The organism is Micromonospora fulviviridis (genome assembly GCF_014648395.1).
Classification (GTDB): Bacteria; Actinomycetota; Actinomycetes; order Mycobacteriales; family Micromonosporaceae; genus Micromonospora; species Micromonospora fulviviridis.
Genome location: NZ_BMRA01000006.1, coordinates 154,771 through 212,441 on the forward strand (window position 1 = coordinate 154,771; position 57,671 = coordinate 212,441).

A 57,671-nucleotide genomic window follows, 5' to 3' on the forward strand; every position below is an offset into this window, starting at 1 on the left:
GGGATCGACCTATCAGTCGGGGCGGTGCTCGGGCTCGCCGCGGTCGGGTCGGCCACCCTGATGGTCGACAGCGGCATGGCGATCATGCCGACGGTCCTGATCGTGCTGTTCATCGGCACCGCGTTCGGCGCCACCCAGGGTGCGATCGTCGCCCGGCTCGGCATCCAGTCGTTCATCGTCACCCTCGCCGGCCTGCAGGCGGCCCGCGGCATCGCCCGGATGTGGTCCGGCGGGCTGGGCATCCCCATCGCCTACGGTGACGGGCCGCAGGAAGCGCCGCAGGCGTTCTCGATGCTGAGCGGGTCGATCAACGGGATCCTCCCGGTGCCGGCGCTGCTGTTCCTCGCCATCGGAGTCGGTGCGCTGCTGGTGCTGCGCAGCACCGCCTTCGCCCGGCACGTGTACGCCATCGGTGGCAACGAGAAGGCCGCCCGGCTGTCCGGGGTGCCGGTGCGCCGCGTCCGCATCACAGTGTTCGCGATCTCCGGCCTGCTCGCCGCGCTGGCCGGGATCATCCACGCCGGGCAGCTCAACCAGGGCAGCCCGAACGACGGCGCCGGCTACGAACTGGACGCGATCGCGGCCGTGGTCATCGGCGGGACGAGCCTTGCCGGCGGCAGCGGATCCATGGGCGGCACCATCGCCGGCGCCCTGCTGCTCGGAATCCTCAACAACATCCTCGCTCTCAACAACATCGACGCGAACGTGCAGCTGGTCGTCAAAGGCCTGGTCATCGTGGCTGCCGCCGCCTTGCAGAAGCTACGTCCTCGCATCGCCTGACCCACCACCCAATGGAGGAAACCATGCGTTATGCCCGAAGAGCCGCCACGATCCTGGCGCTGGCCGCGCTCGTCGCCACCTCAGCGTGCAGCGTCGAGGACGATCCCGGCAGCAGCTCCGACGCCTCGGCGAAGTGCGGCAGCGGGAAGGACTTCCTGATCGGCATGTCCCAGGCCAACAACGCCGAGCCGTACCGGCAGGTCATGAACGACGACGTGACCAACGCCGCGAAGTCCGTGCCCGGATTCAAGGTGGTCGTCTCGGACGCGGCCCAGGACAACAGCAAGCAGGTGGCCGACGTGGAGAACTTCCTCTCCCAGGGCATCAACCTGCTGATCATCTCGCCGAACGAGGCGAAGCCGCTGACCGCGGTGGTCAAGAAGGCGTACGACCAGGGGATCCCGGTCATCGTGCTGGACCGCAAGGTCGAGGGCGACGCTTACACGGCCTTCATCGGTGGCGACAACGTCGCGATCGGAAAGGCGGCGGGCGAGTACTACGCGAAGACGCTGCTGCCGCAGGGCGGCAAGGTCGTGGAGATCTCCGGCCTGCCCGGCTCCACCCCGGCCGCCGAGCGCGCCCAGGGCTTCCGGGAGGGCATCGCGAGCAACCCGAAGATCGAGATCGTGGCGAGCCAGACCGCCGAGTGGCTGCGGGAGAAGGGGCAGAGCGTCATGGACGCGATGCTCAAGGCGAACCCGGACATCGACGCGGTGTACTCGCACAACGACCCGATGGCGGAGGGCGCCTACCTGGCGGCGAAGGCGGCCGGCAAGGAGACCGCGATCAAGTTCACCGGGATCGACGCGCTGCCCGTCCCCTCGGGCGGCATCAAGGCCGTCGAGCAGGGTCGCCTCCAGGCGACGTTCCAGTACCCGACCGGCGGGCGTGAGGCGATCGACCTGGCCAAGAAGATCCTCGTCGACTGCGCCAAGGACGTGCCGAAGACGACCACCCTCGGCACCCAGCAGATCACCAAGGAGAACGCCGCGGAGGTCTACACCACGCTCGGCGGCAAGCAGTAGGGCAGGGCTGGTCCGCCGCCGGAGGCAGGCGGCGGACCAGCGCCGGTCGCGCGCCCGTCCGGCGCGCCACGTCGCCACCCGTAGAGCTCTGGAGGTTCGCATGCCCCGCCCACCGTCCCGCTTCGGTCGGCTGTCCGCGCTGCTCGCCCTCGCCCTGGGGCTGATCGTCGCCCCGGCGCCGGCCCGGGCCGCCGACACCGCCGAGGTGAGCAACCAGCCGTACGAGAACCGGTCCGTCCAGGTCACCGCCGGCGAGTTCGTGAATGTGTACGACCCCAGCGTCGGCGAGAACGAACGCTGGTACTACAACGACCACACCATGGTGCGCGACCGCGCGACGGGCCTGTGGCACGTCTTCGCGATCACCCACGCCGAGCCCGCCAACCCATTGGACGAGAAGTTCTTCGGCCATGCCACGGCGCCGTCACCCCGTGGCCCCTGGACGAAGCAGCCGTTCGCCCTGGAGGCCGACCCGAGCGCGGGGGAGACACACATCTGGGCGCCGTACGTGCTGTTCCACGGCGGCACCTACTACATGTTCTACGCGGGCGGCACCGCCGACCACGAGGCGTACCGGATGCACCTCGCCACGTCCAAGGACCTGACGACCTGGACACGGCATCCGGGCAACCCGCTCTTCACCGACGGCTTCGACGGTCGGGACCCGATGGTGACCCGGGTCGGCGACCAGTGGGTCATGTACTACACCGCCAACAGCACCCCGGCCGGTGGCCACCACATCGTCGCCTACCGCACGAGCCCTGACCTCGTGCACTGGAGCGACCGGCGGACGGCCTTCGAGCACCCGGCCATCGGCACCTTCGGCGGGCCGACCGAGTCGCCGTTCGTGGTGCAGCGCGGCAGCTCGTGGTATCTCTTCGTCTGCTGTGAGAGCGGCTACCAGGACACCCGCGTGTACCGCAGCGAGGACCCGTTCCACTTCACCGTCGACCAGCTCGCCGGCCGGATCGAGGCGCACGCCGCCGAGGTGGTCAAGGACGACTCCGGCACCGGCCAGTGGTATGTCACGGGCGCCGGCTGGGGTCACGGCGGGCTCTGGCTGGCGCCGCTGAACTGGCGTACGCCGGTGGTGACGAAGGGGCGGCTCGTCAGCACGCCCTACTACCGCGCCGTCGTGCAGACCGCGCCCGAGTCCCGGCTGGTCTCCTACGAGGCCGACCCGACCGGCCGAGGCGCGTACCGGCCCGTGACGGACTCGTCGTTCCGTTCCACGGCGCCCTACCTCGCGGTCGGCACCTTCGGTCCCACCGACACGGCGGGCGCCGCCCGGAACGTGACGGTGTCGCCCGACGGCACGGACGTGCTCCTGGCCGGAATCCCGCTCGGCGACGAGCCCGTGACCGTCGACTGGCGCTTCCGGTTCGCACGGACCACGGTGGATGTCGACCTCGCCTGGCACGTGACCGGCACGACCAGCGCGCCGGTCTGGGAGGCCGCCTGGAACGTCGACTCGGCCCTGCCCCGGCTCGCGGACCCGGCCGGCGCCGATCGCGACGGGGACGCGGCGGGCTTCACCCGGTGGACGCTCGCCACGGACGACACGACCACGCTGGCGGTCGCGTACCGGGACGGGTCGGCCTGGAGCGAGGACAACCGGTGGTTCAACCGGCCGAGCGGCTCGATCGCCTGGCAGCCCCTGTGGCAGCCCGGCGGGCGGTCACTGCCGGTGGGAGACCTCCCCGGCGGGACCTGGCGCATCGGCGTGAGCGGCGCGCCCGCCGACACCGGGTTCGCAGAGGCCCTAGCGGCTTCTCTCAACGGCACGGCGTAGCCTCCGGCCCCGCGGCCGGCCACCGCAGCACGTGGCCGGACCGCGGGAGTCGGCGCTATTGACGTCGACGGCTTCCGGCTCGTAGCCGAGTCGATGCTCGCTCACGGGCTCATCTGAGACGGCGGCGTACCCGTAGCGAGGATGCTGGGCAGAGTAGGGGAGTCCTGAACCCTCATCCGCCGATCCCGGCCCCGCTCCTCCAGCCAGCTACGGGCCGCGCTGCCCAAGCTGAGCGCGAAGGTCTTGAGCGAAAGGCTGGCCAGGCTGGCACTGAACGAGCTGATCGAGTGCCGCCGCCAGAAGGACTTTCCCCCGTCTACCGGCTCACCCCAAGGCCCGACACGAGCGTCCGCTGGCTGTGCCCCGTCGTCTGACAGGTCAGAGCGGTCGAGGACCGAGCGAGCAGACGGAAGCGGCTGCTGCTGCGGATCTGCCGGTCACGCACGCGGTGGGGTGGCAGCCGATCGGCGCCCCCCATGTGAGGCGACCAGGGCATCAGCCACGATCGCGGCGTCCGCCTCGGCGACGTCGGCGGGATACTCCGGCAGGAGATCGTCCCAGACGACCAGCCAGGATCCGTACAGCTGCGCCTGGCCCTCCGGGCGGGCGAAGAACCAGACGTGCAGGTGCGCGCCGCCGTCGCCGATGCGGTAGACGTGGGCTCGCGAGATGTGCGGCAGAGCCTGCACGTGGCGGACGATTCGCGTGGTCAGCAGTCCCAGCTCCGCGGCGAGATCGTCGGGAAGATCCGCCATGTCATAGTGATCGCGCGGGTACAGCATCAGCACCAGCGGCACGCCCACTCCCGGGACGCGGGCCAGGCGCCAGCGATCGTTGAACCAGATTCCCTCGTCGCGCTCCTGGCAGTTCCGGCACTGCGCCGGATCCTCGCCGTGCCGGGCGGGCTCGGGCAGCATCGGCGGGCGCAGCGGCGCGACGCGCAATCCATCCTGTTCGAACGGGCTGATGTCCCATCCCGTCATACGCGCCAGCGGAAGCCGCCGCTCGCCGTCTGCGACAGCCACCGCATGCTCATAGAACTCATCGGGACGCAAGGCCATGGCGCGAAGACTAGTACAACCAAGATCCACCGTATCCACCCCTATAACGGCGCCGGACCGCCACGGCTCGACGGGTGGCAACACGCTCGATGGCACGGACTGGCCGTGGGAACCCTCTTGTCGGCTATGAGCGGGCCCGCCAACGCCAAGGGAAGCTCACGCGCTGTGACGACCGCCCGCGGCAGGCGCACCGAGGGGCTAAATGACTGCGTCTGACCTGCAGAAGAATCGGATCGCACCCGCCGGCGCCGTCATGCGATCGTTGCCGCATGCCCCAGCCGATCTTGCGTACGGACCGTCTGCTGCTGGTTCCGCTTGCCGACAGGCACCTTGGGTTGGAGATCCAACTCGACTCCGACCCGGAGGTGCTTCGCTACATCTGCGGCCGGGCGCGATCCAGGGATGAGGTGATCGCATCCCATGCGCAGCGAATGGCCTTGGCAGGCAAGGTGGAGGCCCTGGGCTATTGGGTGGCGTTCGGCTCTGATGGCGGTGCCCGTGGCTCGAGGCCGCCGGCGAGTGAGGACGACGGTGAGTTCATCGGGCTGATGATGCTTCCGCCGGCGCACGGCCCCGATCAACCTGACGACCCGACTGTCACAGACCTGGGTTACCGCGTCGTCCGCCGGCACTGGCAGAAAGGCTTGGCGAGCGAGGCATCCCGCGCGTTGCTCCGGCATGCCTTCGACACCGTCGGGCAGAGCCGGGTGATCGCGCAGACCATGGCCGTGAACACCGGGTCTCGCCGGGTGATGGAGAGCATCGGCATGCGGTACGTGCGCACCTACGTCCCGCGTGGGGATGCCCCGCTGCCCGGAGCGGATGTCGAGTACGAGATGACCCGCGAGATGTGGGAGGCACGACGTGACGCTTGCTGAGGCAGGATTGCGCGGCTACGGCGTGGAGTTGCAGCCGCTGACCGAGTCCCACGTGCCCGACTTGATCGAGGCGGCCAGCGACGGAAACCTCTGGGAACTGTTCTTCACGAGCGTTCCCAACCCCGACACCATGGGCGGGACGGTCAGGCGGTTCATCGCCGAACGGTCGGCGGGCACCACCCAGCCCTTCGCCGTGTGCCTGTCCGACGCCGGCCAGGCGGTGGGCATGACCAGCTTGTGCCACATCGACGCAGCCAACCGCCGCGCCGAGATCGGCTACACCTGGTACGCAGCCTCCCAGCAGGGAACCGGTATCAACGCAGCCTGCAAACTCCTCCTACTGACCCGCGCCTTCGACGACATGGGCTGCATCGCGGTGGAGTTCCGCGCCCACTGGCTCAACCACCGCTCCCGCAAGGCGATCGAACGCCTCGGCGCCAAGCAAGACGGAATCCTGCGCAGCCACAAGATCATGCCCGATGGAACCGTGCGCGACACTGTCGTCTATTCGATCATCGCGAGCGAGTGGCCCGCCGCCCGGACGGAACTCAACCGCCGCCTCACAACGCCGAGATAGGTCGGCGGCAGTTGAGGATGACCTGGCTGCGGAACCATGGCGATCAGCCGTGGCTGCCTCCCCGTGATCGGCGGAAGTAGGAGACCGTTGTAACGGTGAGCAGCACCGCGCCAGTAAAGAAATAGGTGTTGATCCCAACGCCGGCCCAGAGCTCAGCCGTGGAGATGTCTTCCGCCCCCACAAAGCCGCCTCGGCGGATGCCTGTGGCCATGAGCAGGTTTTCGACCATCCCGGGAACTCCCCGGACGACGAGTAGCGTGCTGCCAAACCACAGCGGCGTGAGGAGCATCCACCGAGGTGCGAGTCGTCCCCATGGCCGGACGGTGGCTACAACGACAGCCGCCCCGACGACCGACATGAGGATGAGAATGACGTTGAAGATCACGTACGCCCTCAGGCTCCACGGTCCGTCGCCGGTCGGATCGTCACCGGGAAAAGCACCGCTACCACGTGAGACACGACGAAAAACATCAGCCACGCGACCGTGCCGTACGCCCAACGAAGCCTGGCGTGAACTCTCATACCACCAAGATCGCCGACCCCGGCGCCATGACGCCTCCCGCCCTTGAGGGATTCATCTCCCCTACGAGAGGGGCTCGAATTCTCGCGCACACCCAACACGGCGTGACCGCAAACCAGCAGCATGCGCCCCGAACTGATGGCCGAGCGCTCGAGCGGCGGCTCGTCGGCTTGCGGTTGGACGTCGACCACGGTGGACATGCTCGGTTCAACAGTCACTGCGTTCGGCCCGGGTGTTGCCCGTGCGGCGGCTACGACGGGTGGGCGCGGAGCGGATTGCGTTGACCAGGCCCGGTGAGCGTCGGAAGTCACCCCGCACTCGCGGCGTGGGAGCGGGCAGCGTCGGCGGAGCACAACGATGCTCAGCGGCCGCTGGCCTGGTTGACGCTGTTTTCGCGGTGGCGTAGTCGCGGCAGACCGGGGGAGCGCGCATGCAGACCCGCACGGATCTCATTGCGGACCCGATGGCCGGCCTGGCAGTTGCCGCTCGACGGGACGACCAGGCGGCTGCCGCAGCGAGCCGCGCCGGTCCTGAGCACGAGCGAGGGCTGAGGTTCAGTTCACGGGCGGTGCCCAGGTAGGGCGTCTGATCAGGCAAAACGGGTGGCCTGCCGGATCGGCGTAAACGTGATCGCCGGGCAACCGCCGCGCGCCCAGCGCGAGCACTGCCTGCCCCGCCGTAGCCTGGTCGTCAACCATCACGTCGAGGTGCATCTGCTGCGGCACTGCCGACTCGGGCCACGTGGGCGGCGTCAGGTCGGCGGCGCGCTGAAACGCTAGCCCGGACGCCGACGTGCTGGCCGACACGACGACGAAGTCCTCGTCCGCGTAGGTGATCGGGTCGCCGAGGACTGCGCTCCAGAACCGTGCCTCAACCATCGGATCCGGGCAGTCGACGATCAGATGGTGGAGCCGACCGAACGGCAAAGCGGCCACCTCCTTTGTGGTCGGGCCCCGGGCCGGCATGTTCAGTATGGCCGCTTTCGGCTCAGGGAACCTTTGGGTCTGGACCTTGTGCGTTCATCGTCGGTCAACGTCACAAGGGATAGCTACCAGGTGGACAGCGCCTACCTGTTGACTGGTGGTATGACCGCGGCCCGGCCAGTTTTGGTCGAGGTGACCGGTGGGGTCGCTCTGATCGCGGCTGCCCACTGCTGTTTGGTGTGGCTCTCATCTGGCGTGCGCCCCGTCGGTCACCGCGGCGGAGAGAGGCTCGGGAGGGGACTGCCCGGCTCAAGGTAGCGCTGCCCTGCCGTCGGCGAACACCGTCGGATCGAGGGAGGACAGGATGGCTCAGGTCATCATCGGCGTGGACCCGCACAAGCGTTCCGCCACCATCGAAATCATCAACGCCGCAGCCTGCCGGCCTTGTCACCGCAGCGGGCAGCCTGCGTCGCCAGGTCTCGGGCCTGCTCGGCCACCTACTCGGGGCGGGGCAGGGGGTTCCGGTCAGCGGCCATGGCGGTGGTTACCCGGCCGGGCCCTCACGAACCTGCGACCCGTCCTGCCTGTCGGGGCGATTCGCATGCATCCGCTCCCGGTCCCGGTGACCGGCGTGCACGCTGCCGGCCGTCCCACCGTCCCTCTGGTGATCGCCCGTCGGCTGGTCCGGGCCGCCGCCCTCCGCGCGGTCCGAGGGGCCGGCCGCTGCCGGCACGGAGCCGGCTCGTCGGTTGGCGGGGACGAACTCACGCAGCAGGATCTGCGCGATGCCGGCGGCCGGGATGGCCAGCAGGGCTCCGAGGAGGCCGCCCAGCTCCGCGGCGAGCAGAACGCTGACCAACACGGTCAGTGGGTTCAGGCGGACCGCGCGGGACATGACGACCGGTTGCAGCAGGTGGTTCTCGACCTGCTGGTAGACCACGAAGAAGACCAGCACGACAACCCCGGCGGTGGGGGAGTGCAGGAAGCCCGCACCGCCCGCGACGATGGCGCCGAGGGTCGCCCCCACGAGCGGAATCAGGTCCGCGATGGCGACCAACAGTGCGATCACGGCGGCGAACGGCACGCCGGTGAGCGCGAGCACCACGAAGGTCGCCAGGCCACAGATGAGGCTGATCAGGAGGTTTCCGCTCAGGTAGCCGGTGATGGTGCGCGCCGACTCCCGGCCGATGCGGCGCAGCCGCTGCGCCTGCTCGCCGCCGGCCAGGGCCAGCGTTCCGGCGGTGATCCGCGGCCCCTGCACCACCATGAGGTATGCCAGCACCACCACCGTCAGCGCTCCGGCGACGCCCTGAACCGTCCCGCGGACCAGCCCGACCGTCGACCGGCCGAGCTTGCCACCGAAGCGCTGGAACTGGTCGGCGTGGGCCTCGGCGTACTGTCGCAGGTGGAACCGCTCCAGCAGTTCGCCGACCGGTCCTCGCCCGGCCCGAGCCTCGCGCAACAGGTGCGGCGCCCGGTCGGTGAATCGGGCGAGCTCGTCCAACAGGGGCACCACGATGAGCACGCCGAGCGCGGCGAGCGCCACGAAGCTGGCCAGGAACACGACCAGCGTGGCCGCCGCCCGACGCCGAACGAGCCGGCGTTGCACCCGATCCACCAGCGGATTCAGGGCCACCGCGAAGAACGCGGCGACCACCAACCACATCAGCACCCGCCGGGTCTCCCACACCAACGCCAACCCGGCCGCAGTGGCGAGGACCAGACCGATGGCGATCAGTGCCCGGCGTGCCATGGACCGGTCGTCGGCGTCGCTCACCGGACGCGGCTACCCTCCACGTAACAAGCGAAACACCAGCAGAGTGTTCTCGATCTCTGATGGGACCGTCAGGCGAACGGGCTTCCCGCGAGGGCTTCGAACGCCGCCCGCCGGCCAGCTTCGATCATCTCGGTCGCACGGTGGAAGTCGTACGTGTGGACGCCGTTCGCCGGTACCTCGATTAACAGGTCCGGCGGGTAGCTGGCCAACTGGTAGCGGATGAGAAGACCCCGTACGGCCTCCAATGACATGCTCATGACGTCGGATGCGCGAAGGCCGGCGGGGAGTTGACCAAGTCCGCCGTCTTCGGTGGTGATGGTTTCCGCGGAGGCGTCCGCCGCCGGGCTGCCGTCACCCGATGCGCCGCCTCGGGAGATCACCCGGTCTACGACTCCGGCGGGGCCCCGCGGGTGGTCCCGCCCTCCTTGTCCCGGCGGGTCGGCCGATTCCCGGACAGTTGCCCCGGGGTGGGAGTCGCCCCCAGCAGGCTTGTGGGACACGGCGACGACCGTATCGGCCGGCATGAAGGTGGTCGGTGCCATCGGCAGCGGCTCCATCAGGCCACCGTCGGCGAGGAGCCGGCCGTTGATGATGACCGGCGTGATCGCGGGCGGCAGTGCGATGGAGGCCCGCACCGCGACGTCCACCGGGCCGTGCTGAAACCACACGGCTCGGCCGGCCCGCAGGTCCGTTGCTACCGCCGTGAAGGGCACGGGCAACTGCTCGATGCGTACGCCGTCGAGCAGTTCCCTGACCCGGGCCATGAGCTTCTCGGCCCGGATCGCGCCCGGCGCGCCCACCGCTGGGTCGAGCAGGCGCAGCACGTCGCGCTGGCCGATGGTGCTCACCCAGTCGGCGTAGGCGTCGAGCTTGCCGGCTGCATACAGCCCTCCGACGAGGGCGCCCATGGAAGAACCGGCGATCGCAACGATGTCGAACCCACGCTCCTGAAGAACCTGGATCACCCCGATGTGCGCATAGCCGCGCGCTCCGCCTGCGCCGAGTGCCACCGCGATCCGCACGTCACACCGTCCACTGCTCCAACCCGGGTTGGGCGACGCTTCGATGTCGAGGAGGTCGAGCCGTAACTGCCCGGCATGTCGGGCAGGCTCAAAGACACCGCCGTCGCTGCTGACACTCAATCACGAAACGGAGGTCCGGATATCCGGTCTCGGGACTTCGCTCGCTGTGTCGGCAGCCCTTGCGGGCTGGGCCCACGGTGCGTGCGGCCCCGCTGAACCCAGCCCTCGACATCCGTGGCTTCAGTTCACGCCTCGTCGCGAAGCTTGCGCTTCAGGATCTTGCCCGTGGAGGTCATGGGCAGTTCATCGCGAAACTCGACGAGCCGGGGGTACTTGTAGCCCGCCATCCGCTCCCTGCACCAGTCCACCAGCTCGCCCTCGGTCAGCCGTGATCCCGGGTCGCGGATGACGAAGGCCTTCACCTCCTCGCCGTGCGACTCGTGCGGCACGCCGACCACGGCCGCCAGGCTCACGTCGGGGTGCGTCATGAGGACTTCTTCGATTTCGCGGGGGTACACGTTGAAGCCACCGCGGACGATCATGTCCTTGGCCCGGTCGACGATGAAGTAGTAGCCGTCCTCGTCGCGGTGGGCGACGTCACCCGTGCGGAACCACCCGTCCCGGATCACCTCCGCAGTCGCGTCGGGGCGGCCGTGGTAGCCCTTCATGACGTTGTGACCCCGGATGGCGATCTCGCCCTGCTCGCTCTCCGGGGCCTCGTTCCCGTCCGCGTCGATGAGTTTCATCTGCACGCCCCAGATCGGCTGCCCGATCGATCCGGGCTTGGCCGGGCGGCCGGGGTGGTTGAACGACGCGACGGGGCTGGTCTCGGAGAGGCCGTAGCCCTCCCGGATCCGGACCCCGTAGACCTTCTCCACCTGCTCGAGGATCTCCACAGGAAGGGCGGCGCCGCCGGAGATCGCCATGCGCAGGTTGGCCGGGACCGCCGGAACCACCCTTTCCCGACCCACCTGGAGCAGGCCCCAGTACATCGTCGGCACGCCGGCGAAGAAGGTGACGCGCTCCCGCTCCATCAGCGCCAGTGCCGTCGCGGCGTCGAACCGGGGGAGGAGAACCAGGGTGGCACCACCGTACAGGCCCGCGTTCATCTGCACCGTCTGCCCGAATGAGTGGAAGAGCGGCAGCGTCACCAGGTGGACGTCGTCATCGACGGCGCCGAAGAGGCGCCAGCACGAGAGGGCGTTCATGACCATGTTGGCGTGGGTCAGTTCGGCGCCCTTGGGCTGTCCCGTCGTCCCGCTGGTGTAGAGGATCACCGCGGTGTCCGTGGCCTCAGTAACCACGGTCTCGAACCGGGAGGACCTGCCGTCGAGTGCGGAGCCCAGCGTGCGGGCGCCCTCGATCGGGCTCGGCGACCGAAGGTCCGCGGTGATGAGAAAGAGGTGGTCGCATCCGGGGACACTGCCGAATCCCTGCCAGCCCTCGGCCCCCATGGGCAGCTCAGGAGTGCCCTCGAAGCAGAAGTACGCCTTGGCGCCCGAGTCCCGCAGGTGGTAGGCGATCTCACCGGCCTTGAGCAGCACGTTCAGCGGTACGACGACGGCGCCCGCCTTCAGGATGCCGTAGTAGACGATTGGGAAGTGCGGAAGGTTCGGGCACGACAGCGCCACGCGGTCGCCCGGCCGGATGCCGCTCTCGAGGAGAAGATTCGCGACCTGGTTCGCCGCACCGTTGAGCGCGGCGTACGACAGGCGAGTGTCACCGAGAACGACGGCGTCACGGTTCGGCAGCCGCTCGGCGCTGCCTTCGAGCATGAGCGCCAGGTTGAGCATGTCGGCTCTCCTTGGGGTCAGGGGATCGTCGTCGCGGCGGACGGTGGCGTCTGATCCTCGACGGGCACCGGTGGCGCGGCGACGACCGGTGGGCGGGGCAGGTCGGCGCCGCCGGTGGCGGCGGCGTAGACGATGGCATCTGGGCGCACGGCCAGCACGGTGGCACGGTGCCCGCGCATCCAGGGGATGAGCACGTCCTCGTCGTCCACGATCGTGCCGGCCGCGGGGGTGGAGCCTGCCGGCATGACCTGCAGGCACCGGATGCCGCCGGCCGCCCAGGCCGACCACGGCCGCGCCGAGCCGGTGTGCAACAGCGTCCACCGACCGGCGAGCACGTCGTCGAGACGGGCCCGGTCACCGCCGTCCGTCCGGACCCAGGGCTGTGGGAGCTGTTCGCCGACCGCCGGGTTTCCACCGTGCTGGTTCAGCAACCCCTGCCGGTAGCTGGTGTCCGGGAACCACCTGGCCTCCTGCATGTACGCGCGGACGGCAGGGATTCGCATGGCCGTCCGGAACGCGATGTTGCGCAGGGCCGTGAGCCCGGGACGCCGCTCGGTGATGATGCGCCCGAAGCGGACCGCCTGCGCGGTCATCTCCCGCACGTGTGGACTGCGCTCGACCTCGTAGCTGTCCAGCACGTCATCGGGTAGCTCGCCGCGCAGGACCGCGGCCAGCTTCCAGCACAGGTTGCCCGCGTCGCGTACGCCGGAGGACATGCCCTCGCCGATCCACGGCGGCATCGCGTGTGCGGCGTCGCCGGCGAGGAAGATCCGGCCGACGCGCCAGCGTTCGGCGAACCGGACGTGGTGGCGGTAGACGACCGCGCGGAGGAGTTCGACGTCGTCAGGCGTCCGGCCGTAGCGGCGCAGCAGCCGCCAGATGTAGTCGTGGCTGACCAGCGCCTGCTCGTCCTCGCCGGGCAGGACGGGAAACTCCCAGCGGTGGTGGCCGAGCGGGGTCGGGCAGTCCACGGCGGGCCGGGCGGGGTCACAGTGGAAGCGCAGGCGGTCGACGGTGTCCCAGTTCCGCTTGACCTTGGCGTCGATGACGACCCACCGGTCGTGGTAGGTGCGGCCGGCGAAGCCGACGCCCAGCCGGGTCCGGATTGGGCTGGAGCCGCCGTCGGCGGCGATCAGGTACGCCCCGCGCAGCGTCCGGAGCGTGTCGTCGGTCAGGTCCCGCGCGGTGACGGTGACACTGTCGCCATCCTGCTCGACGGCCTCGCAGTCGTGGCCGAGGAGGACGTCGACATTCGGGTAGCGGTCCACACCGTCGCGGAGGACCTGCTCCATGGCTGGCTGGTAGATGAACAGCTGCGGCGGGTGCCCGTTGCCCCGCGGGGCCGGGGCGAGGCTCAGGAACGACCGGCCGCGCGCGTCGACGAAGTCGATCGGCCGGCCGGCGAGCATGTCCTCCTTGAGCCGCTCCGCGAGGCCGGTCCACTGCCAGATCCGGATCGTCTCCTCGTCCGTGGAGATCGCCCGCGCGCGAGGGTAGATCGCGGCGTCGCGCTCCACCACGGCCACCCGTACACCCATGCCGCCGAGCAGATTGGCGGCGGTGACGCCGACCGGACCGTATCCGACGATGATCACGTCGTATTCGGGCAGTTCGGTGTTCACGCGGTGGCTCCGCTCAGCGCCGGAACGGTGATCTCCGTACGGCGTAGCGAGGCCGCGCCGTGGCGGAACTGGTGGAGCTTGTCGATGACGGTCCGGCCCTCGGGGGTGTGCCCCCAGATGCTGATCCCCTGGTGGGTGGTGGGTTCCCAGGTGGCCTCGTCCACGACGATCGGATTCCAGCCGACCTCCCACTCGAAGCCGGACGGCGTGCGGACGTAGTAGGAGAGCTCCTTGTCGTTGGTGTGCTGCCCGATGCCCAGGGCCATGGTGAAGCCGAGCTGCTTGAGACGCTGGTAGGAGGTGGTCATGTCGTCCAACGTGGCCGCCTGGATGTTGAGGTGCTGGATAGCGGTGCGGATCGGGTCGACGCGCAGGCCCTCGGTGTTGGCCACGGCGACGGAGTGGTGGCGGCCGTTGACCCGCAGGAACCGGATCCGGAAACGCACCGCGCTGATCGTCTCGACGATGAAGTCGCTGAGCCGCGCGTCGAGCAGGTTGTCGTAGTAGCGGTGGACGGCGTCCGGCTGCCGGGAGGTGATGGCGATGTGGCCCATGCCGGCGTCGCCGGTGACGAAGCCGCCGGCCTGCATGTGCAGCGGGGCGGTGGTGGTGACCGGAGTGGTGTACAGCTCCTGGACCAGGCCTTTCGGCCCGGGGAAGCGCACCAGCCGATGCACGCCGCGCAGCGCCGCCTCCTCGTCGTGGCCCTGCTCGACGGTGACGCCGCGGGCGGTGACGCGGCCGACGATGTCGTCGAACGCCTCGTGGTCGTTGACGTGCCAGCCGACCGTGGTCACATCCTCGGCGGGCCCACGTTGCAGCAGCAGGCGGCACTCGTGGTCGTCCAGCCGGAAGCGCATCCGGTCGCGGTCGAGCTCGTCGACGTGCAGGCCGACGCCGTCGGCGCCGAAGCGGCGCCAGTCACCGAACCGGGTGGTCTCGACGCACAGGTAGCCCAGGTGGACCTTGCCGAAGACGTTCATTCGGACTCCTCGGAGAGGAAGGCGGCGGTCAGGGAGTTGAACAGGTCCGGGCGTTCCCACTGCACCCAGTGGCCGGCCCCGGCGACCAGGTACAGGTCGCAGTGGGGCATCCGCTCGGCGAGGAGCAGCCCGCCGGACGGCCGGTTGACCTTGTCGTCGGCGCCCCACAGCACGAGCGTCGGCGTGGCGGCCCGGGACAGCCGCTTGTCGCGTAGCAGGTCCATCCGCAGCAGGGTGCGTAGCCCGGCGGGGCGCCGCAGCGGCGGGTTGGCGACCACCTCCGGGACGATGCTCGCCCGGTACCGCTCCTCGATCATCTCGGCGGGGACGGCCGCGCCGTCGTGGACCAGGTCGTCGCGGATGAACCGTTCGAGCTTGGCCCGGGTCGGGCCGTCGCCGCCGTAGTAGGCGAGCAGCCGCTTCAGGCCGGGAGTCGGCGGGCGTCGGGTCGTGCCGATCCCGCCCGGGCCCATGAGGACCAGGCGCCGGACCCGGTCGGGCCGGTCCAGTGTGAGCCGCAGCGCGGCGGCGCCACCGTAGGAGTTGCCGACCAGGTGGGCCCGGTCGATGCCGAGCGCGTCCAGCAGCCCACGGACGGCGCCGGCGAGGTCACCGAACGGGTCGGACTGGTCGATGTCCTTGCTGGACCGGCCGTAGCCGGGCAGGTCCGGCACGATCACGCGGAACCGCTGGGCGAGTGCGTCGACGTTACGGGCGTAGTTCGACATCCCGGAGGCCCCCGGCCCGCCGCCGTGCAGGAGCACCACTGCCTCACCGGCGCCCCGCTCGGTGACGGCGATCTGCCGCGCACCGACTGGCACCAGCCGCTGATCTGCGGTGACTTCCTCGACGCTCACTTGACCTCCCGCGACCCGGTGCTGTTAATGTAGTGATCGTTCCAGTTGTAGTGGCCGCTACGGTAAGCGGCGCTGTTGGGGACGTCAAGACATCAGCCGGAAACACAGGGAGCGAGTGATGACGGAATCTCGCGGCGGACGCAAGCGTCGGGCCAACGGCGAGGAGTCGCGCCGGCGCATCCTCGACGCCGCCGCAGAGATCGCCGGTGAGCGCGGCTACGAGGGCACCAGCATCGCGCTGGTCAGCGAGAAGTGCGGCCTGCCCGCCAGTTCGATCTACTGGCACTTCAAGAACAAGGACGACCTCATCGCCGCCGTCATCGAGCGCAGCTTCGACATCTGGGTCGACGTGCTCGCCCTCCCCGGCGACGACAGCGAGCCGATGCCGGAACGCCTCGCGGCGATGGCGGTGAAGGTCGCCAAGACCCTGCTGGACTCGCCCGACTTCCTCCGTCTCGGGCTCATGCTCACCCTCGAGCGTCGCCCGGAGGAGCCCAGCGCCCGCCGCATGTTCCTGCAGGTCCGGGAAACCGCCCGCGCGCGGCTCACCGCCGTGCTCGCCACGGTCGCCCCGGAGGCCGACCGGGACACGATCGAAATGATCACCACGTACGCCATCGCCGCCACCGACGGGCTGTTCATCGCCAAGGAACTCGGCGGCGAGAAGGTCGACCTCGTGCGGCTGTTCGAGATGCACGCGCGCGCTCTCTACGACAACCTCACCAGCCTGAGCGGCCCTCCGGCCCGGGAGACCCGATGACCACCGGCACCACCGATCCCGTCGCCGCCGCCTGCCGTCGGTTGCGCACCGCCGCGCGGACCCGCACGCCGTGTCCACCGGTCCGCGACCTCATCGGCCCCGACGACGAGACCCTGGCCTACGCCGTTCAGCGCCGGTTGACCCAGGCCGGGGTCCGGGACGGCAGGCGGCCGGTCGGGCGCAAGGTCGGCCTCACCGCTCCGGCCGTGCAACGCCAACTCGGCGTCGACCGGCCCGACTTCGGCATGCTCTTCGACGACATGGCCTGCGCAGAGTCCGGAAACATCAGCCTCGACCGGCTGCTGCAACCCCGCGCCGAGGCCGAGATCGCCTTCGTCCTCGCCGAGGACGTCACCGACCCGGGCGTCACCGCCGTCGCCGTGCGCCGGCGGGTCGCCTACGCGGTGGCCGCGTTGGAGATCGTGGACAGCCGCATCGCCGGCTGGGACATCAGCTTCGCCGACACCGTCGCCGACAACGGCTCCAGCGGGCTGTTCGTCCTCGGCGCCGACCACGTCCCCCTCGACGCCGTCGAGCCGGCGGCGGTGCGGATGACGATGTACGTCGACGGTGTGCCCGCCTCGACCGGCTCGGGCGCGGCGTGCCTCGGCGACCCGCTGGAGGCCCTCGCCTGGCTGGCGCGGACCGCCCTGGCCCACGGCGACCCGCTCCGCGCCGGCGACGTCGTGCTCTCCGGCGCACTGGGGCCGATGGTCGCGGTCGACCGGGCCATGTACGTCCGCGCCGACCTCACCGGCCTCGGCAGCGTCCAGGCCACCTTCACCACCCCCGAAACGAAAGGCGGCAGTTGATGTCGCGTACGAAGGTCGCCGTCATCGGATCCGGCAACATCGGCACGGACCTGATGATCAAAGTCCTGCGCCTGTCGCAGAACCTGGAAATGGCCGCGATGGTCGGCATCGACCCCGCCTCCGACGGCCTCGCCCGGGCCCGCCGTCTCGGCGTGCCCACCACCGCCGACGGCGTCGCCGGCCTCATCGCGATGCCCGACTTCACCGAGATCGCCGTGGTCTTCGACGCCACCTCGGCCAGGGCGCACCGCGCCAACGCCGCCGCCCTCGCCCCGTACGGCAAGCGGCTCGTCGACCTCACCCCGGCCGCGATCGGCCCGTACGTGGTGCCCGCCGTCAACCTCGACGCGCACCTGGACGCCGGCAACGTCAACATGGTCACCTGCGGGGGCCAGGCCACCATTCCCGTCGTCGCGGCCGTGTCCCGCGTGACGCCCGTGCCGTACGCCGAGATCGTCGCCTCCATCGCCTCCCGGTCGGCCGGCCCCGGCACCCGCGCCAACATCGACGAGTTCACCGAGACCACGGCCGCCGCCATCGAACAGGTCGGCGGCGCCCGGCGCGGCAAGGCCATCATCATCCTCAACCCCGCCGAGCCGCCGATGATCATGCGGGACACCGTGCAGTGCCTCATCGGCCCCGCCGACCATGACGCCGTCCGCGCCAGCATCGAGCAGATGATCACGGAGGTCGCCGCGTACGTCCCCGGCTACCGGCTCAAGCAGCCCGTGCAGTTCACCCCGCTGGCCCCGGACGAGCCGGTCCACACCCTGCTGCCGGACGACACGACAGCGGTCACCACCAGGGTGAGCGTCCTGCTCGAGGTGGAGGGTGCCGCCCACTACCTGCCGGCGTACGCCGGCAACCTCGACATCATGACCTCCGCGGCACTCCGGGTCGCCGAACGCCTCACCGCTGCCCAGGGAGCCCTCCGATGACCGCGACCACACCCGCCCGCCGGCTGTTCATCCAGGACGTCACCCTGCGCGACGGCATGCACGCCACCCGGCACCGGATCACCCCGGCCGACGTCACCCGGATCGTCACCGCCCTCGACGCCGCCGGCGTCGACGGCATCGAGGTCGCCCACGGCGACGGACTCGCGGGCGGCAGCCTCACCTACGGCCCCGGCAGCCACACGGACCGGCAGTGGATCGAAGCCGCCGCGGCCGCCGTCACCCGCGCCCGCCTCACCACCCTGCTCCTGCCCGGCATCGGCACCATCCACGACCTCAGACAGGCCCACGCCCTCGGCGTACGGTCGGTCCGGGTGGCCACCCACTGCACCGAGGCGGACATCGCCGCCCAGCACATCGCCACGGCCCGCGAGCTCGGCATGGACGTGTCGGGATTCCTCATGATGAGCCACCTCGCCGAGCCCGGGGAGCTCGCCGCCCAGGCCAAGCTCATGGAGTCCCACGGCGCCCACTGCGTCTACGTCACCGACTCCGGCGGGCGGCTCACCATGGACGGCGTCCGCGACCGGGTGCGGGCCTACCGGGACGTCCTCGACTCGGGCACGGAGATCGGCATCCACGCCCACGAGAACCTGTCCCTCTCCGTGGCCAACAGCGTCGTCGCCGTGGAGGAGGGCGCCACCCGCGTCGACGCGTCACTTGCCGGCCACGGCGCCGGGGCCGGCAACTGTCCGATCGAACCGTTCGTCGCCGTGGCCACCCTGCACGGCTGGCAACACGGCTGCGACCTGTTCGCCCTCCAGGACGCCGCCGACGACCTCGTCCGCCCGCTGCAGGACCGGCCCGTCCGCGTCGACCGGGAGACCCTCACCCTCGGCTACGCCGGCGTCTACTCCAGCTTCCTGCGCCACGCCGAAACCGCCGCACGACTCTACGGCCTCGACGCCCGGGACATCCTGCTGGAAGTCGGCCGGCGCAGACTCGTCGGCGGGCAGGAAGACATGATCCTGGACATCGCCCTCGACCTGAGCCGGAGCTGATCGTCCGATGAGGCGAAGGTCAACCAACAGGTACGAGCGCTAACGCCTCCCCGACGGCGCGGATGGCTCATGCTGCGCGGGGATCTCACCGCAGCGGGGCGGGTGGCTCAGCCTCCCGCCCGCGGGCGCGCCGCGTCCGCGGCGGAGATCCCGACCAGCACAGTCGTGACGCCGGCACCCGCCAGCGGGGGAGCCTGCCACGCGGCCGGGACCAGCAGGCCGAGGGCGAGGAGCCCGATCAGCCGTGACAGGGAGATCCGGCCGAAGACCTGCAGCTCGAAGGGAGCCCGCCCGAGCAGGAAGAGTGCCGGCCCGCCGAGGATCGCCACGAGCCAGTTCGGTTCCGGTCGCCCGGTGGGACCGTCGATGTACAGCTCGAAGCCGACGCCGGCGAGGACGACGCCGGAGACCATGACCAGATGACTCAGGGCGGCCGCCACGGACTGCCGGGTCGGATCCCGGGCGGCGGCGATGGCCAGCGGCAGGATCAGGCCGGCGCGGTAGAAGTAGATGCGCCACAGCTGCACGATGCCGACAAAGGCCAGCGCGAACCCCACCCCGTGGAAGAAGGTGAGGTCGCTGTCGGAGAACGCCCGGCCGGACACGAAGACGGCCTCACCCAGGCTGATCAGAAAGATCTGCTGCAACCGCTCGCCGAGGTGCGCGCCCGCGACCCGTTTGCCGGCCCAGTGCTGAAGCCCACCACGAACCCGGGGAACTCGATGGCCAGCGCGAGTGCCCACAGCCCACCCCGAAGCAGCCGGTCGTGCACCAACCCTCCAGCGATCCACGGAATGCTGCTGCCGGCGAGCGACAGGAGGCCCGGTAGTGCGTTCGCCTGCCTCGGCGATCCCAGATTTCCGGCCACGAGGCGGAGTATCCGTCGCGGCAGGCGATGAACCTGCCATCGCCGATGCCCCTCCGCGTGAGTAACTCGCCAGTAACGGCCCAGCCGTAGCCTGCCCCGACCAGGCCGGCTCCGTGCTTCCCCGGCCCCCTCCGGCGGCCTCCCGTGCAACGGACACCGGCCTGCCCCTGTCTCGGCGATCGAGGAGCTGTACAGCTGCCGTTGCCCCGTTCACCCCTGCGGCACGCGGCCACCGCCTGGTCAGCGGTTGCCGTCACCGTCGTCGGCGTCCTGATCCTTTCCTTGATCTCCGTCGGGGCGTCGCGACACCACCGATGAAGTCACGGGGGCACAGGTGGAGGTCAGCGGGCGGTTGCGGGCGGGAGGTGAGCCTCGAGGCCCGCGATGAGGGTCTGGACCGCCAACTCGAAACTGTCATTGGCCTCCGCGTCTGCGCGAGATGCAGCGGTCGATCCCGCCCGGCCCGGTGCGGGTCGCATGGCGGCGAGGCGACCGAGGGTTCCGTTGACCTCGGCGAGGAGGAAGCCGGAGAAGAGGCTGGCGAGGACCGCTCCGACGGGAGCGACGTCCGTGGCCGGCACGCCAGCGCTGTTGAGGATGCCGGTCAGGCCGGTCCAGAACGGGTCTTCCGGCTCGATGAAGTCCGGGCTGGCCAGGCTGTGCACGATGAGTTTGGGGTGCCGATGCGCCAGCGCCCGGAAGTCCTTTGCGAACCGGTACAGCTGTTCCTGCCAGGCCCCGCCGTCGACCCGCGGCTGGAACTGCGCGGCGACGAGGTTCTTGACGCCGCGTAGCAGCGCGGCCTTGTTCGGCACGTGGTGGTAGAGCGACATGGGGTTCACCCCCAGCGCCGCGGCCAGCTTCCGCATGCTCAGCGCACCGATCCCGTCGGCGTCGATCAGCCGGAGCGCCGCGGTGTAGATGCCGTTCTCGGTGAGACGTGCGTCTCCTCGGCCGCTTGCGGCCTGTCCGGTCGTAGCCATACACCGTATGGTAGCAGTCGCCATACAGTGTATGGCTGGCGTCCGGCACCCGGACCCATCGGCCGGTCACCGCCGGCAACCTCAGGAAGGAGTCGACGTGTCGAGCAACCTCACGACCATCCCCGCCCCGCGCGGCATTCCGATCGTCGGGAACTCGCTGCAGATCCCGTCCGACGGACCGGCGGCGTTCTTCGAGGAGACGGCCGGCCAGTTCCCCGAGGGCATCTACCGGCTCGCGCTGCCCGGCCGCGAGCTCGTCCTGGTATCGGACCCGGACCTGGTGGCGGAGCTGTGCGACGAGTCGCGCTTCTACAAGCCGATCGAGAAGCCGCACAGCGACGTGCGGGCGATCGCCGGGGACGGCCTGTTCACCGCGAGGGGGGACGAGCCGAACTGGGGCAAGGCGCACCGGATCCTCATGCCCGCGTTCAGCCAACGGTCGATGAAGGCGTACTTCCCCGAGATGCTCGAGGTCGCCGAGGCGCTGGTCGGCAAGTGGCGGCGCGACGAGGGCAAGGACCTCGACGTCGTCGCCGACATGACCCGGCTGACCCTCGACACGATCGGGATCACCGGCTTCGACTACCGGTTCGACTCCTTCGGCAGCGAGGAGGTGCACCCGTTCCTGCAGGCCCTGGCGGACTCTCTGCACGAGGCCATGGGGCGGCTGAAGCAGCCGCCCTTCGTCACCGCGATGCGGCGCCGGCAGAACCGGACGTTCGAGGAGAACGTCCGCGTCATGCACTCGCTCGTCGAGGACGTCATCCGCGAGCGCCGCGCGGGTGGGGGCGATGACCGCCGCGACCTGCTCAGCCTCATGCTCAACGCGGTCGACCCGGAGACCGGAGAGCCGCTGTCCGACGAGAACATCCGCAACAACGTGGTGACGTTCCTCATCGCCGGGCACGAGACCACCAGCGGTCTGCTCTCGTACGCCCTGTACCAGCTGCTGCGTAACCCGCACGTGCTGGCCCAGGCATACGCGGAGGTCGACCGGCTGCTGCCCGGTGACACGGTGCCCACCTACGAGGCGATCATGAAGCTGAACGTGATCCCGCGGGTTTTGGACGAAACCCTGCGCCTGTGGGGCCCCATCCCGGCGATCGCCCTGGCGCCGTACGAGGACACCGTGCTCGGTGGCCGGTACGCACTGCCGAAGGACCAGCAGGTCATGGTCGTGATCCCGGCGCTGCACAAGCACCCCAAGGCGTGGGACCGGCCGACGGAGTTCGACATCGACCGGTGGCTGCCGGAGAACATCGCCCAGCATCACCCGCACGCCTACAAGCCGTTCGGCAACGGCGAGCGGGCCTGCATCGGCCGGCAGTTCGCCCTCACCGAGGCCCGGCTCGCCCTGGCCCTGGTCCTGCAGAACTTCGCGATCGCCGACCCGAACGACTACCAGATCAAGGTCAAGGAGACGCTCACCCGCAAGCCGGACAACTTCCTGGTGCGGGTACGGCCCCGCCGGCCGTACGAGCGGTTCGACACCGAGGCGCGGGTGGCGCAGGAGCCGCAGGCGGCGGCGGTCGCGGTGAACGCCGTCGGAGTCACGCTGCGCGTCGCGTACGGCTCGAACCTGGGCGCGTCGGAGGATCTCGCGCGGCAGCTGGCCGGCCGGGCCGAGCAGTCCGGCTTCGACACCACCGTGCTTCCCCTGGACGAACTGGCCGACAACCCGCCGAGCGACGGGATCCTGGTCGTGGTCACGCCGAGCTACAACGGCAAGGCCCCCGACAACGCGCAGCGCTTCGACGCCCTCGCCGCCGCGGGCGGACTGACCGCGGGATCGATGTCGAACGTGCGGTTCGCGGTGCTCGGCAACGGCAACACGCACTGGATCACCTACCAGGCATTCCCCAAGCGGGTGGAGGCGGCGCTGCTGGCGGCCGGTGCCACCCCGATCGTGCCGCGCGGTGAGGTCGACGCGAACGGCGACTTTGACGGCATGGCGACCACGTGGATGAACGCACTGTGGACGGCGCTGGCCGAGGAGTACGGCGCGGACACCAGCGCCTCCACCGGGCCACGGCTGTCGCTGGAGGTCCTCACCGAGGCGCACGTGCGACCGGCAGTGGTCTCCGAGAAGGCGTACCCGATCACCGTCGTGGCCAGCGAGGAGCTGGTCGGCGACCCGACCGGGCTGTGGGACTTCAGCGTGGAGGCGCCCCGGCCGCAGGCGTTGTCGATCACCGTCGAGCTGCCCGACGGAGTCGGCTACGAGACCGGCAACCACCTGGCCGTCTTCGGAAAGAACGACCCGGAACTGGTGGCGCGGGCGCTGCGGTTGCTGCGGGTACCCCGCGACCAGGTGGTCCGGCTGCGTCGCGAGGACGCCAGCACCGGCACCCACCTGCCGATCGATGTGCCCGTGACCGCGGAGCTGCTGCTGACGGAGTTCGTCGAGCTGCAGGAGGTGGCCAGCCGCACGCACCTGCGGGCGCTGGCCGAGCACACCCAGTGCCCGTGGACCACCGGCCAGCTGCAGGGGTACCTCGACGACACCGACGAGGCGAGCCAGCGCTACCAGGATGAGATCCTCGCCAAGCGGGTCTCGGTCCTCACCCTGCTGGAGCGGTTCTCCGCCGTCGAGTTGCCGCTGGCCGCCTTCCTGGAGCTGGCCGGGCCGATCCGGCCCCGGTTCTACTCCATCTCCTCGGCGACGATGGTCGAGCCGAACCGGCCGCGACTGACCGTCGGCCTGCTGGAGGGTCCGGCACTGTCCGGCGACGGGGAGTACCGGGGCCTGGCCTCCCAGTACCTGGCCCGGCTGCGGCCCGGCGACGTGTTCTTCGGGTACGTCCGCGTCCCGTTCCCGCCGTTCCACCCGCCGGCCGACCCGGCCACGCCGATGATCCTCGTCGGTCCCGGCACCGGCTTCGCCCCGCTGCGCGGTTTCCTCGAGGAGCGCGCCGCCCAGCAGGCCAGCGGTGTCGAGGTCGGTCTGTCGAAGGTGTTCTACGGCTGCCGGCACCCGGAGCACGACTGGTTCTACCGCGACGAAATGCGGGCCTGGGAGCAGGCCGGCGTCGCCGAGGTGCACCTGGCGTTCTCCACCGTGCCCGGCCACCCGCACAAGTACGTCCAGGACGCCATCACCGCCGACGGCGACGCCATCTGGGACGCGATCGAAAACGGCGCCCACATCTACGTCTGCGGCGACGGCCGGCGGATGGCCCCGTCGGTACGCCAGGCGCTGGTCGGCATCTACCGCAGCCACACGGGCGGCAGTGCCGACGACGCCGAGAAGTGGCTCGACCAGCTCGACACCGACGGGCGCTACCAGCAGGACGTCTTCGCCTGATCACCGATGCCGGATGCGGCACGACAGCGCCGCATCCGGACACTACGCCCCGCGCGGTGGGGGCGACCGTGTGCACCGCGAGACAAGGAGAATGTCATGTCCACCATGCTTGCCGGCCGGCTCGACTACAAGACGGGCGAGTTCGCGATGGAGGAGGTACCCGTCCCGCACCCGGGACCGGGCCAGGTGAGGATCAAGGTCGCCGCGGCCGGCATCTGCCTCTCCGACGTCCACCTCATCGACGGGAGCCTGCGGCTGGAGACCGGCGTCGACAAGGTGACCCTGGGGCACGAGGTGGCCGGCGTCATCGATGCCGTCGGCTCGCAGGTACCCGCCGAATGGCAGGTCGGGCGGCGCGTGCTGCTGCAGGCCGGCCAGCCCTGCGGCGCCTGCCCGCCCTGCCTGCTGGGGCGGGTGGGCCAGTGCCGGCACCCGCTGACCCGCGGAGTCGACTACGACGGCGGCTGGGCCGAGTACGCGATCGCCGAGCACTTCACCCTCGTCGGCGTACCCGACGATCTCCCGCTGGAGCAGGCCGCGATCATTCCCGACGCGGTCTCCACCCCCTGGGGCGCCATCGTCGCCACCGCCGACGTGCGTCCCACCCAGGCCGTTGGCGTGTGGGGACTGGGCGGTCTGGGCGCCCATGCCGTGCAGTTGCTGCGTCTCGTCGGGGCCGCTCCGATCGTTGCGGTGGATCCGATCCCGGATGCCCGGGCGCGGGCCCTCGCCCTGGGCGCCGATTACGCCCTCGACCCCCGGGCCGCCGACTTCGACGAGCAGGTACGCCGGATCACCGACGGGCGCGGCCTCGACGTCGCCTTCGACCTGGCCGGTGCCCCGCCGGTCTGGACCCAGGCCCAGACCGTCCTCGCCAACGAGGGCCGGCTGGTCCTGGTCGGACTGGCACCCCAACCGCTGACCGTTCACCAGACCACCCTGTTCAGCTACCTGAAGCAGCAGATCCGTGGGCACTACGGCAGTCTTCCGGAGCACGTCGAGCAGCTCGTCTCCCTGGTGGGCCACCACCGCCTCGACCTCTCCGGGTCGATCAGCGATGTGCTCCCGCTGTCCGAGGCGCCCCGTGGTGTCGAACGGCTCGTGAAGAAGGAGGGCAGCCCGATTCGACTGATTCTCAAGCCCTGACAACCACTGCGGGTCGTGAGAATCTCGGCTCCCGCCCCGCGTTCAGCGCTGGCGTGCCGGCAGGCGAGGTGGGCCTGCCGGCAGGTCGGCCATATTGACCGGGCTGGTCCGGGTCGAAGCCACCGGACATGCACTACAAGGGGTTCGGTCGCGGCGTTCGTAAGCGGCTGGTGCGCCAGTGGAGTTCATATCCCGCCCTGCGGCTGTGAAGCGCGGGGCCTACAACCACAACCCGATCCGCATTTCGGGCAGACACACAGCTCGTTGGGCGGGCATTCCCGTCCACAGTTGGCTTCGGCAATGAGGCCCGCAGAGGGATTGAGCCGCCCCGGGTTCGGTAGCGACCCGGGGTCGGTAGCGGGCACGGCGGCGTTCGATGCTGTCGTGGCCGTGGATGCGCCAGCCTCCGCCGTCGCGTAGGCGTCCGAGCTTCTTGACGTCAACGTGGATCCGTCGGTGGATGCGCTGAACGGGGCGCTCGCCGCGTGCCTGTTCGATGCGCTGGTCCAGGGCCTCGAGCCCCCCGCGGGTAACCGTTTCGACTGCGCCAGGGTCACACCTGCCACCATGCACGGGACGAGATGGTCGTCGATACGACGTCGCACACCGAGGTGTCCATCGACGTTCATCCAACCGATCGAAGTGCGTAAGCTATGCACGGTCGGATCTGGGGAACCTACCGAGGAGGTTCCATGGATCGTCGAGCAATGTTGCGGGCCACGGTTGTCGGTGCGGGCGCGGTCGCCCTGCCGTTCACGGCGTGGTCGGCGGCGTACGGAGCCCCGGCGCAGAACGCAGCGGGGCCATATGGTGGGCTTCAGCCCGCCGACGTCAACGGCATCCAGTTGCCGGCCGGCTTCACCAGCTCGATCGTCGCGCGATCCCGTCAGACGGTGCCGGGGACGTCGTACACCTGGCACGACGCCCCGGACGGCGGCGCCGTGTTCCCGAACGGCACGGGCTGGATCTACGTGTCGAACTCCGAGGTGGCAGCCAGTGCGGGCGGCGGTGCCTCACGCCTCGTCTTCAACTCCAGCGGCGCCGTGGTCGGGGCGTCGCGGATCCTCTCCGGCACCAACAACAACTGCGCCGGCGGCAAGACGCCGTGGAACACCTGGCTCTCCTGCGAGGAAGTATCCCTGGGCCGGGTCTTCGAGACATACCCGCTCGGCGGGACCTCCGTGGCACGTCCCACGATGGGCCGGTTCAAGCACGAGGCGGCCGCGGCTGACCCGGTCCGCCGGGTCATCTACCTGACCGAGGACGAGACCGACGGCAAGTTCTACCGCTTCGTGCCGACCATCTGGGGCGACCTTTCCGCCGGAACCCTCCAGGTCTTCCGCGCCGGTTCGGCCACCTCCGGCACGTTCACCTGGGCCACGGTGCCCGACCCGGACGGCTCGCCCACCCCGACACGGCAGCAGGTGTCCGGCGCGAAGACGTTCAACGGTGGCGAGGGCTGCCACTACGCGGACGACACCGTCTGGTTCACCACCAAGGGCGACAACCGTGTGTGGCAGGTCAACCTGGCCGCCGGCACGTACGAGCTCGCCTACGACGACAACCTGGTCAGCCCTGGCGCCGCCCCGCTGACCGGGGTCGACAACATCACCGGGTCCACGGCCGGTGACCTGTACGTCGCCGAGGACGGCGGGAACATGGAGATCTGCATGATCACGCCGGACGACAAGATCTCCGTCTTCCTGCGGATCACCGGACAGAGCGGTTCGGAGATCACGGGGCCGGCGTTCACTCCGGCCGGGGACCGGCTGTACTTCTCATCGCAACGCGGCACGACCGGCTCGTCCTCCGGTGGCATCACCTACTGCGTCACCGGGCCGTTCCGCCGATGACCGGCTGCCAGCCGCGCAGACCGACACGGGGCCGCCCGGCGGCGGGCGGCCCCGGTCTTCACCGGCGTCCTTCGCCGACGCGCTCCACCCAGACGCGCCGGGGCGACGGCCTCCGTTCGTCCCTCCCGACGAACAAGCCTGGCGGGCGGAACGAGGGCCGTCCAAGGCCGGCGGTCACCGGGCCACAGGCCCGGCGAACTATCAACTGCATTCTCAGCCGTCGGATTCAGCGCCGGCATCACCTGCCGCCAACTCACCCGGGGCGACGGAGCGGTCCGGGACCACCGGTTGCGCCATGTCAGGTTGTTGTTGCACGGCGCAGATTCCGGATCGGCCGGATGAGCAGTAGCGCCGCGACTACAGCACCCGTGACGACCGTCGACACGAGTAGCAGGTCGCGCGGTGCGACGATGGTGGACGTCGGCCCGACCAGCGCTTGGCCCACCGCGATCCCGGAGACGGAGCCGGCGACCTCGTAGGCGGTGACGCGGTTGAGCACTGCCGGGGGCACGAGGGTCTGCACGCTGGTGGACCACATCACCGACCAGAAGGCCCAGGCCGAGCCGCCGACGACGTGCCCGGCAATCAGGACGGGCAGTGGCGGCTCCAGTGCGACTGACAGCGGGATGGCGGCGAACCCGATGAGCGCCACGGCACCACCGGCGAGGGGCCGGGACGGGCGGATCTGGATGGCGACGAGCCCGCCGATCACGGTACCGGTGCCGAGGCCCGCCATCGTCCAGCCGTACGCAGCTTCGCCGAGCCGCTCGCCGATCACCTGGGAGGCGAGGGGAATGTACGGGCCGAATACGAACAGCCCAAAGCAGACCCAGATCAGGATCACCGACCACATCCAGGTGCGAGAGCGAAACTCCACCCAACCGCGCCGCAGATCACGCAGGACGGTCGAGGGCTGCCGGCCCTCGGTGGGGGCCGCGTGTCGGATCAGCGCCAGGCACAGTCCGCTGAGCAGGAAAGTGGCAGCGTCGACGGCGTACACGGTCCCCGCGCCCGTGGCCGCCATCAGCAGTCCCGCGAGGACCGGCCCGCCGAGCTGAGTCACCGCGTCGGCGATCTTGAGCGTGCCGTTGGCCCGCTGCGGGTCCTTGGCGACCAATGGCACCATTCCGTTGACCCCGGGCTGGAACATCGCTGCCGCGGCACCTGATATCGCTGAGGCCACCAGCAGCAGCCACAGTGGCGGGGCACCGGTGAAGAAGGCCACGGCGAGCACGCCCTGAGTGACGGTACGGACAGCGTCCGCGCCGACCATCATGGCGCGGGCGCCGATCCGATCGGAGAAGACCCCGCCGAACACGATGAACAGCACGAAGGGCGCCGTCCAGACGGCAAGAACGTACCCGACGCCGGACACGCCGTACAGAGCGCCGACGGCGAGGGCCGCGGCGACCGGCATCATCGCGTCACCCAGCAGCGATACGACACGGGCGGCGAAGTACAGCGAGAAATCCCTGGTCCAGAGAGCGGCAGGGGCGGTCGCAGACGTTGTGCTATCGGCGATCGTGGTCATGCGATGAACTCCATGGTCAGCAATTCTGGTGCCGCCTAGGGGGCCACGCAGGCGCCGAGCACGACATCCTTGGGTACATTCGTGCCATGGTCCATCGGGTGGTCGCGCTGGTCGGTCCGACGCAAGAGATGTACCCCGTGACGTGCGCCTCCGCCGTCTTCGGCTACCACGGCCCCGACATCCCGCACCACTACGAGTTCCGGCTGTGCACCGAGCGACCCGGCTCGGTGCCAACCACGATGGGCGTGGACATCGCCGTTCCCAACGGCCTGGAAGCTCTCGACAACGCCGACACGGTCCTCATCGCAGGCTGGTGCCCCGGGCCGGGCTTTTCAACCGCGCTCGGCTCCGCCGTGCTGGCCGCGCACGCTCGCGGCGCCCGGATCGTCGGGATCGTCGGGGGCGTCTATGTGCCGGCGGCGTTAGGCCTGCTCGACGGGCGTCGCGCCGCCGTGCACTGGGAGTGCACGGGGGATCTGGCCTGGCGTTACCCATGCGTCAACGCCGACGGCTCCGTGCTCTACATCGACCACGGCGACGTGGCGACGGCCGGCGCCTCGGCAACCGCCTTGGACCTGTGCCTCAACCAGGTCCGACGAGAGTACGGCGCGGCCCTCGCCATGCGGATCGGGCGGCAGCTTGCGGCTGCGCCACCGCGAGAAGGCCGCCAGCGCCAGGGTCCCGCACCGGCGTCGGTCGGTACGGTCCCGGAATCCCTGGCCCCGCTCCTTGAGTGGGTCAACGCCAACCTCGACCGGCCGCTGACCCTGCACGACATGGCGGCCAGGTCGGGGATGTCGCCGCGTACCCTCAACCGGCACTTCCTTGAGCAACTCGGTATCCCGCCGGGCCGCTGGCTGCTCGATCTCCGTATCGCCTCGACCCGCGCCCTGCTGGAGGAAACCGACCTGCCAGTCGAAACTATCGCGACGCGCGTCGGGCTGTCCTCGGCGGTGAACCTGCGCCGTCGCTTCCGCAACGCCCTCGCCACCACGCCAGCCGCGTACCGTCGCGCGTTCCGCTCGTCGGCGGCCTAGCTGAGAGCAACCGGGGACAGCATGCGTTGGCAGCTGCCGTCGACCAGCGGTGCGAGCGTTACCGGACCGAATCCAACTCTCGCACATGGTCAGGGCGACGCGTACGACCAGACGAACGCTGCCAGCCGGCGGCATGGTGAGGCGGGCCGATCGCCATCGTGGCCGCTCGCCGCCGAGGTTGGGGCGATCGCTGCGGGGCCTGGTTGGTCACGTCGATGCTTTGCTGGCCGTTCTGAGCACGCTGCCTCGATTGCCGGGTCAGTCCCACCAGAAGCTCCAGCAGTTCAAGCCCATGTCTCGGCGTACTTTGGGAAGGTGTCGGCGTGGCTCTGCCAGATGTTGTCCGGACAGAACGCGAAATTTCGGCCGTCACCCGCAGGGCCAGGTCGACGGTGACCGGTGGCGCGGCGATGCTCAGGTGCAGGGTGTCGAAGCCCAACCCGACGACCGTGGCCCCGAACCGACGCTGCCAGTCGCGGACAACGGCGGCAAAGCGGGCGGTGTCGTTGTCATGGTTGAGCGGTCCGGTCCAGCCGATCGCTGTCAGCGCATGTGCGCCGTCGGTCGCGGGGACCAGCGCGAGGCGGGCCTGGCCGGTGGTGAGCATGTCAGCGTACTGGTCGGCGAAGCTCTCCACCGGACCTTGCTGGTCGGGGTCAGGTGTGAGCCCGGGCCAACATGCACCGATCGGATCGAGGTAGCCGAGGTCGTTGGCAGCTTCCTCGTCGAGGTCTTCTTCGGTGATCCCCTGCCACCAGTCGCCGAGGACCACGCCGCTGTCATGCTGCTCAACCGTGGTGATGCGGTCGTATTCGGCGTCGACGCCGAACGGTTCGTCGTCGCCCTCGACGTGCAGCGCGAGCAGCGGCCACAGTCCCGTCCGCTGATGCTGGGCCCGCCACCGGGACCAATCACCCGCCGCGGCAGGACGGGAGGAGAGCCAGTACACCGGCGTGGGGCCGTTGTATGGCTTCATCAACCGGCCCTCGGGGATGTCCGGCGGCAGCGCTTCGTACCACGTCATGGCCGACACCATAGGCACCGGCCACGACACGCTGTCCGACGTGGCGGACGACCTCCGCCGTACATACAAGACCTGGCTCATCGAAGACGGCATCCCCGAGAGCACCAAAGCCCGTGGCCCCAGCTCGAGCCGCCCCTCATCGGCATGGCCGTGCGCGGCCCCCAGGGACGGCTGGCCGCCGCTGCGCCCGAGCCGGCGCGTCGCCCACGTTCGGTCATGCAAGCTTGCCACCAGGAGCGCTTCAAGGGCCAACTCGTACCCGGACCCCGCGAATCCTTTTCGCCGTGGGCGCACTCTTATGGGGGTGACGTACGCATCGAGCCGGACGGGGGAGCGGGGCATGAGCGGTGCCGAGTGGGCCAGCGCGCAACTGGTCGCCGCCGCCCGGGACGGCCACGTCGAGTCGTTGACCGCGCTGGTCGCGAACACCCATCCGCACGTCCTGCGCTTCGCCCACACCCTGTGTGCGTCGCCGCAGGACGCCGAGGACGCGGCGCAGGAGGCACTGCTCATCCTGTTCCGCAAGGTCGGCACGCTGCGGTCGATCACCGCGCTGTCGTCGTGGATGTTTCGCATCGTGCGCAACGAGTGCCTGCGCCGGCTACGCCGGCAGGGGTGGGACGACCTCGATGGCGTCGGCGCGGTGGAATCGCCCGAGGACGAGGTCATCCGGCAGTTGGAGGCCGAGCGGGTGGCCCAGGCGATCGCCGCGCTGCCCGACCTCCAGCGCCGCGTACTCATCCTGCGTGACGTGCAGGGCTACCCGGGCCGCGCGGTCGCGGACAGCCTCGGGCTAAGTCTTGCCGCGATGAAATCCCAGCTGCACCGGGCCCGCGCGAACATCAAGGCCGCGCTGTAGCACTGAGCGCCTTCTCCTGCCCTCTTCCCCTGTCTCTTCCGGGAGTTCACCATGCTCGAAACCGGCATCACCGCGCCCGACCTGGACCTGGTCGACGCAACAGGCGCTCCCGTCCGGCTGCACGACCACTTGGACCGCTCGCACGTGCTGCTGTACTTCATGCGCGCCACCACCTGCCCGGTCTGCGTCCGGCACGTGCGCGACCTGGCCCGGCACGCCGACGAGTACACCGCCCTCGGCGCGCGGATCCTGGTGGTCGTACCGGAGGGGCTGCCGACCGCCCGCGCGTGGGCGGCCACGCAGCGGCTGCCGTTCCCGGTCGTGACCGGGGCGCACGGCAGCCCCCACGAGGCCGTCGGCCTACTGCGCACCGTGTTCGGAGCCGTGCAGCAGTCCGGCACGGTCCTGGTCGACCGGGCCGGACTCGTCCAGTACACGAAAGCGGCAACGATCCCGACGGCCGGCTACGACCGCGTGGCCGTGCTGCGCACACTCACCGCGCTGCGGTAGCGGCGGCACGTACGACATCCGCCGCTGAACGGTACTGGCGCGCACATCTGCCGCCGGTCGGGCGCCACTGTGGGCGAGCGAGTTGGCGTGACCCCCAGAGAAGACCGAAGTGGTCAGGGTTCGCTGCTTCCCGCCTGACTGGTGCCCGGCTATCGGCCTGGGCCTGCCGACGCTAATCACTAGCCGTGATGGGTCGGCCAGTCAGGCCGCGGCGCCGGGTCACGGGGTGACCGATGGCGCTCGGATGGGCTGGACCGGCTGGCCGCGGTCCGGAAGGGCGCTAGCGTGAACGGAAGCAGTCAGGTGGTGTCCAGATGACCTCGCTGGTGCAGGACGAACAGTAGCGCCATGGCCGGCACGACGAGCAGGAGCGCCGCGGCGGCGACGAGGGTGAGCGACGCCAGGGTGGCGTCGGGAGCGGCGGCTTCGTCGATGCGTAGGTGGGTGCCCAGCAGATACGGGTACTGCGCGACGCCCCAGCCGACCACCACCGCGCCGGCCGCGCTGACGGCGAGCGCCTGCAGCAACCGGGGCGCTGCCCGGTGCAGCAGTGCGATGCTGGCCAGTCCACATGCCGCGGAGACCAGCACCAGGGGTAGGCCGCGGCCCGTCAGCCCGGAGAACAGACGCCCGGCGTCGGCGTGCAGGATGGCGATGCCCGCCAGTGCCACGGCGCCGGTCGCCACGGTGGTGGCCTGGGCCCGGCGGCGGAACCAGCGTTCCAGGCCGGCGTCGGCGTAGGTACGGGCCTCGGCGGTGAGGAACACCGCGGCGACGAACGCGCACACCCCGACCGCGAGCACCCCGCCGAGCAGCGACGTCGGGTTGATCCAACTGGTCACGGGGTTGCCGTGTCCGCCGGCGGGCACCCGCCCGGAGGCGATTCCGCCGGCGACCGTGCCGAGGAAGAACGGCGTGATCACCGATGAGGTGGCGAACGCCGCCCCGGTCGCCCGCTGATGGTCGGTCTTCACCACCACCTTCCGGAAGGCGAACCCGCTGCCGCGGACCACGATGCCCAGCGCGGCGAGGCCCAGCGGGATGTAGAGCGTGGTCATGATCGCGGCGAACGCGGAAGGGAAGCCGGTCCAGAGCATCACCAGGCAGAAGATCAGCCACACGTGGTTGGCCTCCCACACCGGTGCCAGGGTGTGGTCGATCAGGTGCCGCGGGTCCCGCCCGCGCCGCGCACCACCGGCGGTGAGGTCCCAGAAGCCCGCACCGTAGTCCGCGCCGCCGAGCACGGCGTAGGTGGTGACGCCGATGAACAACACGACGGCGGCGAACGTACTCACGCCTGCCCTCCCGCAGGTGCGGACTCCGAGGACCGGGGCGGCCCGTAGGGCACGTCCGTCTCGGTCGCCCCGCCCTGGTCGCGCCAGCGGCGGCGCAGCAGCCGCAGGACGTACACGGTGGTGGCACCGACCGCGGCATACAGCGCGACGGTGGCGGCGAAGAACAGCCACAGGTTGCCGGACGTGGCGACCGCGTCCCGGGTGAGGAGGTGACCGACGACCGTCCACGGCTGACGGCCGACCTCGGTGACCACCCAGCCCGCCTCCAGCGCCACCACCGCGAGCACGCCACTGATCGTGGTCGCCCGCAGGAACCACCTGCTGCGCGGCAGGTCGCGGCGGCGCCACCAGGCCAGCGCGTACCAGGCGGAGAGGCCCAGCAGCGCCGTGCCGATGCCGACCATGACGTCGAAGCTCAGGTGGACGATCGCGACCAGGCGGTCCGGCGGTCGCACCTCGGCGGGGATGGCGTCCAGCCCCTGGATGCGGGTGGACGGCGAGTAGCCGGACAACAGCGACGCCCCCGAGGGAATCTTGATGCCGCCGTGCACCTTCCCGTTCGCGTAGTAGCCGCCCAGCACCTCCGGCACGTGGGTGCCAGTGGTCGGGACGGCCTCGATCGCGGCGAACTTCGCCGGTTCGTTCCGGTAGACCTCGCGCGCGGCGATGTCGCCGACGAAGATCTGCAGCGGGGTGGCCAGCGCCGCGACGGTCAGCGGTATCAGCAGGCCGAGCCGGTGGTACCGGTCGCGGCGGCCGCGCAGCATCCCGGCCGCGTACACGCCGGCGACGACGAACCCGGCGACCATGTACGCGGCCAGCAGCATGTGGATGGCCTCGAACCCGAATGCCCCGTTGAAGATCACCTCCAGCGGGCGGACCTCCACGATCTTGCCGTCCCGCATGGTGAATCCGCCCGGCTGGTTCATCCACGCGTTCGCCGCGACCACCGACAGCGTGCCGCCGATTCCGGAGAGCACCACCGGCACCCCGGTCCAGAAGTGTGGCCATGGGCGCATCCGCCGCCACCCGTAGACGTAGATGGCGACGAAGGTCGCCTCCAGGAAGAAGAACAGACCCTCGATCGCGAACGGGATGCCGAACGCCGCGCCGTAGGTGCCCATCAGTCGTGGCCAGAGCAGGCCGAGCTCGAACGACAGCATCGTGCCGGACACCGCGCCGACGGCGAACAGCACGGCCGCCACCTGTGACCAGCGCCGGGCCAGCAGCAGTGCGGTCTCGTCGTTCCGACGAATGCCCCGGGCGTTCGCGATCAGCATCAGGAAGGTGAAGGCCACCCCGAACGGCACCAGGATGATGTGGAAGCCGAGGGTGAAAGCCATCTGCTCCCGCGCCGGCAGCAGCTGCGCCGGATCGGCCGGCACCAGACTGGCGCCGACCGTTACCAGTGACAATCCGGGCACAGTCGGTGCTACCCGGTCAGGGCGGCCGGAAACGTACCGATCGGGTGAAGGATCAGGCAGAGTGCAGGGTAACGGGCGGCCACCCCTTCGCTGCCCCCACCCGAACAGCGGGCCGCGGGTGCGCGCAGCGGCACCGACGGCAGCGACTAGTCAGCGACGTGGATGACGATCTTGCCGCGCCGTTTGGCCTTCTCAAGTGCCTCGTAACCTGAGCGCGTCTCAGTGAGGGGCAGCACGCGGTCCAGCACCGGCCTCAACCGGCCGTTATCGACGAGCTCAGCGATGGAACGCAACGCGTTCTGGTCGGGCTCGACGATGAAGTACACCCCACGGAGGCCATGCCGGGTTGCTTCCTGCTGGTCGGGTGGGGTGACGAGGGTGACCAGGACACCGCCCGGTTTCAGGACCGACCAGGACCGCGACTGCGTGGCTCCTCCGACAAGATCAACAACCACGTCCACGTCGCGAACGTGATCCTCGAAGCGGTCGTGCGCATAGTCGATGACCTGCTCGGCACCCAGACCCTTGACAAATTCCAGGTCGGCCGCCGCCGCCGTGGCGCTCACGCGAGCACCGAGACCAGCCGCGAGCTGCACCACGTAGCTCCCCACGCCGCCGGCGCCGCCCTGCACCAGCACGTGCTGGCCGGCCTGCAGATCGGCGTGGTCCACCAGTGCCTGCCAGGCACTCAGCGCGGCCAGTGGGAGCGCTGCGGCGTGGTCGTGGTCAATGGTGGCGGGTTTGGCCGCCACGACGGCCGCGGGCAGGGCGACGTACTCGGCGGCCGCACCATCGCTGGTGAAAGGGATCAACCCGTAGACGGCTTCCCCCTCGGCGGGGCTGTCCACCCCCGCGCCGCACGCCGCGACGACGCCGGAGAACTCGTGCGACGGGATGATCGGGGTGCGCTCAGGTCCTGACCCGTCCGAGCTGTGCGTCCACGTCTGCGGCCAGGTGAGCTCAGTGGGTGTCATGGAAGCAGCCTTCACGGCCACCAACACCTCACCAGGCCCCGGCTCAGGCCGCGGCGCCTCCTCGTACACGAGTTGCTCCGGCCCGCCTCTGGTGTGAGCTCTCACGGCGTGCATCGTGCTCATCCGACTGCTGCTCCCTCCCGACGGCATTTCGGTCAGCCCGCCGGCCGCCCCTGGGGAGAAACTGCAGGCTGTCTCCCGCATTATCTGGCGGTTCGACAGCGCGCCTGTGGGACTTCCGTAACCCATGCCCCTTCGGCTCAGAAGCGCGCCAGGCTCGCGATCCTCCCCGCAGGCGCCGCGGAACCATGAGCGACGACGGGGGATATCCGCGGCTGACGTCAGCGTCGTCATGAACGCGCGCCCTCGGTGCGTGTGGCCCGCTCGTGGCCGAACGTATGGTGACGGGTCAGAGATTCGGCTCGATCCCGTCCTCAGGCCAAGCGGTGCACTCGCGGTCGGCCGCCTGCTCCTATGCTCTCCGGCGTGCCCCTCCTCAAGATCTCTTCACTTCTCGGGCTGCCGAGCTACGACCTCGTCGACCACTACCCCGATCTCGCGCCGTTGCGACGCGCGCTGCACGCCGAGGACTGGCCGGCCGTCGTCGCCTTCTTCGACCAGCTGCCGGAGCACGACGACCCGACAGTCGCCACCGCGATGGTCGCCGAGACGAAGGGCGTGGAGACGTTCCTGCGGATGGCAGGAGGCGGACCGGCCGAGTCCACCCTGGCCGGTACGTTGCTCGGCGCCCGGTTGGTGTGGATGGCGTGGGAGGCCCGGGGGGCGGCGCGCGCCCGGTACACCAGCAACCGCCAGTTCGCGTCCTTCCACGAGATCCTCCGTGAGGCCGAGCGGGTGCTCGGCGAGGTGACCGCGGAGGAACCGGGCAACATCGCCGCGTGGACGGCGCGGCTGCGCACCGCCCGGGGCCTCGGGTTGGGGCAGGCGGAGGCGAACCGGCGGTACGAGCGCGCCGCGAAGGCACGGTCGGATCCGTTCTACGCCCAGCTGACCCACGTCCAGCAGCTGGGCCCGAAGTGGGGCGGTTCGCTGGACCAGTTGCTCAGCTTCGCGCGGCGCTGCGCCGAGACGTCGCCGCCCGGATCGCTCAACGCGGCGGCCGTGGCCGACGCCCACCTGGAGTTCGCGTACGAGTCGGGCATCGCCCACCTGCGATCGCCGGCTGTGCTCGACGAGATCCGTCACGCCGTGGCCAGGTCGGTCGGGCACCCGGATTACCGGCCCGTGCACGGTTGGGTCCAGGCCGAGTGCAGCTTCTCGTACGTCCTCTGGCTCGCTGGTGACCGGTCCGGCGCCGCCGCCCGGCTGGCGGCGCTCGGCAACCGCATCACCATCTACCCCTGGGGCAGCCCCCGGGAACTCAGGACCGCCCGGCGGAAGCTTCGTGGGGCCGGTGCGCGATGATCCGATGTGAGGTCGACGGCGTACCCGCGCTGTTCGTCAAGGCAGCAGGGCCGGTACGCGCGGGTCTGGTGTTCCGGCGGCACTGCATCGGCACGGGCTGATGGACCATCACGCCAACGCCAGTGTCGGCAGCACCGTGAGCCACTTCTACACCGCCGGCACGCCCGCGGAGGTGGTCGCCCTCTTCCACCAGCTCTGCGCATCGCTCGCCGACCTTCCGGTCGCGCGCATGGAGGTGGAGAAGGAGATCCTGCTGACCGAGGCGGCCGGCCGCAGCAACGGCGTGAACGCGAACTTGCCGCTGTGGCGCTACGGCGCCCAAGGCCACGGGCAGGTGAGCTACGCCGAGTTCGGACTGCACCGGGTCACCGCCGACGACCTCGGTGACTGGGCCGCCGAGCATTTCACCCGCGACAACGCGGTGCTCTGGGTGGCGGGCAACGACGTACCAGCCGACCTGCGTCTGGATCTGCCCGCCGGTGCACGGCGGCCGCTTCCGCCGCCCACCTCGGCGCTGCAGGGCACACCTGCCTACTACCACGCCGCCGGCAACGGCGTCGTCATGGACACCGTCGTCCGTCGCGGCGCCGCGGCGCAGCTCTTCGCCGCCGTGCTGGAACGCGCCCTCTACCGGGAGCTGCGGCTGGAGAGCGGCGTCAGCTATACGGCCACCACCGACTACTCGCCCCGCGGCGACGACATGGCGACCATCACCGCGTACGTGGACGCGCTGCCTCAGAAGAAGGCAGCCGCCCTCCACGGCTTCGTCGACACCGTCAAACTGCTCGCCAGGTCGGGGGTGGCCCAGGAGGAACTCGACGCGGTACGAACCATGGCCCTGGCGAGCCTCGACGATCCCGATTTCGAGATGGCCCGGCTTCCCACGGCCGCCGTCGACCTGCTCACCGGCCAGCCGCTGTTCACCGCCGCCGAGCTGGGCGACCGGCTCCGCTCGATCGCCGCGGCGGACGTGACCGCGGTCGCCGGTGAGGCCTACGCCCACGCCCTGCTGCAGGTGCCGTACGGGGTATCCGCTGACGCCCTCGGCTTGGCGGCGGCGCCCACCAGCTCCGAGTCGCCGGTAGCCGGCCGGCGGTACCCGTCACGCGGCGACGACGGCCTCGCTCTCGTCGTCGGCGACGAGGGGGTTTCGCTGGTCACCAAAGCCGGGCAGGCCTTGACCGTACGGTTCGCCGACTGTCCGGTCCGGCTGCGGTGGCCGGACGGCGCCAGCACCTTCATCGGCACCGACGGCATCAGCGTCGCCGTCGAGCCCACCCTGTACCGGGTCGACGACGCCGCCCTGGCCGCGCTCGACCGTGCCGTGCCCGACAGCCGCACCGTCCCGATGCCGGAGCGGGACCCTGATCACATCCCGCAACCGGAGCAGAGCCAACGGACCGCTCCTCCCGCCCGCAAGGTGGAGTTCGGCATCCTGGCCGTACTCACCGCGGTGATCCTCGCCGGCTTCGTCGGCATGGCGAGCGCCTGGCGGCCGGAGGACGGCGCGCTGAGCGAACGCCTGCTACTGCTCCTGATGGTGCTGTCAGGACTCGGTGTGATCAGGGTGGCGCTGCTCGGCTTCGGCCGGCTACGCATGGGTCGCTGGTGACACCACCCGTGGACGGCCGTCGGGCGCCCAACCACGGTGGAGCCGATCGCCGCGCCCCGAACCGGCGTCGAGCCGCGCGATCAGCGACAGAAGACTATTGATTCTGCCTCGTCCGCAGGTGGCTCTGCCGCTCCCGGCGGCTCGCCTCCCTGTCGGGTCCTGTGGGGCCGGCGGCAGCGCGGCGGTTAGGCTTTACGGATGCAGGAGGCGGTGTCCTGGAGCGACCTCGATGGCTGACGCGGCTGATATCCGTCACCTGGCGCTGGCGCTGCCTCACGTGGTCGAGATCGACAGTGAGGGCTTCGACTTCCGGGTCGCTGACAAAGGGTTCGTCTGGTCCTACCCTGAGCGCAGACCCGGTACGGCGCGCCGCATCCGGACCGATATCGCGGTGCTGTACGTGGGCGACGAAGCGGAGAAGCAGGCGTTACTCCTCGGCGAGCCCGAGGTCTTCTTCACCACGCCCGCGTATGACGGCTTGCCCCTGGTCATGCTGCGTCTGACGCAGGTGAGCGTCGATCGGCTGAAGGAACTCGTCACCGACGCGTGGTGCATGCGTGCCCCAGACTCGCTCGTCGGTGACCTCGATGACGGCGGTGGTGACCCGTCACGTTGAGCGCCGGTCGGGCCGTGTTGGGCCCGGTACCGCGCTGCCGCATCGCCTGCTGACCGGGTCGCAGCCCCGCCGGATCAGTTGGAACCGGCGAGGTCAGAGACGTGGCGGCCCGCGGATCGTGCGCCCGGGTGACAGCCATGCGAGACCAAACTGGAGTCTCACGAGTGCGCGACACGCTCGCCGGAGATCCGGCAGGGCTCAGAGCCAGGGTGGTGGGCCCTCGAAGGTGAGGGTGTGAACGTCGAACAGGACCGCCTCCTCCACGCCCAGCGCCGGCCCGCCCTGGCGGGCCGCCCAGGTCAGGAACGGCCCGGGTTCAGGTCCGGCCACACCCAGGCCCTGGGTGTATTCAGCGTGCGCGGCCAGCGAGGCGATGCCGCGCCGCAACGGTTCACCGGTGACATCCACGCCGTGCGTGGGGCGCTCGGCGCCGCCGAAGCAGACGTAGCGCACACCGCCCCAGGGCGGCAGCCCCTCGTCCACCAGTTCCGGGAAGATCCACCGGTTGCCCGCGTCGCGGGCGGCGTCCAACGTCGCCAGTCCCACTGCCCGGTGGTCGGCCTGGTTGGTCATGCCGCCCACCATGCGGACGGTGAATGCGCCCGAGACGATCACGTCGGGCCGGTGCCGGCGGATCGCCCGCACGATGTCGCGGCGCAGGTCCGCACCGTACTCGACGACGCCGTCGCGGTGGTCGAGGAACTCCACGACGTGTACGCCGACCTCCCGGGCCCCGGCGCGCTCCTCCTGCTCGCGCAACGGCCCGGCCTGGTCCGGGTGCATCGCGTCGATCCCCGCCTCGCCTCGGGTGGCCAACAGGTAGGTGACCTGCTTGCCCTGAGCGGTCCAGCGGGCGATCGCCGAGGCCGCACCGTACTCGAGGTCGTCGGGGTGTGCGGCCACCGCGAGACAGCGGTCCCAGTCCTCCGGCAGCGCCGGCAGAAGCTCGTCCACGGTCCAGACCGTAGCGGCCTCTTCGCCCGTCCGGCACCGCCGTGTCGGCAACACTGACATCCGCCGGGCCGGCGATACTGACCGGGTGGACCCCAGTCGGCTCCACCCGCAGGCGCGGGCGGCGATGCGAGTCCAGCAGCGTGTCCCGCTCACCCGGGCCAACCTGCCGGCGGCACGGCTCAGCATGGTCCAGGCGACTCCCGCCGAGGTGGGCAACGGACCGGCGATCCGGTCCGTGATGACGGTCGACGCCGGCGGCGTGCCCGCCCGCCTCTACCGCGACGGAGATGACGACGCGCTGCCGGTGGTCCTCTACGCGCACGGCGGAGGCTGGGTGATGGGCGGCGTGGACACCCACGACGGGCTCTGTCGGCACCTGGCGGCCGCGTCCGGCTGGGCGGTTCTCTCCGTGGACTACCGGCTCGCGCCCGAACATCCGTACCCGGCCCCGGTGGACGACATGGTGCGCGCGCTCACCTGGGTGCGCGGGCCGGAAGCGCCTCGGCACGGCCTCGACCCGCGTCGGACAGCCGTGGCCGGTGATTCCTCGGGAGGGCACCTGGCGGCGGTGACCGCCCGGCGTGCCCGGGACGCCGGGATCCGGCTTGCGGGACAGATCCTCGTCTGCCCGGTCATCGACCCCACGGCCGACTACCCGGCGCTGGACGAGTACGGCCTGGACCGGGAGGAGATGCGGTTCTTCTGGGACGCGTTCGCCCCACCCGGCGTGGACCGTGCGCAGCCGGACCTGGACCCCCTGCGGGCCGACCTCACCGGCCTGCCGCCCGCCGTGCTCGTCACCGCCGAACTCGACCTGTTGTCCGCCGAGGGGGAACGGTACGCCGCCGGGCTGCTGGCGGCGGGCGTTCCCGTCACCGCAGCCCGGTACCAGGGGCTCATCCACAACTTCCCGCGGAAGCTGGCCCTGTTCGACGCCGCCCATGTCGCCCTGGCCCAGTTGGCCGCTGTGCTGCACCGTTGGTCGGAGGAGGAAGCATGAGCACCACCGGACGGCGAGGCCCCGTGAAGGCCGGCATCACCGTGTCACTGGACGGCTACGTCACCGGTCCCGACGATCGCGCGGGCCAGGGGCTCGGCATCGGCGGCGAGCGGCTCCACTACTGGGTGATGGGCGGTCCGTGGACCTACGAGACGGAACGCGAACCCGGCGCCGGCATGACCGACGCTGACCGTGCCTACTTCGACGCGCTGCTCGAGGGGACGAGCGCCGGCCTGTGCGGCCGGGGCATGTACGACAGCGCCGGCGCCTGGGGCGGCCGGAACCCGTTCGGCGGCACCATGGTCGTCCTCACCCACCGCACCGCGGACCAGCCCGACCCGAGCACCGGGTTCCTCATGGTCGACGGGTTCGAGGAAGCGCTGGCAGCGGCCCGGCGGGCGGCCGGCGACGGCGGCGTCGCCATCGGCGGGGGAGCCGACATCATGCGGCAGGCGCTCACGGCCGGGGTGGTCGACGAACTCGGCATCACCACCGCCCCGGTCGTCCTCGGCCGCGGGAAGCGGCTCTTCGAGGGCTTCGACCGCGACATCGACCTCAAGATCCTCTCGGTCCACCACTCGCCGTACGCGGTTCATGTGCGGTACGCCGTCGTGCGTTGAGCCCGACCCGACCGTTCGCCGTTCGTCAGGCACCGCTCGCCGCAGTGGACCGACCGTTCCCGGCCACTGTGCCGTCGCTCAACTCGCGGCCATGACCAGCGAGAACTACAGTCGGCTGGAGCACCACCGGATAGATCACGACAGATATCGCGGTGAGGAGCGAGTCGATGGCCAACCCTGCCGGCATCGAAGTCACCGGGCCGATCCACCCCCGGTACGACGAGATCCTCACCCCCGAGGCGTTGAGCTTCCTCGCCGACCTGCACCGCGCCTTCGACGCCCGCCGTCGCGAACTGCTCGACCGGCGCAAGCGGCGCGAGGCCGAGCTCGCCGAAGGCGCGCTGTTCGACTTCCTGCCCGAGACCCGGGAGATCCGCGAGTCCGACTGGCGCGTCGCCGACCCCGCGCCGGGCCTGGTCGACCGCCGGGTGGAGATCACCGGTCCAACGGACGCCAAGATGACCATCAACGCGCTCAACTCCGGGGCGAAGGTGTGGCTGGCCGACCACGAGGACGCCAACACCCCGCTCTGGGAGAACGTCATCGCAGGCCAGCTCAACCTGCGCGACGCGATCGACCGTAAGCTCGACTTCACCTCGCCGGACGGCAAGCAGTACGCCCTGCACGACGGTGAGCTGGCCACCATCGTGGTCCGGCCGCGCGGCTGGCACCTCACCGAGAAGCACATTCTCGTCGACGGCGAGCGCACCTCCGGCAGCCTGGTCGACTTCGGCCTCTACTTCTTCCACTGCGCCCGCCGGCAGCTCGACCGCGGCGCCGGACCCTACTTCTACCTGCCCAAGATGGAGAGCCACCTCGAGGCGCGACTGTGGAACGACGTCTTCCTGCTCGCCGAGGAGCGCCTCGGCATTCCGCGCGGCACCATCCGCGCCACCGTGCTGATCGAGACCTTCCCGGCCGCGTTCGAGATGGACGAGATTCTCTACGAGTTGCGCGAGCACTCCGCCGGGCTGAACGCCGGCCGGTGGGACTACATGTTCAGCGTGATCAAGAAGTTCCGCACCCGGGGCGCCGACTTCCTGCTGCCCGACCGGAACTCGGTGACCATGACGGTGCCGTTCATGCGCGCGTACACCGAACTGCTGGTGCGGACCTGCCACCGGCGGGGGGCGCACGCCATCGGCGGGATGGCCGCGTTCATCCCCAGCCGCCGCGACCCACAGGTCAACGAGACGGCGCTGGCGAAGGTCCGGGACGACAAGACGCGGGAGGCGGGCGACGGTTTCGACGGATCCTGGGTCGCCCACCCCGACCTGGTGCCGATCTGCCGGGAGGTCTTCGACCAGGTCCTCGGCGACCGGCCAAACCAGCTCGACCGCACCCGCGACGAGGTCCGGGTGACCGCCGCCGAGCTGCTCGACGTTCGGTCCACCCCCGGGCAGCACACCGAGGGCGGGCTGCGCAACGCGGTCAGCGTCGGCGTGCAGTACCTGGCCACCTGGCTGCGTGGCTCCGGCGCGGTGGCCATCTACAACCTGATGGAGGACGCGGCCACCGCGGAGATCTCCCGCAGCCAGGTGTGGCAGTGGCTGCACAACGACGTCACCCTCGACGACACCGGTGAGCGGGTCACCCGGGAGCTGGTCGAACGGATCGCCGACGAGGAGATAGGGAAACTGCCCGGTGCTCCCGGTGACTACGCCGAAGCCCAGGCGCTGTTCATGGAGGTCGCCGTCGCCGACGACTTCGCCGACTTCCTGACCGTGCCCGCGTACGAACGGATGCCCTGACCGACGACCGACGCGACGCGGAGGTGGCGATGAGCACGACCACGACGGACATCGACGCGCTCGCCGCCGCCCTGCGGGCCGCCATCGGCGCCGACCGGGTGATCAGCGACCGGCAGGAGCTGCGCACCTACGAGTGCGACGGGCTGGCCCAGTACAAGGTGATCCCCGCGCTGGTGGCGCTCCCGGCGGACGCGGAACAGTGCGCCGCCGTCGTGCGGGCCTGCGTCGCCGCGGGTACGCCGTTCGTGGCCCGCGGATCCGGCACCGGGCTCTCCGGCGGCGCCCTGCCCCGCGCCGACGGCGTCCTCGTGGTCGCCTCGCAGATGCGGGACATCCTGGAGATCGCGCCGGACGACGAGCGGGCGGTGGTGCAGCCCGGCGTCATCAACCTGGCCGTCACCCGGGCCGCCACCCCGTACGGCTACTACTACGCACCGGACCCGTCCAGCCAGCAGATCTGCTCCATCGGGGGCAACGTGGCGGAGAACTCGGGCGGCGCCCACTGCCTCAAGTACGGCTTCACCACCAACCACGTTCTCGGCGTCGAGCTGGTCACCCCGGACGGCGACCGGGTACGCCTCGGCGGCCGCGCCCCCGACGCCCCCGGCTACGACCTGCTCGGCGCGTTCGTCGGCTCCGAGGGCACCCTCGGCATCGCCACCGAGGTGACCGTCCGGCTGACCCGGCTGCCCGAGTCGGTGCGCACCCTGCTCGCCGCGTTCGAGACAACCGACCAGGCCGGTGCGGCGACCTCGGCGATCATCGCGGCCGGGGTGGTGCCGGCGGCGGTGGAGATGATGGACGCCCTGGCCATCGAGGCGGCCGAGGCGGCGGTGCACTGTGGCTACCCGCCCGGCGCCGGGGCGGTGCTGATCGTCGAGTTGGACGGGCCGGAACCGGAGGTCGCCGCCCAGTTCGCGCAGGTGGAGAGCCTGTGCCGGGAGAACCGGGCGTTCGAGATCCGGATCGCGGCCGACGACGCCGAGCGGGCGCTGTTCTGGAAGGGGCGCAAGTCCGCGTTCGCCGCCGTGGGGCGGATCAGCCCGGACTACATCGTCCAGGACGGGGTGATTCCGCGGACCGCCCTGTCGGAGGTGCTGCGCCGCATCGGCGAGCTCTCCGCCGAGCGCGGCATCCGGGTGGCGAACGTCTTCCACGCCGGCGACGGCAACCTGCACCCGCTGGTCCTCTTCGACGCCGCCGTCGACGGCGAGACCGTCCGCGCCGAGGAGGTCTCCGGCGCGATCCTCGACCTCTGCATCACCCACGGCGGCTCGATCACCGGGGAGCACGGCGTGGGCATGGACAAGGCGAAGTACATGCCCCGCATGTTCACCGACGACGACCTGGACACGATGCAGCTGCTGCGCTGCGCGTTCGACCCGGACGGGCTGGCCAACCCCGGCAAGGTATTCCCGACACCCCGCCTCTGCGGCGAGGTGCCGGGCCGACGCAAGGGGCTCCACCCGGCGCAGGAGGCCGGCCTGGCGGAGGTGTTCTGATGCCCGCCGACCGGACCCTCGACCAGCTCCGCGCCGCCGCCGAGGTCGTCCGCACCGCCGGCGAGCACGACACCATCGACGGGGTGCCGGCCCGCTACGTCGCCGCGCCCCGGGACACCGGCCAGGCCGCCCACCTGCTGCGCGCGGCAGCCGCGCTCGACCTGGCCGTCACGTTCCGGGGCGGCGGCACCAAGCAGGACTGGGGGAGCCCACCCCGTCGACTCGACCTGATCCTCGACACCACCGCCCTGACCGGGGTGGTCGAGCACGCCGCCGGCGACCTGATCACCGTGGTCCGGGCCGGCACCCGCCTCGACGAGCTGCCGGCCACCCTGGCCGGCGCCGGGCAGCAGCTCGCCCTCGACGCACCGCTGCCCGGCGGCACCGTCGGCGGTGCCGTCGCCACCAACACCAGCGGCCCGCGCCGGATGCTCTACGGAACCGTCCGCGACCTGCTCATCGGGGTAACCCTGGTGCGCGTGGACGGGGTGGTGGCGCACGCCGGCGGCAAGGTGGTCAAGAACGTCGCCGGCTACGACCTGGGCAAGCTGGTCACCGGCGCGTACGGCACGCTGGGGCTGATCACCGAGTGCGCGTTCCGGCTGCACCCGCTGCCCGCCACCGTCGCATACGTCTCCCGCGCCGTGGACGACCTGGCCGAGGCCGGTCGCCTGGCCGGCACGGTACGGGCGGCCCAGCTCGCACCCACCGCGCTGGAGGTGGACGCCCCGGCCGGCGAGCGGGCGATGGTCACCGTGCTGCTGGAGGGCACCCCGGCCGGGGTGACCGCCCGGGCCGCCGCGGCCCGCCGGCTGCTCGGCGCCGACGCCACCGAGGCCGACCAGCCGCCCGAAGGCTGGGCACGCTATCCGTGGCGGGACGGGGACGTCGGCCTGAAGCTGACCGCCGCGCTCTCCGGCGTACCCCGGCTGCTGAGCGATGCCCGCGCGGCGGCCGACCGGCACGACCTGCCGCTGGCGCTGCGCGGTTCGGCCGGCGTCGGTGTCCTCTACGCCGGCCTGCCCGGCGCATCCGACCCGGAGCGGGTCGCCGGCCTGGTGGACGCGCTCCGGGCGACGACCGCCGCCGTCGGCGGGCACACGGTGGTGCTCACCGCACCCGCGCCCGTGCGGGACCGGGTCGACCCGTGGGGACCGGTCCACGGCCTGGAGCTGATGCGCCGGGTCAAGCAGCGCTTCGATCCGGACGCCCGGCTGGCGCCCGGCCGATTCGTGGGAGGGATCTGATGAGCATCCCCCAGCAGCCCGGCCCGACCCCGGTCACCTCACCCGGCGGGAGCCAGCCGGCCAGCGGTCCCCGGGACGTGCTCGGCGCGGCCGCCCAGCCGCCCGGCGTCGGCGCCTTCGACGAGCACCACCCGCCGTCCGCCGAGCTGGTCGGGGACTGCGTGCACTGCGGCTTCTGCCTGCCCACCTGCCCGACCTACGTGCTGTGGGGCGAGGAGATGGACTCACCACGCGGGCGGATCTACCTGATGAAGCAGGGGTTGGAGGGCGAGCCGCTCACCGACTCCATGGTCACCCACTTCGACCGCTGCCTCGGCTGCATGTCCTGCGTGACCGCCTGCCCCTCCGGCGTCCAGTACGACCGGCTCATCGGGGCCACCCGCCAGCAGGTCGAACGCCGGCACAGCCGCGGCCCCCGGGACCGGGCGCTGCGGGCGGCGATCTTCGCGCTCTTCCCGTACCGGAGGCGGCTGCGGCTGCTGCGCGGGCCGCTGCGGGCGTACCAGGCCACCGGCCTGCCCCGGCTGGTTCGCCGGAGCGGGCTGCTGCGCCGGCTGGCACCCACCCTGGCGACGGTGGAGTCGCTGGCTCCCCGGCTGGGCCGGGCCGCCGGCCCGCCGCAGCGGGTGGCGGCCGTCGGCAACCGGCGGGCCGTGGTCGGCATGCTCACCGGCTGCGTGCAGGGCGCCTTCTTTCCCGAGGTGAACGCCGCCACCGCCCGGGTGCTCGCCGCCGAGGGCTGCGAGGTGGTGATCCTGCCCGACCGGCAGGGCTGCTGCGGGGCGCTGAGCGCGCACAACGGACGGGAGGAGGAGGCGCGCCGCTTCGCCCGCCGGATGGTGGACACGTTCGCCGCCGCCGGCATCGACTATTTCGTGGTCAACGCGGCCGGCTGCGGCTCCACCCTCAAGGAGTACGGCGACCTGCTGCGCGACGACCCCCGGTACGCGGACCTCGCCGCCGACTTCGCCGGCAAGGTCCGCGACCTCTCCGAGGTACTGGTCGAGCTCGGCCAGGTCGCCACCCGGCACCCGCTACCGGTGACGGTCGCCTACCACGACGCCTGCCACCTGGCCCACGCCCAGGGCATCCGCGCGCAGCCCCGCCGGCTGCTGCGCGACATCCCCGGGCTGGAGCTGCGGGAAATCGCCGATCCAGAGATCTGCTGCGGCTCGGCGGGCATCTGGAACATCCTCCACCCCGGGCCGGCCGCCGAACTCGGCGACCGCAAGGCCCGCACCGTACTGGCCACCGGGGCACAGCTGCTCGTCACCGCCAACCCCGGCTGCCTCATGCAGGTCGCCGCCTCGGTGACCCGCGCCGGCGGCGACATCGCGCTGGCACACACCGCCCAGGTCCTCGACGCCTCGATCCGCGGACGAGGGGTCGAGGAGTTGCTGCACCAGCGAACCCCGTCCTGACGGCGAGATCCACCGTCACCGCTGACCCCCGTCCCCCCACAGCGTCGAGGTGACCCATGTTCGACCAGTTCAAGGTCGTCACCGATCCCGTCGGTGACTCCGTCGCGCTCTCGGCCATCTTCGCGGTCCTACCCCTGCTCACCCTCTTCGTCCTGCTCGGCGTCATGAAGGTCAAGGCCTGGTTGGCCGGCGTGATCTCGCTCGTGGTCGCCCTGATCGTGGCCATCGCCGTCTACGCCATGCCGATCGGGCAGGCCGTGCTCTCGGCCACCGAGGGCGCCGCCTTCGGCTTCTTCCCGATCCTCTGGATCGTCATCAACGCGATCTGGGTCTACAACCTCACCGTCGAGAGCGGGCATTTCGACGTGCTGCGCCGCTCCTTCGAACGGGTCAGCCCGGACATGCGCATCCAGGCGATCATCATCGCGTTCTGCTTCGGTGCGCTGCTGGAGGCCCTCGCGGGCTTCGGCACGCCGGTGGCGATCACCGTGGTGATGCTGATGGCCCTCGGGTTCCGCCCGATCCACGCCGCCTCCGTGTCGCTGCTGGCCAACACCGCGCCGGTGGCCTTCGGCGCGCTCGCCACCCCGATCGTCACGCTGGCCAGCGTCAGCAGTGGCGCCAACCCCGACCCCCGGCTCACCGTCGACACCCTCGGCGCGATGGTCGGCCGGCAGACCCCGATCCTCGCGGTGGTCGTACCGCTGATGCTGGTGGCCCTGGTCGACGGGCGGCGCGGCATCCGCCAGACCTGGCCAGCCGCGCTGGTCGCCGGGGTGAGCTTCGGCCTGGCGCAGTTCGTCGCGGCGAACTACATCTCGGTGCCGCTGACCGACATCGTCGCCGCGCTGGTCTCGGCCGCCGCCGTGGTGCTGCTGATCCGCGTCTGGCGCCCGGTCACCCCCGCCGACCTCGGCCGCGAGCCGGAGGCCGCCGCCGTGCCGGCCGCCCGCGGGGCAGTCGCCGCGGAGATGGCCGGACCCGGCACGGTCCGCGCCGCCGCGGGCACCCGCTCCGATACGACCAGCACCGCCGCCCCCGGACTGGGCGGTTCCGGTGGGGAGACCTCGCCGGGTGATCCGCGCATCGACGAGACCGCTCCCGTCGGCCGGCACCGCGACGACGACCTGGAGCCGCGGCCCACCGACCAGGTGCGCGCCGCCACGGCCGGCGGCCGGCGGATCGCGGACACCCCGGCCGAGATCGCGCGGGCGTACGCGCCCTACCTGATCATCATCGCGATCTTCTCCATCGCCAACCTCGGCGCGGTGAAGACGGCCCTGGCGAAGGAGCCGTGGACGGTGAAGTTCCCCTGGCCGGGGCTGGACATCCTGGGCGGCAACGGCAAGCCGCTGTCCTCGGTGACGTTCACCTTGAACTGGCTGCCCGCGGCGGGCACCCTGATGATCCTCGCCGGCATCCTGACCGCGCTGGTGCTGCGGGTCTCGGCGGGCCGGGCGCTGCGCGCGTACGGCCGCACCTACGTCGAGCTGCGCTACGCGATCGTCACGGTGATGGCGGTGCTCGCCCTGGCGTACGTGATGAACCAGTCCGGCCAGACCAACACCCTCGGCGCGTTCCTCGCCGCGGCCGGCGGGGCGTTCGTCTTCCTGTCGGCGATCCTCGGCTGGATCGGCGTCGCGGTGACCGGCTCGGACACCTCCGCCAACGCCCTGTTCGGCGCGTTGCAGGTGCAGACGGCGGCCCGGGCCGGGCTGGACCCGCTGCTGCTGGCCGCGGCCAACTCTTCCGGCGGGGTGCTGGGCAAGATGATCAGCCCGCAGAACCTGGCGATCGCCGCCGCCGCGGTCGGCATGGCCGGCCGAGAGGGGGAGATCTTCCGGAAGGTGTTCGGCTGGAGCCTCGTGCTGCTGCTGTTCATGTGCGTGCTCGTCGCGCTCCAGGGCTCCCCGGTCCTGAGCTGGATGGTGCCCTGATCGCAGGTCCGACCGCCCGGGCGCCACGGATCACGTGGCGCCCGGGCTGGTCTCGTCGCCGCTCCGGCTCGGCGGGCTGCTGCGCCCATCCGGCCGGGGGAGCCCTGCACGCTCTACGGTTGCGTGGACGAAGGTCACTTCCCCAGCGTGCGCACCACAGTCGAAGACACCGCGGCCAGTTCGGGCTGTGCAGGCAGAAATACCGTGGGGACACCCAGCGACTGGTTCATCGCGGCGAGCTGATACTCGGTCTGAAGGTCGGTGGTGTTACGCACGCCGCGGACGATCACTCCTGCGTGATGGCGACGGCAGTAGGTGGCGGTCAACCCGCTCCAGGCCGCGACGGTGACGGAGGTCCACTCGACCGGCAGAATGGCCCGAACAGCGGCCGCGCGCTCCTCTTCGTCGGTGCCCGGATGCTTGCTGCTGTTGACCGCGACGAGCACGACCACTTCGTCGAACAGGTCACGTGCCCGGTTCACCACATTAAAATGCCCGGGAGTGAAGGGACCAAAGGTGCCGGGGTAGACGGCTCGCACACGTACGCGACCGGGGGTTTCTGCTGTCGAACGTGGCCCTGCCGATGGTTCGGGTGTCACGGCCGCAAGACCCGCTGCGCATCGCGGATGATGCTGACTCGACAGAGGTGGGCGTGCAGGTTGCCCCCGGGATGCGCGATCTGCTCGGCTCCATGCCTGCGGAGCCGGACCCGTACGCCTTTATCGGTGCTCATGGCCCGACTGTAGGTATCGGCTGTCGGATTCGCTGGCCCCTGGGCGTGGGCGATATGTCACAGCGCCGTGGACACGTCTGGCACTCGCCTGACTGCGCCCTTCGGACCGGCTCTCCATCGGGGAGCTTCTGACTTGTGCAGATGCGCAAAGTCGTTCTTGTGTCGGTGCCGACACGGCGGTGAGGGTGAGCGAACCCCGTGCCGCAAGGAGTCGGCCGGGCGCTGGACCACCTTGCAGGAGCACAGATGCGCAGACTCAAGGCACCACCTGCCCTCGCCATCCTGGCGGCGGCCGCCCTCCTCGGAACCACCGCCCAGGCCGCGAACGCGGCGACCCCGTCGCCGACGGGCACGACGACCGCCGCGGAAGCTTCCGTTCCGGCCACCGTGGCGCCCGCTACAGAAACCCCCGCGCTCGTGGACGACCTGGCCGACCCGGTCGACGCCACGATCGCACCGGACAAGGCCGCCAAGGCCCACCTCGCGGGCCACAAGGACCGCTACAAGATCGCCGACCCGGCCGGCACGCTCACCACAGCGAGCGTCGACACGCAGGGCGCGCGGGAGACGGTCCGGCTGAACCAGAAGTACAAGGGCCTGCCCGTGTTCGGCGCCCAGTACGTGGTGCGGATGGAGAAGAAGGCCGGCAAGCGCGCGGTGACCGGCACGTCGGGCAGCTACTTCACGGACCTCGACGTCGACACGACGGGCACCCCGATGCCCGCGGACGTCGCGATCTCCCGAGCGGTCGAGGACGTGCGCAAGAGCCTGCACCCTGGTGCGGCCGTCGTGGCCGGCGCCCCGCGGCCCGGCACGACGCCCGACGCGGCCCATGCCGACCTCAGCGGCACCGACCAGGGGCTCGTGGTCATGCCGACCGGCACCGGCGTGCTCGCGCGGCGTGTGCTCGTCAAGGGCAAGGACGTCGTCACGGGTCAGCCCGTGCTCCGCGACGTGTACGTGGGCGCGACGAACGGGGTGACGCTGCTCAGCGTCAGCCGGATCAAGCCCTTCGCCACCGCGCAGCAGGCCGCCGCCCTGGCCGCCGGCGGGACCGCCGTCGCGCCGCGGGCCGTGACGCAGCCGTCCCCGTCGGGCAACGGCACGACGCCGGTCGTCGGCGAGGGCAAGAGCCTGCACGGCGGCACGGTGTCGGTCCCGCTCGTCCGGATCGACGACGCGAACTCCTACCTCATGATCGACCAGACCCACACCCTCCCCGACGGCCGGACGGTGCCGATCACCACCTGGGACGCTCGGGGCCGGGACTACTACGAGCTGCTCGACGGCCAGTTGCCCGAGGGCGTGGGACCGTTCGCGTCGCCATCGAGCACCCTCGGCGCGGACCTGACCGACGCCGGCGCCGTGGACGCGGCCTGGGACGCCGCGAAGGTGTTCGAGTGGTTCCAGGCGAAGCTCGGGCGCAACAGCCTGGACGACGACGGCATGCCGATCAACTCGATCGTCGGCATCACCTACGGTGGCTACCCGTTCGTGAACGCGTACTGGGACGGCACCCGCATGGTGTACGGCAGCGGCGACGACGAGTACCTGCCGCTGGCCGCCGACCCGGACGTCGTGGGCCACGAGATGACGCACGGTGTGGTGGAGAACTCCGCCAACCTCGTCTACGCCGGCCAGCCGGGGGCGCTCAACGAGGCGATCGCCGACTACTTCGGCAATGCCATCGACCTCGACGCGGCGGGCACGTCGATGTCCGACCCCGAGGCGGGCCTGATCGGCGGCGACCTCTGCCGCACCCTGGCGCCCACCAAGTGCGCCCTGCGCAACCTCGACGACGGCGCCACCACGGCGGACTTCCAGCACCTCATGGACACGCCGCAGATGGACGACGGCGGCGTGCACCTCAACTCGACGATCGTGTCCGGGGCGCTGTGGGACCTGCGCCAGGCGTTCGGTGGCGCGGTCGCCGACAAGATCGTCTACCGGGCGCTCACCGAGTACCTCACGCCCATGTCCGACTTCGTCGACGCCCGCGACGCGGTGCTCGCCTCCGCCAAGTCTTCCGGCCTGAGCCAGGAGGACCTCAAGGTGGTGCGGGCGGCGTTCGACTCGCGCGGGATCACCGCGAAGTGGAAGGCGGACCTGTACGGCAAGAACACCGACCTCCTGGTCGACCGGCTCAACACCGGGATGTACGTCGACATGACGGCGAGCATGGCCGGCGGCTGGTTCACCGTGCCGCGATCGGACGCGAACCACACCCAGCCGCCGTCGATCTGGGTGGGCCGTACCGACGGCAAGGTCGCGCCGTACCGGATCTCCCCGGACGACGGGAACATGCACAGCTTCCCGCACACCGACGGCAAGCGGGTCGTGTGGCTCTCGATCGAGGCGGACCCCGACTCGCCGACGTGGGAGACCAACCGCATTCTGTCCGCGCCCGTCGGCGGCGGGGGCGTCGAGGAGCTCTACAGCTCGCCGTACCGGATCGACGGCCTGGGCTTCGACGGCACCGTCGTCGCGTGGAGCCAGTACGAGCCGACGCAGGGGTACCGCGACGTCGTGCGCTACCTGCAGGGCAGTTCGCGGACCGTCCACACCCTCGCGCACCCCGACTGGCTCGGGAACGCGACGGCGCCGAGCGTCAAGAACGGGAAGATCTCCTACGTCCGGTACGAGGACTACGCGCAGCCCGACGCCAACGGCATCTGGTGGTCGCTGGGCGTCGAGGTGTACGACGTCGCGATGGGGACGACGACCTTCGCCGGCGGTGACCCTGGCGCCGAGACGATGAGTTACCCCCAGGTGTCCGGCACCGGCGTCGCCTGGGTGATCAACCGCGACTACGGCTCCTACGTCGACGGCCAGTGGAGCCAGGGGACGTTCAACGACTCCGTGCGGCTCTTCGACTTCGCCACGGGCACCAGCCACGTGCTCTTCGAGGAGAACTCGCCGCAGGCGATCCGCGCCGACGTCCTCACGCTGTCCGACACGACCCTGACGATCACCGAGGAGGCCCCCGTGGACCTCTGGCTCGGGACCGGGGGCTACCCGGACAACTCGCTCAACCCGAAGCTCAGGCAGTACACCTTCAACGGACAGTACGTCGGTCCGGCGTCGTGCAGCCCGGGCGCGCAGATGTTCGCGACGGCGGGCGCGGGGCGCGAGGTGATCTTCATGGACTCGTCGGCGGGCGGTTTCGGCCTGGCGTACGCGAAGGGCGCCAAGTCCTGCAAGTGAAACGCTGCTAGGGGAGCGCGATGCACGACGGCGCGCCGGGACCTGCCACAAGGAGGTCCCGGCGCGCCGTCGTCAACGTCAAGCCCTGGTGACCCTGGGTCCTCACGCCCGAGCGCATCTCCAGCGCTGGAGCCTGACCTTCATGCGCTGGCCGTGAGCCGTGAAGGAGGCGCGGCTGCGGGTGCCGGACCGGCAGGCTCTGTGCGGCGTCCCGTCCCCACCGACTCCTTCAGCCACCCCCGCTCCGCGGCCAGCAGCGCGATCTGGAACCGAGTCCGGGCGCCGAGCAGGGAACCCGCATCGCTGACATGTTTCTGCACGGTACGGCGGCTCACCTTGAGCACGCGGGCGATCGCCTCGTCCTTCATCCCGGATGCCATCATGTGCAGGATCTCCCGTGTCCGCTGGTCCGGCTCCACGGTCGTCGGACTGCCCTTCGGGGCCGGCCCGTCGTGTCGGCTCGCCAGCGACACCGGTTCGGCGCGCTCCCACACGCTCTCGAACAGCGCCACCAGCGCCACCACCAGCGCAGGCGAGTGCACCACCAATGAGCCCGCCGCCGGGCGATCCCCGCGCACCGGCAGCAGAGCCGCCGCCCGGTCGAACACCACCAGTTTCACCGGCAGCCGTGACGCCAGCCGAAGTTCCCCGCCCTGACCCGTCCCGCGCAGCGCCGTCTTGAGCGACACGGCGTCGGTGAAGCCCTCCGTCTCGTACACCGACCGCATGCGCACCCCGGACGCCACTCCCGGCTCCCCGACGGACGCCTTCGTGGCCGTCACATACGGTGGCTTGGCCAGATGCAGTACCTCGACCGAACTGCCCTTCAGCAGCTGACCGTAGCGCGCCGGCACCTCATCCTCGCGTTCCAGCACCTCCACCAGGTGTGCAGCGCGCGGCCCGGACACCGCCTCGTACACCTCGTGAAGCCGCTCCACGAGGCCCTCGACGCGGGCCAGTTCGGCCCGCCGCCGGGCCAGCAGGGCGCTGAGCGATGACCGTGGAGGGCCGGCCGCCCATCGCGGTGCCGTGCCGTCGATCTGCAGCACCAGTGCGGACTCCGTAAGGTGCCGCAGTGCTTGGTCCGCCTCCGCCGGGGACACCCCGACCGCCGCCGCCACCTCGGTGGCGTCCGCCGACCGCACGGCCACCAGGTGCTCCAACACCCGCCCGGCCAGTGGATCCAGACCGGTTACCGCCCACGGGCTGCCTGCAGTTCCGTCCATAGGTCCTGACACTCCTGTGGTCTGAGCTTGTTCCGCCCTCGGCGGAGACCATCGATGTGGTGGTCAGGCCGCCAGTGCGGCCTCGTGGTCGGCGGGACTGCGGTGGCCCAGGCTGCTGCGCAGCCGGTGCAAGTTGTACCAGCCTTGATGGCAACCGAGGACGCCCGTACCAGCCGATGGACGTCCGTGAGCCGCCCCTGAGAGGCTCAGCGTTGTCACTGTCGCCGCCGCGCCCCGACCGCGCGGCTACCCGCCGGCGGTCGGGGCAGGCGTGCGCCCGGATCCGGTGCCGCGGTCGTGCGGGCGCGTCGGCTCTCTTGACCGGCAACTCGCTGCTTTACTATGATACTAGTAAAGCAGCAAGGGGCTACCGTGTTCGTCTTCCGGCTCGACACCCACTCCGGCGTGCCGCCGTACCTGCAACTCGTCCAGCAGGTCCGCCAGGCGGTGCTGCTGGGCTTTCTCCAACCCGGTGACCGCCTCCCGCTCATCCGCGAGGTGGTCGAGGACCTGGCGATCAATCCGAACACCGTCGCCAAGGCGTACCGGCAGATGGAGCAGGAGAACCTGGTCACCGGCCGGCCCGGCCAGGGCACGTTCGTCAATGAACAGCAGTCGGCCGCGATGTCGGCATCGACGTACACGTCGCTGCGCCGCGGCCTGGCGACCTGGTTGCGCCGCGCCTACGCGGCGGGCCTCGACGAGCAGGCGGTCAACGCGCTTTTTACTTCCGTCCACCAGCAGACGAGGAATGAGGACGTGGCGTGACAGCGACCGAGTTCGCGCTGAGCACCGACGGTGTGGGCAAGCGGTACCGGAAGGGCTGGGCGCTGCGCGACTGCACCCTGGCCCTGCCGGCGGGCGGCGTGATCGCCCTGGTCGGGCCGAACGGCGCGGGCAAGACCACGCTGCTGCGCCTGGTCGTCGGGTTGCTGGCACCGAGCACCGGCACGGTGGAGGTCCTCGGCCACGACGTCACCGCCAGCACCCCGCAAACTCTGTCCCGGGTCGGGTTCCTGGCCCAGGACCACCCGCTGTACAAGCGCTTCACCGTCGCCGAGATGCTCCGCTTCGGCCGGGCCTGCAACCTGCGGTTCGACCAGGGGCTGGCCGAGCGCCGGCTGGCGAAGCTGGGCATCCCGCTCGACCGCAGGGCCGGTACGCTATCCGGCGGGCAGCAGGCCCAGGTCGCGTTGGCTCTGGCCCTGGCGAAGCGGCCGGACCTGCTTGTCCTCGACGAGCCGGTGGCCAGCCTCGACCCGCTGGCCCGGCACGAGTTCCTGCAGGTCCTCATGGGCGCGGTGGCCGAAGGCGGGGTGACCGTCGTGTTCTCCTCCCACGTCGTGCACGAGCTGGAGCGCGTCTGCGACCACCTGGTCGTGCTTAACCACGGCCGGGTCACGCTCACCGGTGACATCGACACCCTCCTCGCCGAGCACCGGCTGCTCGTCGGCCCGCGTACGGCCACCGACCTCGACCGGGCCGGCGCCGTCGTGGAGGCCGTCCACAGCGACCGGCACACGACCCTGCTGGTACGCGACGGCGCGATCCCGGCCGCGCCTGGGTGGCAGGCCCAGCCGGTCGCGCTGGAGGACCTGGTGCTGGCGTACCTGCGCCGGCCGTCCGAGCCGAGCGATGCGGTCACGTCGGGGGTGGCGGCATGACGTGGTTGATCTGGCGCCAGCACCGGACCGAGGTCTGCGTCCTGGGTCTGCTTGTCGGCATGTTCGGCATTGCCCTGCTCGTGCTCGGGACGCAGGCCCACGACCTGTTCCCGGGCGGTCCCGCCCGGTGTGCGGGAGAGGCCGGTATCAACGAGGCCTGCGCGGCCTCCTTCCGCCGGCTCGACGAGGAGTACGGGTACGTCGAGAACCTCCTGGCGGGCTTCTATCTGGTCCCCGTCGTCATCGGTGCGTTCCTCGGTGCGCCGCTGCTCGCGCGCGAACTGGAGGACGGCACCTGGCAGCTCGCCTGGACGCAGGCCGTGCCGCGGATGCGCTGGCTGGCGGCCAAGCTCGCGGCACTGGCCGGCGTCACCGTCACGCTCACCGGGATGTTCACCGCGGTGCTCACCTGGTTCCGTCAGCCATTCGACGCGTGGGAAGGGCGGTTCCAGTACGACGCCTTCGACCTGGAGGGACTTGTTCCGGTGGCGTACGCGCTTTTCGCGTTCGGCGTCGCCACCGCCGCGGGGGCGATCCTGCGGCGCAGCCTGCCCGCGTTCGGCGTCGCGTTCGGGGCGTTCCTCGCCGCCCGGATGCCGGTGGCGCTGTTGGCCCGTCCCGCGTACGCCACCCCGCTCACCACCATGGAGCCGGTCCCCGTCGGCGGCTCGAAGGACCAGGCGGGGCACTGGCCCGTGCCCAGCTTCGCTGACTGGATGATCGAACACGGCTACGCAGACGCCACCGGGCGCAGGCTGAGCTGGACCGAGTACTACGAGCTGGAGGGCGCCGCCAACCGGGCCGGCACCAAC

At 70.8% G+C, this 57,671-nt stretch carries 48 protein-coding genes and 1 pseudogene (2 of these 49 only partly in view); 30 read left to right on the forward strand and 19 right to left on the reverse strand.

Annotated features, from left to right (window positions below; translation table 11 throughout):
* From IEY96_RS17560 to IEY96_RS17575, 4 genes and pseudogenes are all read left to right on the forward strand, one after another.
* On the forward strand, positions 1 to 780 hold the 3' portion of the coding sequence (locus IEY96_RS17560) for an ABC transporter permease (RefSeq protein WP_189195880.1). 285 nt of this gene lie to the left of the window's left edge; only the last 780 of its 1,065 coding nucleotides appear in the window; its start codon lies off the left edge, out of view; its stop codon occupies positions 778 to 780.
* Positions 781 to 803: 23 nt separating this feature from the next.
* On the forward strand, positions 804 to 1,805 hold the full coding sequence (locus IEY96_RS17565) for a substrate-binding domain-containing protein (RefSeq protein ID WP_189195881.1): 1,002 nt from the start codon (positions 804 to 806) through the stop codon (positions 1,803 to 1,805).
* Between the two features lie 100 nt (positions 1,806 to 1,905).
* Positions 1,906 to 3,597 (forward strand): glycoside hydrolase family protein, encoded by a 1,692-nt coding sequence (locus IEY96_RS17570; protein WP_189195882.1) that lies wholly within the window; start codon positions 1,906 to 1,908, stop codon positions 3,595 to 3,597.
* A 189-nt stretch (positions 3,598 to 3,786) separates the two neighbouring features.
* Positions 3,787 to 3,909 (forward strand): annotated as a pseudogene (locus IEY96_RS17575) (winged helix-turn-helix transcriptional regulator); the annotation flags it as partial.
* A gap of 125 nt (positions 3,910 to 4,034) precedes the next feature.
* On the opposite strand, the gene IEY96_RS17580 reads toward IEY96_RS17575, so the two are convergent.
* Positions 4,035 to 4,658, reverse strand: coding sequence for an HIT family protein (locus tag IEY96_RS17580; RefSeq protein WP_189195883.1), 624 nt, complete (start codon positions 4,656 to 4,658; stop codon positions 4,035 to 4,037).
* 269 nt (positions 4,659 to 4,927) lie between these two features.
* On the opposite strand from IEY96_RS17580, the gene IEY96_RS17585 reads away from it, so the two are divergent.
* The gene (locus IEY96_RS17585; protein ID WP_189195884.1) at positions 4,928 to 5,536 is read left to right on the forward strand and encodes a GNAT family N-acetyltransferase; all 609 of its coding nucleotides are present in this window, start codon (positions 4,928 to 4,930) and stop codon (positions 5,534 to 5,536) included.
* Positions 5,523 to 6,113: a GNAT family N-acetyltransferase gene (locus IEY96_RS17590; protein WP_189195885.1), complete on the forward strand. Its 591-nt coding sequence runs from the start codon at positions 5,523 to 5,525 to the stop codon at positions 6,111 to 6,113. The genes IEY96_RS17585 and IEY96_RS17590 overlap by 14 nt, the downstream gene beginning before the upstream one ends.
* A gap of 43 nt (positions 6,114 to 6,156) precedes the next feature.
* On the opposite strand, the gene IEY96_RS17595 is transcribed toward IEY96_RS17590, so the two are convergent.
* The 8 genes from IEY96_RS17595 to IEY96_RS17630 all read right to left on the reverse strand — a co-directional run bounded on the left by IEY96_RS17595 (position 6,157) and on the right by IEY96_RS17630 (position 15,610).
* Complete coding sequence (locus tag IEY96_RS17595) at positions 6,157 to 6,498, reverse strand: DUF3995 domain-containing protein (protein WP_189195886.1); 342 nt, start codon at positions 6,496 to 6,498, stop codon at positions 6,157 to 6,159.
* A gap of 689 nt (positions 6,499 to 7,187) precedes the next feature.
* Entirely contained in the window at positions 7,188 to 7,559 is a 372-nt protein-coding gene (locus tag IEY96_RS17600) for a VOC family protein (protein WP_373293602.1), read from the reverse strand.
* 541 nt (positions 7,560 to 8,100) lie between these two features.
* Entirely contained in the window at positions 8,101 to 9,333 is a 1,233-nt protein-coding gene (locus IEY96_RS17605) for an AI-2E family transporter (RefSeq protein WP_229791653.1), read from the reverse strand.
* 68 nt (positions 9,334 to 9,401) lie between these two features.
* Complete coding sequence (locus IEY96_RS17610; protein ID WP_229791654.1) at positions 9,402 to 10,475, reverse strand: patatin-like phospholipase family protein; 1,074 nt, start codon at positions 10,473 to 10,475, stop codon at positions 9,402 to 9,404.
* 125 nt (positions 10,476 to 10,600) lie between these two features.
* Positions 10,601 to 12,148, reverse strand: coding sequence for a long-chain-fatty-acid--CoA ligase (locus tag IEY96_RS17615; protein WP_189195888.1), 1,548 nt, complete (start codon positions 12,146 to 12,148; stop codon positions 10,601 to 10,603).
* Between the two features lie 17 nt (positions 12,149 to 12,165).
* Positions 12,166 to 13,770: a bifunctional 3-(3-hydroxy-phenyl)propionate/3-hydroxycinnamic acid hydroxylase MhpA gene (mhpA, locus tag IEY96_RS17620; RefSeq protein ID WP_229791655.1), complete on the reverse strand. Its 1,605-nt coding sequence runs from the start codon at positions 13,768 to 13,770 to the stop codon at positions 12,166 to 12,168.
* A complete protein-coding gene (locus IEY96_RS17625) occupies positions 13,767 to 14,753 on the reverse strand; it encodes a VOC family protein (RefSeq protein WP_189195889.1) in 987 nt (328 codons plus the stop codon). Before IEY96_RS17625 ends, mhpA begins: the two co-directional genes overlap by 4 nt.
* Positions 14,750 to 15,610, reverse strand: coding sequence for an alpha/beta fold hydrolase (locus tag IEY96_RS17630; protein ID WP_229791656.1), 861 nt, complete (start codon positions 15,608 to 15,610; stop codon positions 14,750 to 14,752). The genes IEY96_RS17625 and IEY96_RS17630 overlap by 4 nt, the downstream gene beginning before the upstream one ends.
* 118 nt (positions 15,611 to 15,728) lie before the next feature.
* Here IEY96_RS17630 and IEY96_RS17635 point away from each other — a divergent pair, with 118 nt between their 5' ends.
* Genes IEY96_RS17635 through dmpG form a run of 4 tightly spaced genes read left to right on the forward strand, consistent with a single transcriptional unit; the run spans position 15,729 to position 19,139 of the window.
* Positions 15,729 to 16,370 (forward strand): TetR/AcrR family transcriptional regulator, encoded by a 642-nt coding sequence (locus IEY96_RS17635; RefSeq protein WP_189195890.1) that lies wholly within the window; start codon positions 15,729 to 15,731, stop codon positions 16,368 to 16,370.
* Complete coding sequence (locus IEY96_RS17640; protein WP_189195891.1) at positions 16,367 to 17,182, forward strand: 2-keto-4-pentenoate hydratase; 816 nt, start codon at positions 16,367 to 16,369, stop codon at positions 17,180 to 17,182. Before IEY96_RS17635 ends, IEY96_RS17640 begins: the two co-directional genes overlap by 4 nt.
* The gene (locus IEY96_RS17645) at positions 17,182 to 18,120 is read left to right on the forward strand and encodes an acetaldehyde dehydrogenase (acetylating) (RefSeq protein ID WP_189195892.1); all 939 of its coding nucleotides are present in this window, start codon (positions 17,182 to 17,184) and stop codon (positions 18,118 to 18,120) included. The genes IEY96_RS17640 and IEY96_RS17645 overlap by 1 nt, the downstream gene beginning before the upstream one ends.
* On the forward strand, positions 18,117 to 19,139 hold the full coding sequence (dmpG, locus tag IEY96_RS17650) for a 4-hydroxy-2-oxovalerate aldolase (protein ID WP_189195893.1): 1,023 nt from the start codon (positions 18,117 to 18,119) through the stop codon (positions 19,137 to 19,139). Before IEY96_RS17645 ends, dmpG begins: the two co-directional genes overlap by 4 nt.
* Before the next feature lie 107 nt (positions 19,140 to 19,246).
* Here the strand turns inward: dmpG and IEY96_RS17655 are convergent, their stop codons facing one another.
* Together IEY96_RS17655 and IEY96_RS17660 are read right to left on the reverse strand one after the other, a co-directional pair.
* Complete coding sequence (locus IEY96_RS17655) at positions 19,247 to 20,047, reverse strand: low temperature requirement protein A (RefSeq protein WP_268247153.1); 801 nt, start codon at positions 20,045 to 20,047, stop codon at positions 19,247 to 19,249.
* Between the two features lie 301 nt (positions 20,048 to 20,348).
* Positions 20,349 to 20,990, reverse strand: a complete 642-nt coding sequence (locus IEY96_RS17660; RefSeq protein WP_189195895.1) for a TetR/AcrR family transcriptional regulator — start codon at positions 20,988 to 20,990, stop codon at positions 20,349 to 20,351.
* Between the two features lie 97 nt (positions 20,991 to 21,087).
* On the opposite strand from IEY96_RS17660, the gene IEY96_RS17665 reads away from it, so the two are divergent.
* The 3 genes from IEY96_RS17665 to IEY96_RS17675 all read left to right on the forward strand — a co-directional run bounded on the left by IEY96_RS17665 (position 21,088) and on the right by IEY96_RS17675 (position 27,293).
* Complete coding sequence (locus IEY96_RS17665; protein ID WP_229791658.1) at positions 21,088 to 24,294, forward strand: bifunctional cytochrome P450/NADPH--P450 reductase; 3,207 nt, start codon at positions 21,088 to 21,090, stop codon at positions 24,292 to 24,294.
* Positions 24,295 to 24,390: 96 nt separating this feature from the next.
* Entirely contained in the window at positions 24,391 to 25,440 is a 1,050-nt protein-coding gene (locus IEY96_RS17670; RefSeq protein WP_189195897.1) for a zinc-binding dehydrogenase, read from the forward strand.
* A 692-nt stretch (positions 25,441 to 26,132) separates the two neighbouring features.
* Entirely contained in the window at positions 26,133 to 27,293 is a 1,161-nt protein-coding gene (locus tag IEY96_RS17675; protein WP_189195898.1) for an alkaline phosphatase PhoX, read from the forward strand.
* Between the two features lie 298 nt (positions 27,294 to 27,591).
* Here the strand turns inward: IEY96_RS17675 and IEY96_RS17680 are convergent, their stop codons facing one another.
* Complete coding sequence (locus IEY96_RS17680; protein WP_189195899.1) at positions 27,592 to 28,824, reverse strand: MFS transporter; 1,233 nt, start codon at positions 28,822 to 28,824, stop codon at positions 27,592 to 27,594.
* Positions 28,825 to 28,910: 86 nt separating this feature from the next.
* On the opposite strand from IEY96_RS17680, the gene IEY96_RS17685 reads away from it, so the two are divergent.
* Positions 28,911 to 29,861 (forward strand): GlxA family transcriptional regulator, encoded by a 951-nt coding sequence (locus tag IEY96_RS17685; protein WP_189195900.1) that lies wholly within the window; start codon positions 28,911 to 28,913, stop codon positions 29,859 to 29,861.
* A gap of 58 nt (positions 29,862 to 29,919) precedes the next feature.
* Here the strand turns inward: IEY96_RS17685 and IEY96_RS17690 are convergent, their stop codons facing one another.
* On the reverse strand, positions 29,920 to 30,885 hold the full coding sequence (locus tag IEY96_RS17690; protein WP_189195901.1) for a DUF4253 domain-containing protein: 966 nt from the start codon (positions 30,883 to 30,885) through the stop codon (positions 29,920 to 29,922).
* Positions 30,886 to 31,225: 340 nt separating this feature from the next.
* Here IEY96_RS17690 and IEY96_RS17695 point away from each other — a divergent pair, with 340 nt between their 5' ends.
* Entirely contained in the window at positions 31,226 to 31,744 is a 519-nt protein-coding gene (locus tag IEY96_RS17695; RefSeq protein WP_189195902.1) for an RNA polymerase sigma factor, read from the forward strand.
* 51 nt (positions 31,745 to 31,795) lie between these two features.
* Complete coding sequence (locus IEY96_RS17700; protein ID WP_189195903.1) at positions 31,796 to 32,254, forward strand: peroxiredoxin family protein; 459 nt, start codon at positions 31,796 to 31,798, stop codon at positions 32,252 to 32,254.
* 299 nt (positions 32,255 to 32,553) lie between these two features.
* Here IEY96_RS17700 and IEY96_RS17705 read toward each other — a convergent pair whose 3' ends face one another.
* From IEY96_RS17705 to IEY96_RS17715, 3 genes are all read right to left on the reverse strand, one after another.
* Positions 32,554 to 33,549, reverse strand: coding sequence for a cytochrome d ubiquinol oxidase subunit II (locus IEY96_RS17705; protein ID WP_189195904.1), 996 nt, complete (start codon positions 33,547 to 33,549; stop codon positions 32,554 to 32,556).
* Positions 33,546 to 34,964, reverse strand: coding sequence for a cytochrome ubiquinol oxidase subunit I (locus tag IEY96_RS17710; RefSeq protein WP_229791659.1), 1,419 nt, complete (start codon positions 34,962 to 34,964; stop codon positions 33,546 to 33,548). Before IEY96_RS17710 ends, IEY96_RS17705 begins: the two co-directional genes overlap by 4 nt.
* 155 nt (positions 34,965 to 35,119) lie before the next feature.
* On the reverse strand, positions 35,120 to 36,070 hold the full coding sequence (locus IEY96_RS17715; protein ID WP_229791660.1) for an NADP-dependent oxidoreductase: 951 nt from the start codon (positions 36,068 to 36,070) through the stop codon (positions 35,120 to 35,122).
* 363 nt (positions 36,071 to 36,433) lie between these two features.
* Here IEY96_RS17715 and IEY96_RS17720 point away from each other — a divergent pair, with 363 nt between their 5' ends.
* From IEY96_RS17720 to IEY96_RS17730, 3 genes are all read left to right on the forward strand, one after another.
* Positions 36,434 to 37,372: a hypothetical protein gene (locus IEY96_RS17720; RefSeq protein ID WP_189195905.1), complete on the forward strand. Its 939-nt coding sequence runs from the start codon at positions 36,434 to 36,436 to the stop codon at positions 37,370 to 37,372.
* A gap of 100 nt (positions 37,373 to 37,472) precedes the next feature.
* Positions 37,473 to 38,984, forward strand: coding sequence for a peptidase M16 family protein (locus IEY96_RS17725; RefSeq protein ID WP_189195906.1), 1,512 nt, complete (start codon positions 37,473 to 37,475; stop codon positions 38,982 to 38,984).
* Between the two features lie 229 nt (positions 38,985 to 39,213).
* Positions 39,214 to 39,600: an MmcQ/YjbR family DNA-binding protein gene (locus tag IEY96_RS17730; RefSeq protein ID WP_189195907.1), complete on the forward strand. Its 387-nt coding sequence runs from the start codon at positions 39,214 to 39,216 to the stop codon at positions 39,598 to 39,600.
* A gap of 198 nt (positions 39,601 to 39,798) precedes the next feature.
* On the opposite strand, the gene IEY96_RS17735 is transcribed toward IEY96_RS17730, so the two are convergent.
* Positions 39,799 to 40,554 (reverse strand): PIG-L deacetylase family protein, encoded by a 756-nt coding sequence (locus IEY96_RS17735; protein ID WP_229791661.1) that lies wholly within the window; start codon positions 40,552 to 40,554, stop codon positions 39,799 to 39,801.
* 85 nt (positions 40,555 to 40,639) lie between these two features.
* On the opposite strand from IEY96_RS17735, the gene IEY96_RS17740 reads away from it, so the two are divergent.
* From IEY96_RS17740 to IEY96_RS17770, 7 genes are all read left to right on the forward strand, one after another.
* The gene (locus IEY96_RS17740; protein WP_229791662.1) at positions 40,640 to 41,554 is read left to right on the forward strand and encodes an alpha/beta hydrolase; all 915 of its coding nucleotides are present in this window, start codon (positions 40,640 to 40,642) and stop codon (positions 41,552 to 41,554) included.
* Positions 41,551 to 42,174 (forward strand): dihydrofolate reductase family protein, encoded by a 624-nt coding sequence (locus IEY96_RS17745; protein WP_189195909.1) that lies wholly within the window; start codon positions 41,551 to 41,553, stop codon positions 42,172 to 42,174. The genes IEY96_RS17740 and IEY96_RS17745 overlap by 4 nt, the downstream gene beginning before the upstream one ends.
* 167 nt (positions 42,175 to 42,341) lie before the next feature.
* On the forward strand, positions 42,342 to 43,925 hold the full coding sequence (aceB, locus tag IEY96_RS17750; protein WP_189195910.1) for a malate synthase A: 1,584 nt from the start codon (positions 42,342 to 42,344) through the stop codon (positions 43,923 to 43,925).
* Between the two features lie 29 nt (positions 43,926 to 43,954).
* Positions 43,955 to 45,427: an FAD-linked oxidase C-terminal domain-containing protein gene (locus tag IEY96_RS17755; protein WP_189195911.1), complete on the forward strand. Its 1,473-nt coding sequence runs from the start codon at positions 43,955 to 43,957 to the stop codon at positions 45,425 to 45,427.
* Positions 45,427 to 46,674: an FAD-binding oxidoreductase gene (locus IEY96_RS17760; protein WP_189195912.1), complete on the forward strand. Its 1,248-nt coding sequence runs from the start codon at positions 45,427 to 45,429 to the stop codon at positions 46,672 to 46,674. Before IEY96_RS17755 ends, IEY96_RS17760 begins: the two co-directional genes overlap by 1 nt.
* Positions 46,674 to 48,095, forward strand: a complete 1,422-nt coding sequence (locus IEY96_RS17765; protein ID WP_189195913.1) for a (Fe-S)-binding protein — start codon at positions 46,674 to 46,676, stop codon at positions 48,093 to 48,095. The genes IEY96_RS17760 and IEY96_RS17765 overlap by 1 nt, the downstream gene beginning before the upstream one ends.
* 56 nt (positions 48,096 to 48,151) lie before the next feature.
* Positions 48,152 to 50,032, forward strand: a complete 1,881-nt coding sequence (locus IEY96_RS17770) for an L-lactate permease (RefSeq protein WP_189195914.1) — start codon at positions 48,152 to 48,154, stop codon at positions 50,030 to 50,032.
* Between the two features lie 134 nt (positions 50,033 to 50,166).
* Here IEY96_RS17770 and coaD read toward each other — a convergent pair whose 3' ends face one another.
* Entirely contained in the window at positions 50,167 to 50,631 is a 465-nt protein-coding gene (gene coaD, locus IEY96_RS17775; protein WP_189195915.1) for a pantetheine-phosphate adenylyltransferase, read from the reverse strand.
* A 380-nt stretch (positions 50,632 to 51,011) separates the two neighbouring features.
* Between coaD and IEY96_RS17780 the strand changes: the two genes are divergently transcribed.
* Positions 51,012 to 53,969 (forward strand): M4 family metallopeptidase, encoded by a 2,958-nt coding sequence (locus IEY96_RS17780; RefSeq protein ID WP_189195916.1) that lies wholly within the window; start codon positions 51,012 to 51,014, stop codon positions 53,967 to 53,969.
* Positions 53,970 to 54,109: 140 nt separating this feature from the next.
* Here IEY96_RS17780 and IEY96_RS33165 read toward each other — a convergent pair whose 3' ends face one another.
* Positions 54,110 to 55,135, reverse strand: coding sequence for a helix-turn-helix transcriptional regulator (locus IEY96_RS33165; RefSeq protein ID WP_268247155.1), 1,026 nt, complete (start codon positions 55,133 to 55,135; stop codon positions 54,110 to 54,112).
* A gap of 432 nt (positions 55,136 to 55,567) precedes the next feature.
* Here IEY96_RS33165 and IEY96_RS17790 point away from each other — a divergent pair, with 432 nt between their 5' ends.
* The 3 genes in view from IEY96_RS17790 to IEY96_RS17800 are tightly spaced (each overlapping or abutting the next) and all read left to right on the forward strand, a layout consistent with a single transcriptional unit that may run on beyond the window.
* Positions 55,568 to 55,963: a GntR family transcriptional regulator gene (locus tag IEY96_RS17790; protein ID WP_053656509.1), complete on the forward strand. Its 396-nt coding sequence runs from the start codon at positions 55,568 to 55,570 to the stop codon at positions 55,961 to 55,963.
* Positions 55,960 to 56,859, forward strand: a complete 900-nt coding sequence (locus IEY96_RS17795; protein ID WP_189195918.1) for an ABC transporter ATP-binding protein — start codon at positions 55,960 to 55,962, stop codon at positions 56,857 to 56,859. Before IEY96_RS17790 ends, IEY96_RS17795 begins: the two co-directional genes overlap by 4 nt.
* Positions 56,856 to 57,671, forward strand: the 5' portion of a protein-coding gene (locus tag IEY96_RS17800) for an ABC-2 membrane transporter-related protein (RefSeq protein WP_189195919.1). It continues 162 nt past the right edge of the window; 816 of the gene's 978 nt are visible here — the first part of the coding sequence; it begins with the start codon at positions 56,856 to 56,858; the stop codon falls past the right edge of the window. The genes IEY96_RS17795 and IEY96_RS17800 overlap by 4 nt, the downstream gene beginning before the upstream one ends.

Bases quoted from the DNA above. Each gene is read 5' to 3' on its own strand.
- IEY96_RS17765 (WP_189195913.1), top strand. From the start codon at position 46,674: ATGAGCATCCCCCAGCAGCCCGGCCCGACCCCGGTCACCTCACCCGGC.
- IEY96_RS17640 (WP_189195891.1), top strand. From the start codon at position 16,367: ATGACCACCGGCACCACCGATCCCGTCGCCGCCGCCTGCCGTCGGTTG.
- IEY96_RS17780 (WP_189195916.1), top strand. From the start codon at position 51,012: ATGCGCAGACTCAAGGCACCACCTGCCCTCGCCATCCTGGCGGCGGCC.
- IEY96_RS17660 (WP_189195895.1), bottom strand. From the start codon at position 20,990: ATGGCTACGACCGGACAGGCCGCAAGCGGCCGAGGAGACGCACGTCTC.
- IEY96_RS17770 (WP_189195914.1), top strand. From the start codon at position 48,152: ATGTTCGACCAGTTCAAGGTCGTCACCGATCCCGTCGGTGACTCCGTC.
- IEY96_RS17715 (WP_229791660.1), bottom strand. From the start codon at position 36,070: ATGAGCACGATGCACGCCGTGAGAGCTCACACCAGAGGCGGGCCGGAG.
- IEY96_RS17690 (WP_189195901.1), bottom strand. From the start codon at position 30,885: ATGACGTGGTACGAAGCGCTGCCGCCGGACATCCCCGAGGGCCGGTTG.
- IEY96_RS17570 (WP_189195882.1), top strand. From the start codon at position 1,906: ATGCCCCGCCCACCGTCCCGCTTCGGTCGGCTGTCCGCGCTGCTCGCC.
- IEY96_RS17585 (WP_189195884.1), top strand. From the start codon at position 4,928: ATGCCCCAGCCGATCTTGCGTACGGACCGTCTGCTGCTGGTTCCGCTT.
- IEY96_RS17580 (WP_189195883.1), bottom strand. From the start codon at position 4,658: ATGGCCTTGCGTCCCGATGAGTTCTATGAGCATGCGGTGGCTGTCGCA.
- IEY96_RS17695 (WP_189195902.1), top strand. From the start codon at position 31,226: ATGAGCGGTGCCGAGTGGGCCAGCGCGCAACTGGTCGCCGCCGCCCGG.
- IEY96_RS17615 (WP_189195888.1), bottom strand. From the start codon at position 12,148: ATGCTCAACCTGGCGCTCATGCTCGAAGGCAGCGCCGAGCGGCTGCCG.
- IEY96_RS17670 (WP_189195897.1), top strand. From the start codon at position 24,391: ATGTCCACCATGCTTGCCGGCCGGCTCGACTACAAGACGGGCGAGTTC.
- aceB (WP_189195910.1), top strand. From the start codon at position 42,342: ATGGCCAACCCTGCCGGCATCGAAGTCACCGGGCCGATCCACCCCCGG.
- IEY96_RS17680 (WP_189195899.1), bottom strand. From the start codon at position 28,824: ATGACCACGATCGCCGATAGCACAACGTCTGCGACCGCCCCTGCCGCT.
- IEY96_RS17730 (WP_189195907.1), top strand. From the start codon at position 39,214: ATGGCTGACGCGGCTGATATCCGTCACCTGGCGCTGGCGCTGCCTCAC.
- IEY96_RS17625 (WP_189195889.1), bottom strand. From the start codon at position 14,753: ATGAACGTCTTCGGCAAGGTCCACCTGGGCTACCTGTGCGTCGAGACC.
- IEY96_RS17725 (WP_189195906.1), top strand. From the start codon at position 37,473: ATGGACCATCACGCCAACGCCAGTGTCGGCAGCACCGTGAGCCACTTC.
- IEY96_RS17755 (WP_189195911.1), top strand. From the start codon at position 43,955: ATGAGCACGACCACGACGGACATCGACGCGCTCGCCGCCGCCCTGCGG.
- IEY96_RS17675 (WP_189195898.1), top strand. From the start codon at position 26,133: ATGGATCGTCGAGCAATGTTGCGGGCCACGGTTGTCGGTGCGGGCGCG.
- IEY96_RS17760 (WP_189195912.1), top strand. From the start codon at position 45,427: ATGCCCGCCGACCGGACCCTCGACCAGCTCCGCGCCGCCGCCGAGGTC.
- IEY96_RS17635 (WP_189195890.1), top strand. From the start codon at position 15,729: ATGACGGAATCTCGCGGCGGACGCAAGCGTCGGGCCAACGGCGAGGAG.
- IEY96_RS17655 (WP_268247153.1), bottom strand. From the start codon at position 20,047: ATGGCAGGTTCATCGCCTGCCGCGACGGATACTCCGCCTCGTGGCCGG.
- IEY96_RS17700 (WP_189195903.1), top strand. From the start codon at position 31,796: ATGCTCGAAACCGGCATCACCGCGCCCGACCTGGACCTGGTCGACGCA.
- dmpG (WP_189195893.1), top strand. From the start codon at position 18,117: ATGACCGCGACCACACCCGCCCGCCGGCTGTTCATCCAGGACGTCACC.
- IEY96_RS17685 (WP_189195900.1), top strand. From the start codon at position 28,911: ATGGTCCATCGGGTGGTCGCGCTGGTCGGTCCGACGCAAGAGATGTAC.
- IEY96_RS17645 (WP_189195892.1), top strand. From the start codon at position 17,182: ATGTCGCGTACGAAGGTCGCCGTCATCGGATCCGGCAACATCGGCACG.
- IEY96_RS17745 (WP_189195909.1), top strand. From the start codon at position 41,551: ATGAGCACCACCGGACGGCGAGGCCCCGTGAAGGCCGGCATCACCGTG.
- IEY96_RS17565 (WP_189195881.1), top strand. From the start codon at position 804: ATGCGTTATGCCCGAAGAGCCGCCACGATCCTGGCGCTGGCCGCGCTC.